Source organism: Polymorphobacter megasporae, assembly GCF_018982885.2.
In the GTDB taxonomy this organism is placed as follows: domain Bacteria; phylum Pseudomonadota; class Alphaproteobacteria; order Sphingomonadales; family Sphingomonadaceae; genus Polymorphobacter_B; species Polymorphobacter_B megasporae.
The window spans coordinates 514,003-571,673 of record NZ_CP081848.1 but is presented as its reverse complement, the minus strand read 5'-3'; the positions used below and the strand labels follow the sequence as shown (position 1 = coordinate 571,673).

The window sequence follows — 57,671 nt, the reverse complement described above, 5'->3', positions numbered from 1 at the left end:
TCGAGTACGACGGTGCCGCCAAAGCTAGCGGCCTCCTCGTCGCCGCGATAATTGACAAATCCTAGGCTACTGAGGCCGCCTGAAAAACCATCGTCGTCAGCGAACAGGTTGAAAGCCACCAAGCGTCCACTGATAAAGCTGGCAGTACCGGATTTGTACGGCCCTCCTCTCGGGGCCGACGTCGAATCAAAGCTAAAGCCATCGGTTCCGACCGGGCCATTTACCGAGAAATCGAAGGACTGTTGCCCGTCGAAAAGAGCGTCGGTGTCGAACGCTGCTGTGCCTGTGTAATGATCGGGAATCGGAGCAATCGGACCGCCTTCAAATACATTAGTACCGAAATGCAGCGCGCCTCCGACTGTCACAAGATCGCCTACAGCGATGTTCGCCAGGTAATTTGGGTTGCCGAGATATGTCCCACTGAGGTTATAAGTAACGATACCATGCCCGCTGAAAGTGACGTCAGTGATCGTTGCCCGCGCAAACGTTCCGCCTCCGGTTAGCAACGTCAAACACACGAGACGCCCAATGGTCCATCTAGTCATCGTCATTCCCCGATCCGGAGAGCAGCATTGCTCTAAATTAGCATCTCGCCAAGGATTTTTAATTGGACGGACCTAGGCGACGAGATAGGCCGTTCTGCAGCGCTAACCTTTACAACTCCCTCGATGATTTTGTCGGTGATACCGGATCTTGCCACGACCCCATAAGCAGCAGATGGCCACGCTGGGGATGGAAGGTGCCGCGAGCCCGCGCCTCGGTAATGGCAGCTTTTTCTAATTGGCTGCTGGAAGCGGTCGGTCCGTTTTCGGCCCCTTCGCCTAAGCAAACGTCAGCCTGCTTCGTTTGCGATGCCCCGGCCAGGGGGCATTCGCCGGCGAGCCAACTCAGAGGCCGGTTTTTCGCTTCTGATCGATGAGTAACACCTGTTGCCATCGCCTTGGCTCTTTTTCGGTTCGGTGGATGCGACTCGCCAAGCAACACGGTCGCTTCGTTCCCTCGTACCCGACCCCGCCCATCAGGCGATGTCCGACTCGAACGACGCAATTCTCTTGTAAGATGACGTTGCTAGGTGCGGGGGGAGCGGGTTTTCTTTGCGCCGCTGGCCCGTGCGGCAGATGCGCGGTGCGCGATTGAGTTCATGTGCCCGAGCCCGATCTTCAAGGCCAACTTGCGACGCTTTTCGGCATAAGCGGGGGCGACCATCGGGTAATCTGCAGGCAAGCGCCACTTTGCGCGGTACGCGTCAGGCGTCAAACCGTAGCCATTCATCAGATGTCCTTTAAGCATCTTAAAACGCCTGCCGTCCTCAAGACAGACAAGATAGTCGGACTCGATCGACGCGCGGATCGAAACCGCCGGTGTCTGCTGGACAGGTTGCGGTTCGACCTGGGCGCCGAGGCGAGCGAGCGCCGCATAGACGTTCGCGATCATCCCTGGAAGGTCGGACAGAGCAACAGAATTATTGGCGACGTGCGCGCTGACGATGCTGGCAGTCAAGGGAAGCAGTTCATTTTTCGAATCAAGTGTAATCATACGTAATCCTTGTTTGAGGCCGAATGCCTGTGACATGGGGCCAACACACTATCCTTAAATCAAAGGGCGTCGACCATCCAGTTTTATGGTTGGCAACTTTTATCAATCATGGAGATTGGTGGACGGCGATATATCAACCGCTTCCTTACAACGATTTCAAGGGCGGACAGACGGTCTGCTTTGGTGGTGATTGTGGGGCGGGAATGGCCGCTCTGGAGCAGTGATCCGGCGGTCCGGACAGCCATTCGACTAAACGTGATGGCATTTACGCCAATTCTCGCCTTGGTCGAAAGCGCGCGTCGGTACACCGCGGCAAGGATCGCGTCCGCGCGAAAGCTCGAATCTGGCTCCGAAGCAGTCACCCGTCGCAGTAGACGCAGAGCTATCCCGACCCGGAAGCGTGATGCTGAAGGCCGAGAGCAGGATATTCGTCATATGTTTCTGCGGCAAAGGCGGCAGATACTACCAATAGAAAGCTTATTCAGACGTACACGACTTCGACAAATATATTGCGGTGAAACCGTAGCACAGTTGCAATGGATAAGAGTGCTTCGTTGATCGGCCCAAGGCTTGCTTTCGTATCGTCCGAGTGCATTCGAGATTGACAACTTGTCGGCCATAGCGGTTCCTGAGCCGGCTGCTTGGACGCTAATGACCGTCGGCTTCGCCATGGTCGGTTTTGCAGCCTGTCATCACTCGCGCTTCGTGGCCGCTTAAAACGATAAAAATTTCGGCAGAAGGGTAAGGGCTGATGCTCCCCACCTGCTCTGCAATGCGATGCGCTGTTCGTAATCGCGAACCAGCCGTTTTCACCGGGTCATCCATTCAAAGGTACGCTCGACGACCCATCTCTTGGGCAAGACCTTGAACCCGGGCTCCTTGTCGGTCTGGCGGACGATCTCGAGAACGAAATCCCGGTAGGCCGCAGCGTCCATAAGGCGGGTGCGGTCGTAGGCGCAGTCGGCAGACAGGTGCTTGAGCCAGGGCCAGCGTTCGCGAATGGCCGCGACGATCGCCTCGGCTCCAGCGCTGTCGGAAATGTCGGCCGTGGTCGGTTTGGCCATGAGCAATCTGCCGTCGGTATCAACGGCTACTGGCGCTTGCGGCCGACGATTTTTTGCCCGCGTCGTATCCGCGCGCTCCCGCCGCCGGTGCCTTGATCGACTGGCTATCGACGACAGCGGCGGTCGGGCCCTGCTCGCGCCCATCGCGCTCACGATCCAGCATCAGTGTGACGTCGTGAATAGTTCGGAATAGCAACTGGCAGACGAAGCGGCGAAACCACCAGTACGCCGTCGGCTAGGGCGGAAAGTCGTTTGGCAGCATCCGCCACCTGCCGCCCGTTCGATCGAGATAGCGAAGCGCATCGACCATATCTCGCAGGCCGGTCGCAGGCTTGCGGCCGCGCCTGGACGCTGGTGGCAGGAACGGCTCGATCAACAGTCATTCCTCGTCCGTCAGATCGGTTGAATAGCGCTTCGAACGCTTCTCAAATCCAGCCATTCGACCACGGCTCGCTCGGGTCCACATCCCGAGCTTGAATCACGCTAACGCGATAGCTCCAACCCATTCTCAAGCGGTCTCTCAGGCTCGCTTGACTATGCTGTATCGCTCGACTGACTGCCTCAGTCGTTGTGGCGCTTCCGTGGAGTACCTGGCCTATAGCGCTTCCTTCCAGCTGGCAGTGAATAATGCACCATCAAAGTCTGGGATCAACCATTTAGTAAAATCAGGCCAGTGGTGCGTTTCACTTTCGGCGCTACTGGAGGTGTTTACCGTAAAGCCACGTTCCACTGCCGCGGCTTTCAGTTGTCGAATGCCACAGCCGGCGCGAGACGGCCTGGGCTTTCTGGTTGAGCACAAGACGGACATGACGCTCCAATGACGTTAAGAAAGAGTAATTATTCTTGGTTAACTTACCTTAAGGTCGTTTTACGAGAGGCTAATATCTGTTAGGTATGCGAGATCGACATGCAGGGGAGTGTTTCGTCATGAACTGTATCTTTTATACCGCGTGTATTGCGTCAATCACGCTCACAGCCGCTCAAGCAGGCGCGTCAACGACGATAATCGATTTTAACGACGGTTCCGCACCAGGATTTTCCGGGAATTATAAGGTTACCTCCGGGACCGACTCTACGGCGGCCGCTCCCGTCATCGACGGCGTTCGAGACGAAACACGTTATCTCGCTGTGCCCGGGACTGGCACCTCGGGTAGCGCCTTCCTTGATGTCGGCGCACTGGGCGGCGGCAGCGTATTGACGCGTCTGAACGCCGACTGGGGCTCGATCGACAGCTACAACACCCTGACTTTCTACGCCGGCAGTACCGTTGTTCAAACGATCACCGGGAGCATGTTCCCCCCTGCAAACGGTGATCAAAGCTCTGCTTCTACCAATCGCAATATCACTCTAGATTTCAACCGCAATCTCGGTATCACGCGCGTCGGCTTCAGCTCCGGCCAGCTGGCTCTTGAACTCGACAATCTCTCGGTCGGAACCGTTCCCGAGCCGGCAACCTGGGCGATGCTGCTGCTGGGCTTTACAATGGTCGGCGCTGCCGCACGGCGTCGCTCAAAGGCAGTGACTGCCTGACCAAACTGGCAGGTTGCAGCATTTGCGAGCGCTGCAACCGCCAGTTCATTCGTCCATATGCCTGTCCCCAGACTTGTTTGCATGGCGGGATGATTGTTTTCGCGCTCTTAGAGCACTTGGATCAATGCCCCAAGGCGGTTTAGCAAAAAACCCAGAGTTCGCTATTTGGCGCTGGCTTGGCCGAGCCGGGTTAAGAGCAGATGGCGGAGCGTTACGGTGACGGGCCGACTATGTAGCTGACGAGTTTCCAGGCGTTCGTCTGGCGCATGGTAGCAGATACTATCCTTGGCGGCCGTCGGCAGCTGAGAGGGTTCACTTCAGTGTCTATGTTTGGGTGCCGTAGCCGGCATCGGATTTTTGGTTCGTCGCACGGCGGCTCTGCCGTGATCCATGCCGAAAAGCGGACAGGCTGATATCGGCCCCCTAGGGGTCACTCGGTGGACGATCTTTCGGCGCTTATGGGTGGAGCATCGTCTTGCCGTCGGCAAGCCAAAGGGCAACGCCATTGGCAACATTAAAGAAATCACGGCTCGGTCGACTGATGCCGGCGATCTCGTCGTAGAAGGTTATGCCATCCCAGAGGTCGACGTGTCCGGTCGCCCGCTGATGCGTGATGGCATCGACGCCGAACAGAATGTCGAAACTGATTAGCCCCTTCTTGCCACGGAAGCGGTCGCGCGACACGGGCTTGCCTTTGACCTCGATGTCGGGTGGGCCGTAATTGTGGCGCAACCATGCGTCAAATTCACGAGCGCGAAAGCCGTAGCGTTTGTGGTCAGCACCGGCGACCGTGACGAGATGAGGCGTTACCTTCGGGATGACCGCACCGGCGTAGTTGAAAGCGCGGCTCATGCGGATCGTGCAGGTGTCTCCCTCCGGACCACCAAGCCACTGCTGGGGTCCGGCCGGCGCATGCGTATCGTCGATCGCTCCGCCGATCTTCTGCTTTATCTCGGCCGGAGTCTCGCGGTGCGGGTAAACGGCGACGAGCGCATCGAAGGAGGGCAGTTGCCGGTGTGTCATCAGTGCGCCTTCCGATGGGCTGTTAGCGGCATCTCGTCGATATGGCCGGGAAGGTGACGCGTCTCGGCAGTGTCCCCCATGGTCAGGCGAGCGATGCCATCGAGCTGCAGAGTATAGCCGTGATGACGAAAGGCGGCGGCGATCGGTGAAGCGGCAATCACTGCCGCCAACTCGTAACGAACCACGGTACCGTAATCGCCGTGTCGCGGCTTGCCGGTTGATAGGTTCCAGTTCGCGCTAGGTTGGCGCAGCCGTCGGCGCAGTTCATCCTCAAGGGCGTCACGAGCGTCGCCAAGCGTCACCTGAAAGGCGTCTGGCAATGGCTTACGAGCAATGCTTTTGCCGAGCAGACGATCAACCGCCGCGCCGACCTGCGCATCCGAAAGTGCATGTCCCGTCGTGTCGATCTGGACCACCGTATGAGACTGTGGTGGTGGGTCGTCGTAGCGGTCGACGGCGACCCGCATTGGACCTGTGCCTTCGGCAACCGCATTTGGTCCCAGAGGACGCTGCGCTGCAGCAGCCGTCGCCACGGAGAGGCCAGCTAGAATCATTAGGGCAACCCGCATGCAGCCTCCGTCGCTTGTTCCTGTGTCTCGACAACGGCCAAGGGCGCAATGTGTGCCTCTGACACTCTCGACATGCCGAATTCCAATCGGGCAATGGTGCAACCCAGATATCAATCGGGTTATGCACGAAAGCCGGACTTCGGGAAGCGGCGGAACGGCCTTAAAGTCACATATCTTCTTCGGAAGTTGGCGGCTGGCTCGCGCTCGGGCAAACGGCAGCTATCTTACGTTCAAACCCAAAACAGTCGGGCCGGAAACGGCCCGTCGCTGCATAGTGTGCCACAGCGACCTTCAAAGCATGTAAGGAGTGGAAATCGGGCTATCGGCTTTCAGCGCCAAATTCACCGATCGTCGAGCTTCTTCACACTGCCGTTACGTCATGTGCGACCTTCGAGCTTCCGGGCGCGATACCGAACAGTTTGAGGGAAAAAGGCAGTGATCGTTCTAGCCTATGGCGCCTTATTTTTCTTGCTCATAGCGGTCGCCGGGCTTTGGATCTCACGGTGCTTTGTGATGGCCGTTCCGCTGGTCGATCCTGATCCACAGGGGGGGTGGGTCCATGAATCTGATGTCTTAGGCAACTACTATCCGACAATATAGGTAGACGCGCGACCGGGCGTCCTGATCATCGGGGGCAGCGAAGGCGGCATCGACGGCCAAGTCGATCGTGATGCCCTTACGATCAACCGAGGGCTATTCGGTTCTCGCCCTTTCGTTTTTCCGTGGTCCCGGTCAGCCAGACAAACTCGCGCTTATCCCGCTTGAGCTATTTGATCGGGCGTTGGGCTGGCTCAAGCAACAGCCAGAGGTGGCTGACGCACCTCTGGCGATGATCGGCATGTCAAAAGGCGCCGAGGCTGTACTGCTCATGGCTACGCGAAGACCGGACCTCGCGGCAGTAGTGGCGGCCGTGCCCTCAAGTGTCGTTTGGCCAGGTTTCGACTGGGGGCGTTTTCGGGGCTTGAAGGAATCATCATGGTCGCAGGAAGGACGACCATTGCCAATGTTACCATACGGGCGGTTCCACTGGCGCAGAGGCGTGCGCTCGATTTACGACGAAGGTCTAGATCGATCGGGAGCCATCCTGCGGCGGTTATACCGATCGAACTGTCTAAAGCCGCCGTCTTACTGATCTGCGGCGGCCTTGATCAGGTATGGCCATCTTGTCTTATGGCCGAGCAAATTGTCGCCCGAGATCGCAAGCTCTATGGTCCGCGGATTGAGATCCTTTCATACCTTGACGCCGACCATTGTGTCTTCTCATCGCCGCTTCAACCAGGCGAAAAGCCACGACGGTTCGGCTTTGGCCCGCCGGCCCGCAGGAACACGGCAGCTCAAGCCAATAGCTGGCGGCAAGCAATAGCGTTTCTAAAAGACACTCCGGGGGCGTCTGTTGCCGTTGGTGGCGGTCGAGCAAGCGGCAGCTATATCGCGGCATGCGACATTTCGGCGTCGCAGCAAGGAGTAGGTCGCGGCGCCTAATGTCCGCAGTTGGAGGCGGTAGCGGCCTGACCGGGACTTTCGGGTCCGGTCGGTGTAGGAACGGCAACGGGGAGGAGAGTTGCCGTTCGTTGACGTCGTGGGCATGTAGACGCCGGAGTCAGAGTGACGTTTCGGTATGTAAGCGGGGCGCGTATATCCCCGTCATCGGTTTCAAGTGTCGCATGCCCTTTGAACGTCGCAGGAATCAGACCTGTGCGGCCCACGTCAGATGTTCGAATGTCGGCCCGTTGTATGGGGCCATAAAGGGTCACCTGTATGAACGCGCGTATCTCCTTAGGATCGCTCCGATTGAACCGTGTGGCACCTTGGCTGCCCTCACCCGACAATTCTCCGCTGGGCGTTGCGCTACTACCGGCTCTGATCCGCCATCCTAGGGGTATGCGACAGACTGAAGTAAATTCCACCCCCCACGTCTCAATCGAAAATGCTTTGACACTCTGGGTGTCTGTCACCGGCAATCCGACGATCGAGAGAAGGTAAGTTCGTGGGTGGTCAGCGGCAGAAGCGGCGGCTGGAGCGAGAAGCAGCAACGGGAAAAGTGATTTCATCGCTAGACGATCCGCCACGTTCCGAATGACCGCAAGTGGGCGGAAGCCGCGGTCAAATCCGCGACTTGTCGAACGTCAGCTATACCGCGCTTCATGCCGGAAAGCGGACAGGCAGACATCGGCCCCTTTCGGGTGGTGTTTGAAGGGCATCCACACCTGTCTGCGGTTTTCGACAAATCGCCCGCGATTATGGGCCCGCGATTTTATGGTGGCACCGAATTTCCAGAAACGCACGCTACGTTCAGACGGTCCTGCCCTCACAAGGGTCCAGCAGTCGCCGGCAGGTAGCTCAACGATGCGGTGGATATGTCGGGCTTCGATTTGGTGGACAGTCCCGGGTGCGCGGTGCACCAGTTCGCTATTCCATCCGCCACTCGGCAGGACGTGGAATACCTCTTCGACATAGCCGCCAGCCAGGATCTCGGTCTCAAAGCCCCATGGGTGATCGTGCGGTTTGGCGCGCGGTTCCTCACGCCGGAAGTGATGAAGCGTCTGACCGTTGTTGAGATGATATTTTATGAATGCCGGCGAAAGCCGCTCGACGCGGATGATCTCAGCCCCGGGCGGGACGCGCTCGCTGGCGGCACGAGCTACTCGCAGTCCCATCGCACCATATCGATCTGCTGTCTTTGCATCGTGGTGATTCGCGCCATATCAGACTTATGCCCGCTTCGCCCCCCGCTTCAGCTTATCGCCAGCGAGGGGCACCTGAGCAGCTGGCGGGCGCGGTCGAACGCATTACCTTCCACAGCATCGAGACCGGCTACTGCGTTCTCAGGGTCAAGGCCCGCGGACAGCGCGACCTCGTGACCATGGTCGGGCATGCCGCCGCGATCGGCGCCGGTGAGCATGTCGAGGCGACGGGCATCTGGATCAACGACCGCCAACACGGGCTCCAGTTCAAGGCGGAGACAATCCGCACAACCGTCCCGACGACGCTGGAGGGGCTCGAGAAGTACCTCGGCTCGGGAATGATCAAGGGCATAGGCCCGGTTTACGCGAAGAAGCTGGTGACGGCGTTCGGCCAGGACGTGTTCGACATCATCGAGCGCGAGCCCACCCGGCTGCGAGAGGTGACCGGCATCGGCCCCGGGCGCGAGGCGAAGATCATTCGTGGGTGGAGCGATCAGCGTGCGATCCGCGAGATCATCGTCTGGCTTTACGGTCACGGCGTCAGCTCGGCGCGCGCGGTGCGGATCCACAAGACCTACGGCGAAGCGGCGATTGCGACGATCAAGGCCGATCCATACCGCCTCGCCCGCGACATCGTCGGCATCGGCTTCAAGACCGCCGATGCGATCGCCAGCAGCCTTGGATATGCCAAGGATGATCCCCGCCGCGTCCGAGCCGGCGTTGCCCATGCGCTGACCACGGCGATGGACGCCGGCCACTGTGGCCTGCCCCGAAAGGAGCTGACGATCTCGGGCGCGGAGCTGCTCGATATTCCGGCGCAGCTGATCGAAGCAGCGGTGGCGGCTGAGCTCATCGCTGGTGAGGTGGTCGCTGGAACCACCGACGGCTGCGAGGTTATCTTCCTCGCCGGGCTCTACCGCGCCGAGCAGAGTATCGCCGACCGCTTGCTCCGCCTGCAGACTGGCCGCCTGCCGTGGTCGGCGATCGACGCGGGCAGGGCGGTACCCTGGGTCGAGCAGAAGACCGGACTAGCCCTGTCGGCCGGGCAGGCCGACGCGCTGCGTCTCGCCGTGCTGTCCAAGGTCTGTGTCATTACCGGCGGACCTGGCGTCGGCAAGACCACCCTCGTCAACTCGATCCTCAAAGTGCTCACGGCGAAGAAGGTCGAGATCGCCTTGGCCGCTCCGACGGGTCGGGCGGCCAAGCGGCTGTCAGAATCGACGGGAATGGACGGCATGACCCTGCATCGTCTGCTCGAGACCGATCCAAAGGAGGGTGGCTTTAAACGAAACGCCGATAATCCTCTGACGTGTCAGCTGTTGGTCGTTGACGAGACCAGCATGGTCGACGTGCCGCTGATGAACGCTCTGCTCAAGGCGCTCCCCCCCGAGGCGGCACTGCTCCTCGTCGGTGACGTCGATCAGCTCCCCTCGGTCGGGCCGGGACAGGTGCTCAAGGATATCATCGCCAGCAATGCTGTCCCGGTGGTCCGGCTGACCGAGGTGTTTCGCCAAGCGGCGTCGAGCCGGATCATTATCAACGCCCATCGCATCAACGACGGGGTGATGCCCGACCTGATGGCGCGAAACGAGGGCGACTTTTTCTACGTCGACGCCGACGATCCTGGCGAGGTCGCCGATAGGGTGGTCGATCTTGTCGCCAGGCACATCCCGCGACGGTTCGGGTTCGACCCCGTGCGCGACATCCAGGTCCTCAGCCCGATGCAGCGCGGCGGTGCCGGTGCCCGGGCCCTCAATGCCCTGCTGCAAGTCCGTCTCAATCCCCCGACCGATCAGGCGATCGAGAAGTACGGTCATCGCTATGGTCCGGGCGACAAGGTCATGCACATCATCAACGACCGCGAGCGCGATCTCTACAACGGCGACCTCGGCGTCGTCATCCGGGTCGACCACACCGAGAGCGAGCTGACCGCGCGGTTTGGCATGACCGAGACCGTGTTTGACTTTGGCGAGCTCGACGCCCTGCAGCTCGCCTACGCGACCACCATACACAAGTCGCAAGGCTCGGAGTATCCGGTGGTCGTCTTACCGCTGACGATGCAGGCGTACACGATGCTCGGCCGCGAGCTGATTTACACCGCCGTCACCCGAGCCAAGAAACTGCTTGTGCTGGTCGGACCGAAAAAGGCTCTCGCGATCGCCGTGAAGCGGCGGCAGCAACGCCGCTGGTCGCTATTGCGTGACCGGCTCGCAAATGGAAGGGCAACGTGAGAAACGTCTGCTCATCGCATCGGTCAACCGAAAGCCGTCAGGCAGCGATCGGCCCCCCATTAGCCTGAGAAGGATTATACTCTATCAGTGCAAGGATACGTTGGCATTGGATTGGGGGAACAGCGGTCGAGTAAGCTTATCCTACCGACTGCCGTCCTATCATCCCCGCGTAGGGTCAATCAGATATTTCTCCCGTCGCTTTGCGTTGGTAGGCACGCAGGAGGTCGAGATTAAGCGCCTCGCTCAGGCTGATCGTGCGGGTGTAGTGTCTGGCGAAGGTCGTCGTCGGCTCATCGACGACGCGCTAGCGGAGGCGGGCGGCAACCTCGCGTCCGGCCTTGGCGATGAACGGGGTCAGGAGCAAACCCGACACACTCCAGCTAAAACCGAAGACGAAGCGGTTGAGCGTCGTCGGCGACAGGTCGTGCCGCCGTAGAGATACAGCGGCTTGAATGCGGTCGACCCGTACCAGCTGTATTCGGTCATCCGCGCCACCGCCGCCGACGCCATCGCGCCGCCGATGTCGCTGCCAAGGCTGCCTCCGCCGTGGCATCGAAGGCAATCGTCGCGCCGGTTTCGGTGCATGCCGCGACGAGCTGCGCTCGGAAATCGGCGTCGCGACTGCTGATCACATGCGTCGCGCCGATCGCCCGGAGGTTATAATCAAACATGACCTCTGGTCGTTAAAGCCACTGAGCGGCCAGTTTGCGGCAATTGGCGGGTGACGCAAATAGGCTACATAGCTAGCGTCACCAGGGACATAGAGGAGCTTCCATGGAAGCGGTAGGCATGCTCATCGCCGGAGAGTCCGCCGCAGCAACGGCCTATATTAAGGGTCGACGGGGCATGTCGCCGCGTCAGAAAGCATTCATTCTCCTGGCCTGCATGTTGGTCGTTGGTATTTCCGTCGGTTCATGGGTGTCGGGTTCATGGCTGGCTGCGATAACGTCGGTCGAGTTCGCGATCCTCGGCATGGGTCTCGGCATTCTGATAATTCAAAGCCAAGTCGGCCCTTCACTGCGAAAGGCCCTCGCCGAACGCGGACAGCCGTACGAACAGCCACTTTCTTTCCGCCTGACTCCCGAGGCGATCGTTATTGATCTAGCCGACCTGACGATGACCGCCCGGTGGGCGGGCGTTACCGACCTTTATGTAACACGCAAACATTGGGTGTTCCTGATTCAGAGCAGCGCTTTGGTCCTGCCTCGGCGCTTTTTTGCGACGTTCGAAGCCGAGCGCGAGTTCATAACCGAAGCAACCTCTCGGATGACCGCCGCCGCACGTGCGAGAAGCCCGCATGCGACAAGGATACGTGCTTAGAACGAACTGCCAGTGACCACAGTAGCCATGGAGTCGTTGGCCCAACTGATACGCTTAGGGTTTTTTTGGCAGCGGATGCAAACGGCCAGCGTGAGGCGTCGCCGTTCTAGCCGTACCGGGTGGTTGCGGCCGGCAAATTCCTGTCTCTTTGATGGCAGCTGATCAGCTTTCTACATCCGAAAGCCGGCGGGCGGGAACCGGCCCCGATGTTGACATCCGACTGTGAATGTATGGCAAGTCCTGTGAAGCGGCCGGGGCGTCGTGAAGGTCCGGGACCGGGTCAATAACCTGCAGCGTACGGCGTATCGGCCAGTGCAGCATGCGTACCTCTGACCCCCCGGTCGATTAGATCTAGAAAAGTGCCCTTCGCCGCCTCGGCGTCGCCCGTTTCGCTTAATTGAGCATACGCCCGTACAAATGCGGTGGTCCACGCCGAGGTGATCAGCCCGGCAGCGAGGTGTGCGACGGCATCATCGCTGGACCGATCCGCAGCGCCCCTCAAAACGGCGGCGAGGGCGCGGATGAAGTCGTCGCGCATCTGTCTTGCGCGGGCCTTCAGCGCCTCGCTCGCCAGGGCTGTTTCGACGAAGGCTTGAGTATCTGCGAATAGCGGGAAGCCAGGTTCGCTTTGTTCGGCCATGCGGTGAGCGAGTTCCCCCAGCGCTTGGATCGGTGAGGTGGCAGGGTGGCGCGAGCGGATGGCCTCGAATGCGATATCGCGGGCCTCGTGTTCGCGATCAAAGAACATGTCTTCCTTGCGGGGAAAGTGATTGAAGACCGTCATACGTCCGACATCGGCTGCCTCGGCGATCTCGTCGACCGTTACCCGGTCAAAGCCGCGCTCCATGAACATGCGCGTGGCAGCATCGGATATAGCCTGACGGGTCGCGAGCCGTTTGCGGCTTCTTCGATCCGAGATTGGTCTACTCATGGCTTGTGTCTCAACATATACCCAGTACAATGTGGGAGTGTATTTAATTTGAGGATGTTCCTATGGCTACGTCAACACCTGAGCCATCTGCTATTGCGGCACGTAGTAAAGCAGTGCTCGTCAGCGGCGCGAGCTTTGCCGGCCTCGCTACCGCATATTGGCTGAACCGGCTCGGCTACAGTGTCACTATCGTCGAGACGGCAAACGAACTGCGGCGGGGCGGTACGCCCGTTGATATCGAGGGAGAGACGAATCGACATCCTTACCCGCATGGGGCTTGTCGATGCGGTTCACGCCAAAGCCCTGCCCCCTCGCGGCTTCGAGTTCAAGGACGCGGACGACGCCACGCTGGGGTCGATCGGCAGCGGCGCTGACCCGGCGGCAAACGAGCGCTATGAAATTCATCGCGACGATTTGCTGGAGATCCTGTTCGACGCGCTATCCGACCAGATCGATGTGCTGTTCAGCCAGTCGATCGATCAGCTTGACGAGGGTTCAGATCTTGTGTCGGTCACATTCAACAATGGCGACAGGCGGGACTACGCACTCGTCTTCGGGTGCGACGGCAACCGTTCGAATACGCGCAAGCTGGCGTTCGGTGATGGCGACCAATTCACCTACTTCATGGGCGGCTACTTTTTCCTGAAGGTGGTGCCGCAGATCGGGCTACTTCCCGCCAACAAATCGCAGGTTTTCAGCGTACCCGGCCGCATGGCGATGCTCAACGGCTATGACGATCGCACTGACATCGGGTTCGGTTTTCGGACCGATGGCGAGATCGATTACGACTATCGCGACCGGGCGCAGCAACGGCGCCTCATTCACGACCATTTTCATGCATTGGGATGGAAAGTGCCGGCCATGCTCGCGTGCGCGGGCGGGGATGACGATTTCTACTTCGATCGGCTTAACCGGATCAGGATGCCATGCTGGTCGCGCGGTCGCGTGGCTCTGGTGGGCGACGCGGGCTACTGCGTCTCACCCCTCGCGGGCTTCGGCGGCTCGATGGCGATTATCGGCGCCGGCAGGTTGGCGGACGCGCTCGAGCGGCATCCCGGCGATCATGCTGCCGCATTCCGGCACTACGAGGTCGGGCTGCGGCCACTCGTCGAAGAGGTGCAGGAACGCGCGGCTACCACCGGCCTAGCGATGATGTTTCCCGCCGACGAGATCGAGCTTGCCGAGCGCGATCGCAGGCTCGCTACAGGTGAAATCGACTTTTAGGAGCTGCCGACTTTTGCTCGGAGGGAATCGGTCCAAATCTGAGCGGGAGCAGCTGGCCCGCTGCCCGGTTTGTGGAAGTGTAAACCTCCGGCCCAGGATCCCTGTACCTAGGTCAGTTTGTGGAGCGCGCGTCCGAACACGTCGTGTGTTGGGAACTGAACGAAAGTCCGCTTTGCCCCGTCGAACGCCCGAAAGCCGCCGGGAGGCAATTGGCCCCGATGTTGCCCGGAGGACAGAGGCCGCGGCGAAGGCGACTGACGGCGTGGATAGCGGACATTCATTCAACGCCGCTGTATTCTGCAAGCAAGTCCGTTGTTTCGTCTCGAATAGCATAAATAGGCGAGCCGCCGAGCGTTTCCTGCTTAAGCCGAAGCTCAATGCACATCATCCCGGACCCTTGGCTAGAGGAGAGCCGCCGCTAGACCCTGCTTGGTCCGCAGGAAGCGCCTATATTACATCAGCTGACCTGCCAGCTTCTCTGCTGGCTCGGTATTCCATCAATGGCCACCGCGATCGAGTGCTCAGAGGCTAACCGATTAGCGGCCCGCTCTGCTTCCTTCGGCCGCTGATCGAAGCACGAACGCGCGAGATTGACAGCAGCTAGGTTACTTACAGTCCAATCGTATAACACGGAGAATGGCTTCCCCAGAGATTCACCAAGCTCGGTGAGCTCATACTCAACTGCGACTGGTGACAACGGGATAACGCGACGATCCACGAGGCCGTTACGTTCAAGTCGGCGTAGACATTGCGTCAAAGCTTTTTGCGTAACACCTTCGATCTGACGCCGGATGGCGTTGAAGCGCAGCGGGCCCGGTTCAAGAACAGCCAGCACCATCATCGACCACTTATCGGCAATCTGGTCGAACAACTGACGACTCGGGCATTCGGAGGAAAAGCGTTGGGGGCCGACCATGAGCGGTATCCTTGAATATACCTAGGCGAAACGAAGTGCTTTCTTGACGGCTAGTATCACGAGTATACTTAGGATGTCGACGTACCAACCGGTCTGTTGTGATTTGATGTGAACATGCAGCCGCAAGCGCCGTGTCGGAGCTAAGTTGGTCAACCTTGGAGGCGTCATCGTGGCAAATTTAGAATCAGGACAGTCGCTGACCGCCCGAGCCGTGGCGTTCAGCGGGCCAGGCGGTGTCGAGGTCATCCGCGTCATCGACCGCGAGGTTCCCCCGCCGGCCGAAGGGCAGGTGCGGATCGCGGTTCGGGCAGCCGCTATTAACCCGACCGACATTCTGCTGCGCCAGATGGGTAGCGCCGATCAACCGCCCCCTGCCGTGCCCGGCGTCGATGCCGCCGGTACCATCGAATCGATAGGCCCAGGAGTCTCGCGCCTTAGCGTCGGGCAAAAGATCGTTGCGGTGGTCAAGGCCCATCGGCCGGAGGGCGGAGCGCAGTCGCAGTACATCGTCGTCCCGGCGGCGTCGGTCGTTCCCATGCCCGACGGGCTCTCCTTCGCGGAGGCGTGCACGATCTCGATGAACGGGCTCACCGCGATGCGCTCGCTGGAGCTTGCCGATTTACGTGCGGGACAAAGCCTCGCCATCACCGGCGGCGCCGGGCTTCTCGCACAATATGCGACCGTGATCGCCAAGGGGCGCGGACTGCGGGTCATCGCGGACGCGAAGCCGGAGGAGGCTGAGACCGTCCGCAGCTATGGGGCGGAGGTGGTGGTGGATCGGGGGCCAGGCTTCGCCGACGCTGTCCGGCGTGCGTTTCCGGACGGCGTTGATGCCCTGATCGATACGGCGGTGCTGGAGGAGAAGGCCTTTCCTGCCATTCGCGATGGTGGCGTCTACCTTTCCGTTCGGCGCTGGAAAGAACGGCCGGTGGAGCGCGGCATCCTCGTCAAGCCGATACTCGTCTATGACGTGTTCGAGCGCACCGAATGGCTTGAGGAGCTTCGGCGGCTTACCGAAGCGGGCAAGATCGTACCTTGCGTCGCTGGTGAATACACGCCCGAGCAGACGGGTGCCGCTCATGCCGTCCAAGAAGCCGGCGGGGTCCGCGGTCGCCTGGTCATCCTCTTCTGAACGTCGGCGGCATATCTTGAAGGAACCAAGTCAATGAAAGATAATACGAATAGCGCCGCATGGCAGCCAAAAGTGGGAACACCGCTTGAGGTCGGCCCGGCGGAAATGCCGGTTCCAAGAGAAAATGAGATTCTGGTCCGCAATCGGGCGATCGCCATCAACCCGGTCGATTGGATACTCCAGGACAATGCGATCTTCCCATGGCTCGACTATCCGGCCATCCTGGGAAGCGATGTGGCGGGAGAGGTGGCTGCAATCGGCAGCGGCGTCACCGGCTTTAAGGTCGGCGATCGTGTTCTTGGTCAATCGGTCGGAGCGACGACGAACCAGCCGACACATGGCGCTTTCCAGGCCTTCACGCTCATCATGGCCAACATGGCCGCGACAATCCCGGCCAGCATGACCTTCGAGGACGCAGCGGTGATCCCGCTCGGACTTGGAACGGCCGCGTGCGGGCTGTTCCAGAAGGATCAGCTCGGGCTGCATCATCCCAGCCTGTCGCCACACCAGACAGGGGAAACGGTTCTGGTTTGGGGCGGCTCATCAAGCGTCGGCTGCAACGCGATCCAGCTCGCGGTTGCGGCGGGCTATGACTGCGTGACCACGGCCTCGCCGCGCAACCGGCAGCTTTTGACGGACCTCGGCGCGAGCCATGTCTTCGATCACGCTGATCCTGGCGTGGTCGAGGCGATCGTCGAGGCGCTCCGCGGGAAGACGCTTGCAGGGGCGCTGCACGCGACGGGCGACATGGTAGCCAGCTTTGCAGTCGTGAGCCGATGCCAAGGGCGCAAGTTCGTGTCCACGACCCTTCCCCCTCCAGAAGGACGGGCCGAGGGCGTCGAGACCAACCACATTTCCGGCACCAGCCTGAAAGACAACGAGGTTAGCCGGGCGGTATATCGCGATTTTCTGTCGCCCGCGTTGGCCGCTGGCCGCTTCCAGCCTGCGCCCAGCCCTGACGTCGTGGGTAGCGGCCTAGAGGCGTTGCAGGGCGCGTTGCAGGTCCAGAAGGCGAGCGTCTCCGGCCAGAAGATAGTGATCACCATCGATGAATGACTACGATCGAGAGGAACTGGACGCCGATCCGGCCGGGACGATGGTGACCCGACGGTATCTGTCGATCGGGTTCGTGGGGTTGGGTGCGATCGGAAGCGCCGTCGCCCGGCATTTGCTGGCCAGCGGGCACAAAGTCACCGTGTGGGCTCGTCGACCTAGCGCACTAAGTGATTTTGCGGCGCGGGGCGGCATCGTCGCGAGCTCTCTGAGCGAAATCGGAGAAGCCGACATCATCATCAGCGTCGTGTTCGACGACGATGCAACGCGAGAAGTTGTGCTGGGTCCCGCTGGTTTCATCCACGCCATGCGGCCGGGCTCAATCCACGTGGCGATGGAGACAATCTCTCCGGCGCTCTCACGTGAGCTGTACGACAGTCATACGGCTCGAGGTCAGCATTACCTTGCCGCGCCAGTCTTCGGCCGTCCTGAGGCCGCAGAAGCCGGACAGCTCGGCATCATGTGTTCCGGCGGCAAAGATGTTTACGTCATTGTGGCTCCGATCCTGGCCTTTGCGGGAACGCCCCGCTGGGTTGGACCACAAGCCGAACAGGCTATGCTTGTGAAGCTGATCGGCAACCATATGATCCTGACCATGGGTGAGCTTTTGGGCGAGACCTTCGCGTTTTTAAGGGCCGGCGGGATTTCCGGCGCTGAATCCAAAGCCGCGTTATTGGATGATTTGATCCCAACTGTTTTGGCTGGCTACGCCCAGCGAATGGCAGATCAACCTGAGACGTCGCGTCCGGCGGCCTCGCGCATTGGCCGTAAGGACAACGCCTTAGTGCTTGACGTGGCCGAGCGCATGAACATCGATTTGCCTCTGGCTCGTCTTATCGCCGGCCTATAACAAGTCGATTACTTTAAGCGGAATATATTTAGAAACTTGAAGATATGCTCCGATCCTAAAGTCCGCCGCTCCTGATTGGAAAGCTTCAGCGGGATAATCATGGAAGGACTATGCCGCATTTGCCGCAGGCGTAGCGGGTTGGCGACGTGACTGATGTGACCCCCGTTTTTTTCCTCCATCTGGAGCTAGAGTCCGACCCATTGGAGGGACGGACAGATGAAGCGGAAGCAGTTTTCGGAAGAGCAGATCATCGGCATCCTGAAGGAGGCCGAGGCGGGCGCGGTGGTGACGGAGCTGTGCCGCAACCACGCGATGTCGAGCGCGACCTACTATGCGTGGAAGGCGAAGTTCGGCGGTCTGGAGGTGTCCGACGCAAAGCGGCTGCGGGCGCTCGAGGAGGAGAACGGCAGGCTCAAGCGGCTGCTGGCGGACACGATGCTCGACAACGCGGGGTTGAAGGATCTGCTGTCAAAGAAATGGTAGCGCCCGCCGCGAAGCGGGAGGCGGTCGCGCATCTCCAGACAATGCTGGGGATGAGCGAGCGGCGGGCGTGCATGGTCGTCGGGGCGGATCGCAAGAGCATGCGGTATCGCTCGTGCCGGGCCGATGATAGCGACCTGCGGTCGCGGCTGCATGAGCTGGCGCAGCAACGTCGGCGGTTTGGCTATCGGCGGCTGCACATCCTGCTTCGCCGCGACGGCATCATCATCAACCGCAAAAAGACCTAGCGCCTGTATCGCGAGGAGGGGCTTGTCATCGGTCCTGCAATTCTCCGCAAAAGTGGGCTTTGAAAATTCCCTGATTGGCATTCCTTTCGGTTCATTCCGGCGGGGCTAGCCCCGCCGGAATGAACCGAGCCGCCATCGATGCCAGTTCCTCCGTGGAGACGGGAGGCGGCGATGGTTCGACTTGGAGAGCTGATGATGATCCTTGAGCTGCATCGACAGGGCGTGTCGATTACCGCGATTGCCCGGCGGACCGGGCGCGACCCCAAGACCGTGCGCAAGTATATCGAGCGCGGGATCGAGGCGCCGGCTTACGGGCCGCGCTCGGTCGGGCGCCCGAGCAAGCTGGGCTCGTTCATGGACTTCCTGCGCGAGCGGGTGATGGCCTTTCCCGATCTCAGCGCCGCCCGGCTGACGCGCGAGATCCGGGAGCTCGGCTACGCCGGCGCCTACACCGCGGTGAAGCGCTATCTCGCTGCGATCCGGCCGGCGAACGGACCCAAGCCGTACGAGGTGCGCTTCGAGACCCCGGCGGGGGTACAGGCGCAGGTCGACTTTGCCCGCTTCGTCGTCGACTTCACCGACGATCCCGGCACCAGCCGCATCGTCTGGCTGTTCAGCCTGGTGCTCGGCCACTCGCGCTTCATCTTCGCGCGGTACGTCATGCACCAGGATCTGCAGACGCTGCTGCGCTGTCACATGCAGGCGTTTGCTGCGCTCGGCGGGACGCCGATCGAGATCCTTTACGACCGCATGAAGACTGCGGTCACCGGCGAGGATGATGCCGGCCACATCGTCTACAACCGCTCTCTGCTGGCGCTCGCCGGGCATTATCGCTTCCAGCCCCGCGCCTGCCGGCCGTATCGGGCGAAGACCAAGGGTAAGGTCGAGCGGCCGTTCAGCTACATCCGGCAGGACTTCTTCCTTGGCCGCCGCTTCCGCGACCTCGACGATCTCAACCTCCAGCTGGCCGACTGGCTCGCCACCGTCGCCAACGTCCGCGTCCACGGCACGACCCAGCGTGTCGTGGCCGAGGCGTTCGCTGCCGAGCAGCCCGAGCTGCAGACGTTGCCCGTTCACCGCTTCGATGCCGTGCTCAAGCTCGAGCGCCGCGTCAGCCACGACGGCTTCGTCGCCGTCGGCGGCAACTTCTATAGCGTCCCCGATCGCACCCGGCGGGTGGTCGAGGTCCAGCAACTGCCCGATCTGGTCCGCATCCTCGAGCTCGGCCGTGTCATCGCCGAGCACCCGGTTCTTGAAGGCCGCAAGCAGTATCGCATCGACCGCAGTCATCGCACCGGCGGCAGCGGCGCCGCCCGCCGTACCGGTGTTGCTGCGGGTATCACGCTCGGCCGGCTCGGTGATCATGTGCCCCTGCGCTCGCTCGCCGTCTACCAGGCGATCGGCAGCCAGCTCGCCGCGGGAGGTCGGCCATGACCCTGCTCGCCGCCTCGGGACGCGTCGACAACATCCGCCGCAGCCTCGTCGGTCTGAAGATGCCCCGCGCGCTCGAGATGCTAGACGCGACGCTGCGCCGGATCGAGCAGGGCCAGATCGACGGCATCGAAGCGCTCGACGAGCTTCTGCTCGAGGAGCTGTCGCTGCGGGAGAACCGCCGGATCAAGGCGGCGCTGCGGATGGCGCGGCTGCCGGTGGTCAAGACGCTCGCCGGCTTCGACTTCTCGTTCCAGCCATCGCTCGACCGCAACCGCATCATGGCGCTCGCCGGGCTCGACTTCATCCCGCGTGCTGAGGTCGTCCACCTGCTCGGGCCACCGGGCACCGGCAAAAGCCATCTCGCCACCGCGCTTGCCGTCGAGGCAGTACGCGCCGGCAGACTCGTCTACTTCATCCCGCTCGCCGACCTCGTCGCTCAGCTCGCCAAGGCCGAGCGCGAAGGCACCCTGCGCGAGCGCATCCGCTTCCTGTGCCGGGCGTCGCTGCTCGTCGTCGACGAGATCGGCTACCTGCCGGTGACGCCCGGCGGCGGCAACCTGTTCTTCCAGCTGGTCAACGCGCGCTACGAAAAGGGCGCGATGATCCTCACCTCGAACCGAGGCTTCGCCGAATGGGGCGACATCTTCGGCAGCCCGGTCGTCGCCACAGCACTCCTCGACCGGCTCCTGCATCACGCCGTCGTCATCCAGATCGAGGGCTCGAGCTACCGCATGCGCGAGCATGCCGCTCTCATCCCCGAGAACCTGCGCGCCAGCCATCTCGCCAACCTGCCCGCCGAGCCCAGGCGACGCGGACGCCCGCCAAAAAAGGATCGTGACGATCACCAACCCGGTTGATCACCGAAACCTAACCCGCCGCCGACCTAGGGAATTTTAAACGCCCACAATTAGGGAAACTTCGGTGCCCGTTGACAGGGCTGACGGTCCGTCGCCGCAAAGGACGTAAGCGCGCTGTTGGCGCGCGGGCACCTGCGCCCATGATCGCGCTGCCCAAACAGCGATGGAGCCTCGACTTCGTCCATGACCAGCTCGCCACCGGACGGCGCTTCCGCGTGCTCAACATCGTCGATGATGTGACGCGCGAGTGTCTGGCAGCGGTGGTCGACCCGTCGATCTCAAGCAGGCGGGTGGTCCGCGAGCTTACCGACCTGATCGCAAGGCGCGGCGCACCCAAGATGATCGTCAGCGATAATGGCACTGAGCTGACGTCGAACGCGGTGCTGGCCTGGTGTGGCGACGTCGGCATCGAGTGGCACTACATCGCGCCAGGCAAGCCGACCCAGAACGGGTTCGTCGAAAGCTTCAACGGTCGCATGCGCGACGAGCTGCTCAACGAGACGCTGTTCTTCACGATCGGCCAGGCCCAAGCGATCCTCGCCCGCTGGGTCGACGACTACAACACCGAGCGGCCGCACTCCTCGCTCGGCTACGCCACCCCGGCGGCGTTCGCCGCCGGTCTCGAAAAGCACGCGCCCGTGCGCGACAACACCAACCGTCTCTGGTTGCCGCTGAATGAAAGCCGGGGGTCACGTCAGTATCTCGTCGCCCTTTCATCGTTATCGAAAGCTGCCCCACCCTCCAGGTCGGCTTCGATTGGCGGACGTAAAATGAGCCGTGCTGTTTGCAATCGAGGCGAGTAAGGAGGTCTCATTGAGATCAGCGTACTCAAATGAGTAAGGGCTTTCCATAAGTCCCGGCTATAAGCTGCCTCTACGCTTTCCATGCCAAGTCGCCTATCCCGCGGCTTCCATACCTTGGGCGTCATCAGTCAAAAGTCGGACAGCCGGGCTCGCTCGTGTCTGCCGCCAAGCGGTCATTTTGCTATTCGGAAAGCCCATTCGGCTATCTCAAAGAGTATCGCCACATCTCCGGTATCGTTCCAGACAGCAACTTCCAGTCCCCAGTAGAAGCGGTGCCTAGTGCTCCCAAGTTCACGCTTTTCCTCGGTCTGTGTCCCTGCACATGTCCGCAACACGACGGTGTCGCCAGCCACAACCCGCTTGGTGGGGAACCAGAACATGTGGCGCAATTCGTTCGATACCCTGTTCGGCTCGACGTAAGTCGTGTCTGCCAGAATATAGCCGCCAAGGTCGCAGTCGCTGTCGACCGACAGCATCACGTGCTCCTTGCTGGCGTCGCCGTGGCCGTAAACACCTGTGATGCTGACTTCCATCCGATTCCGCCTTGCGAATGCATTGACGCTAATGTGGATCCGTTTCGGCGGCGAAGCAAGACTGATCGATACGCGCCGTCGTCGCCAGCCCCATCGCATAGTCCGCATCTAAGCAAAGAAGGACTATCGTGTCCGACGCGAGAAGGCTCGACGATGCTGCGTCCGCCGAGGACCTGACGAAGGTATGCTCACCTGTGGAGCTGAACTACCCGGTTTCAACCTCATCGTCGAAACGCTCGCAATGCATACGACTTCGGCCTAACGGGTCGAGCTTACGTCCGATATGGGCAAGTGTCTCCGTTCACGACCACGTCGTCGGAGCAGTGGCGGCATCGGGGACCGATCGACCACCGAGGTGAGATCGCCAGTATCGGCCACCCGGCGCAGACCGGAAGTTGGCGAAGGCACGGTACGAAGGCATCGTCGTTCGGACTGCTACGAGCACCGCCTGGAGAAGGCGATCGTCCAAAGCACCCGCGACGGTCTCAAGCGTATCGTCGATGCGACGTGGTCCTGTCATGATATCAGCAATAAACTCAGCATCTCCGCCGATCGGACGACGGAAGGCCCGCACGGACGATGCTGGCGCGTGCCGTCTGCATCCGCGGAAGGTCCCGGCTGTCTGCCGTGGCTGAGCGGCGACAGTACCCTCGACGCTGCCTTCGTGGAGGCGCGGGTGCTGGCCGATAGGGTCAACCTCCATCAGAGCGTAGAACGCCCGGATCGCGCCGGGGGATCCCCCTCCGAAGTCCAGTTTTCAGCCGCAGCAAGCGCTCAGCGAAGATGTTGGAATGTTGCACATCATACCAGAATACAGGAGCGAACATGATGGACCGGTCGCCTGAAAACGCTGGACGCGCGGCTTTGGTCGATGCGGTCAACGGAGAGCTAGCGCTTGCGGGCGTCGACGACGTCAGGGTGAGGACGAGTGATTTCGGCTTCTACAGGTGGATCGACGGTGGACTGGAGTGCGAAGCGACACTGACGATGCCGCAGGGTCACAGGCGACGCTTCGTATTCCTGGCCCGCCTGCACATCGCGAAAACGGACGCGTCGATCCTTGACGTGGCGGAGATGTTCGCGAAGGTCGTCGCGGATTGCCGACGTGCTGGGGACGAGGTAGCGCGACGCATCGAGAATGTGCGGATCGCCTGTGAAGATACACTTGCACTTCGCAGCGCTTCCAGCCGCGCGTTGGAATTGATCGATGTTACGGCCCAGGATCAGCTGGTCACGATGCCGGAAGATCCGTGCTTCGTGACGATCGAAACGACCGGGTACGACGTCGACCTCGACGTGTGCCGGCACTATCTGAAGATTAGGAACCAAGCCGATACAGTGGACACTCTGCGCGAGCACATGGCGCATCAGTGGGTTCTGCGTTCACGAGCGGATGCTCTGCGCGCGGCGAACGCCGCCGGTGCGGTAGAATCGTTCACGCTCAGATTACTGGCACGAGGACGACGCTCGCTCGGCAGCGTGCTGGAAGAGATGGGCAGAGCCCAGGCGATTGATCTCGGCGCCTCGCGGACCGGCGCCATCCCAGGAATGATCATCCGACGTTCTGAAGGCTTGGTGACGTGCAACTGCCGGTTGGATGATAAGGCGACGTGGGATGCCGGGACCCTCACCGTGTCCGGGAGCCGCATCCCGGATACCGTAATCGTCGTAGCCCGAGGCATGGCGATCGGCCGCGTTGTCGGCTTCGACCTCTTTACCGACGACATGAAAATCTTCGGCGTTCACCCGGGACATTATGGCACGGTGTTCGACGTCGGATCGCCACTCGTCTTCTTCGACGTATCGGGTTCCGTCATCGGGCCGGCACTCCACGAGGCGCCAGCGGACTAGACTGGGTGGGCTGCCGAATGAAGCCCAAGGACCGGATAGGTTGTCGCAGCCACAGTAGGGATACACCGATGAAAGTCGTCTAGCTAGCCCATGACGGACCAGATCTGCCGAACGCACCACCACCAACGTCTGGACGACGTCCGTCGTCGCGCGGGAACGCCGCGCTCGCCGCAATTGGAGCAGTCCAACGGGGAGGACAGGCCGGTGCGGGGCGGCTTGAAGTCTGACTGCGGTCCCCAACGGAGGGAGGTGGACAACCGATCATCGTCGACAGGCCTCGATGCCTTGAATGGGAGACAGTGATCGATCCGGCTTGAACCGACTTCGGATCAAGCTAAACTGAGGTCAAAGGGAGCGACGCATTGTCCCTTTCTTAGCCGGGTCGTCGACGGTTTGTGGGGACGTATGGAATTCGGCCAGGCAAATCGGGCATGCGGATAGTACGGTCTTGAGCGACGAGCCGCACGGCATTCTGGCTCCGCCCGATGCCGTGGTCTTGCCACCGACGGTCAGCCGCTTGACCAGATTGCCCTTCGGCGAGCTTACATGGGAGAATTTCGAACGTCTGTGCCACAGGCTCGCGCAGAGCGATGCTGCGATAACGCACTGCGCGCGGTATGGTCTGCCGGGAGAGGCGCAACAGGGCATCGACATATTCGCTCGTCGCTTCGATGGCCGATACGAGTGCTGGCAGGCGAAACGGCATCGGCGGTTCGGGGTGACAGAGCTTCGGGAGTCGGTTGAGGCGTTCGAGCGGGGGGCTTGGGCCAAGCCCGCGGTTCGATTCGTCTTGACGGTACAAGCTTCCCTGCGGTCGACCGCGCTACAGAAGGAGATTGAAGCCCTCGCGGAAAGGCTCGGCGACGCCGGGGTCGAGTTCGTCGCGCTCGACGGAGAGGCGCTGACGGCATGCCTTAGGGCCCGGCCGGAACTTATCGACGATTTCTTCGGTCGGGCGTGGGTCGAAGCCCTCCTCGGTCGCGAGGCGGCGTTGCAGCTGGGGTCGAGATTGGATGGAGCGGCGCTTGCGCGGGTGCGTGCTCAGATCGCGCGGGTCTATGCCGAACATTTCCAGTACATCGATCCTGGCAGCTTCGGTTCGATCGACGACGACCGGGGAACACGCGCTCTGACGATACTGGAGCGTTTCCTGGCACCCGATCTCCTGGTCCGCGAGGATGGTTCGATCGACGCCGGTCATCGGGATCGGCTGCGTGACCAAGGGGAACGAACCGGCAGTGGCGAGGAGGAGAGGGTAAGACCTGGCGCCACCACCCGGACGCGCCGCACGAAAATGCGAGATTGGATGACGACCGGTGACCGCTGGTCGTCATCGGCGACGCCGGCGCGGGCAAAAGCACACTACTGCGATCCATCGCTCTCGACCTGCTCCACGGTCAGAGCATCTTCCCGGGTATCGCCGACCGTTGGGGCCGGCTACTGCCGCTACACCTCTCGTTCGCCCGCTGGTCGAGGGAGGTTGCCGCACACGGCGCTGACGTCGGCCTGAAGAGCATCGTCCGTCGCTCGCTGCAGCCATTCCTAACAGCAGACCTGATCGATCTGCTCGATCGGGCGATCGACGAACGTCGGATCCTCTTGTTGGTCGACGGGCTCGACGAGTGGTCGAACGAGCAGGCCGCCCGGACGGCGTTGTCGATCTTGGTGACGACGGTTCAGACGCACGAGATCCCGACGATCGTCACCGGACGACCGCGGGGCATGGCGCCCATCGGCAACCTCCCATCGGATTGGCGACGCGCCGAGATCGCTCCTCTCTCGACCGTACAGCAGGCTTCGATTGCTGCCCGTTGGTTCGATAGATACGCAGCGCCCCTGCGTGAAGCGCCGCAGGCAGGGTCGCCGCACCAACCCGATCGCACGGCTCGGTTTATGGCCGAACTCGCGCGCGACCGCAGCCTAATAGCGTTGGCCGAGACGCCGCTCCTGCTGATCGGCCTCGTCACCCTGAGCCTACGCACTCAAATGTTGCCGCGCAGTAGAATCGAAGCTTACCGCCAGCTGGTGGCGCTTCTGCTGGAATCGCATCCCAACAGCCGGGCGACGGCGGCCGGGGACGTCGAGCCGCGTTTTCGTCAAATCGAAGACCCGGAACATCGGCGGGCGGCGATCGCGTATCTTGCCTTCTCGCTGCGAAGCGAAGGTGGTGACGCCGGCGTGCCCATCGCCCGCGCGCGGTCGCTGCTCAGCGGGTTCCTGCAGTCCGCCGCGGGCTTCGGGATGGAAGCAGCGAGAGCGGGCATTGGTGCAGCCGAAATACTTGCGGTGAATGCCGAGACGCGGGGAATGCTCGTCGAGAAGGCTCCCGGAGAAATCGGCTTCGCGCATGCGAGTTTCGAGGAATTCCTGAGCGCCGAGCATCTGGGGGGCTTTCCCTTCGATCGCATATGCCGATTCGTTGGCGACGAAGCGGGAAATCCGCGCTGGCGCAACGTGATCGTGAACCTACTCGGGATGATCCCGCGCAGGAACGAGGTCGACAGCCTCGTCGCCTCGATCGAGGAAGCCGAGGTAGGCCCACTCGGGACTGCCTATCGTAGCGGCCTTTTGGCCGAAATCGGCTTTCTCTCTGCCGGGCGTTCGCCTGGAACCGCCCAGCGGCTGGTGCAGGAAGCCATCAGGCTCGTCGAGATTGGGGACTGGATGCCTGCCCGTGAGGACGCCTTGCGGTCCGCGCTGAAGGGGTTCGGCGACCCGTCGCTCGGTGCCATGGTCGAAGAGCGTTTGCCGAGCTGGACTCCGTCGCGCGCCTCGAACCGCTCTGGCCTGATAATGGCGTTGGGAACGTGGCCGACCGCGAGCGACGTCGCCGATGCCGTGTGGAGGGCTCTGTACGACGAGGATCGCGCCACTCAGCGTGCCGCCGCTACGGCTTACGCCCGCCTTCACCCGGACGCCGTCGCTGCCGCCGATCGGCTTGTCGACGCGATGTCCATTGGTGCCCAGCCTTCGGTGGCTGCGACCATGCTCGAGAGCCTGCTTGCAGGCTGGCCGCAACATCCGCGCCTTGAAGCGCTGCTGGTCGAAGCCCGTCGCTCGACCTATCCGGCGCTCCGCATCATAGCGATTGGCGGCCTTGCGGCACGCGGTCAGACGACCACCGAAACGCGTGACGAGGTGTTGTCGCTCGACGGTACCTGGTCCGGGCTGGACTGGGCGGACACGCCGCATGTAACGGAGCTGCTTGTCAGATACTGGCCCGACGACGACGCCCTGATCGACGGCGCGTTGGCGAGAGTCGAACCGAGCCAAGCGTCGATCTGGGAATATACCTCAGCCCAGGTCTACTTGCTCAACTGTTCGGCTTCAAATCCGAAGGTGCGACGGTGGCTTCTGGGCGCGTTGACCGGCAAGGTGAAGTTCAGCACGATGGGAATGAATGGCTTCTGGGTGGGGGTAGGCCGGTTCGCCAAGCAGGATCCGCTTCTCCGCGAGGCGGCCGTCGCCTACTGGATGGAACCTAACAACCGCCTCATCGACCTCCGGGAGCTCAGCGGTCTCGTTGCAACGGTGCCCGATGAGCGGCTTCGCGACGTCCTCATCGAGATCGCGCGCGACGACACCAGCATCCAGAAGCATTGGGCTGTGAAGGCGCTGGTATCGGGTTGGGGCACCGATGACGCGGCAGTCGACGGACTTTTCAGCGAAATACGCAGTTGGCCCGACCGACGCCTCTTCAACCTCGGCGCGATGATGCCGATGATCGAGCCCGATCACGCCGCCTGTCGCCGGAGGTTGATCAGTCTCGGCCGGGACCCCGCCGTGCGCCGCGACCTGCTCGCGGTCGGATTCGAGGCATGCGGGTGCGACGGCACCGACGACGAGGCGGTCGCGATCCTGCTGGCTACCGAGCCGCGGGACTTGATCTCCTCGTTGCCCATCCTGTGCCGGAGCTTCAAGGTACACCCCGACGTTCTGGCGCTTGCGAGGGACCTGCTTCTCGCACGCGATCCGCCTTTCGAAACTCTGGCAGTCGACCTCTGGTTCGAGCCGGACATCCGCGGGTCGCTCCTGCGTGCGGCCACCCCGCTGCCGTTGGAGCTGAGAACGGTCATCGCGGAGACGGCGGTGACTGGCGGCGCCGGGACTGCCCTTGGTGCGATCGTTGAAGACTACGATGGCGAAAGCGATCCGGAGTTGATGACGCGCCTCTCCATCGCTCATCACCGTCGGTTGAGTGGCGAGGGGCGGAAGGATGAGGTCCTTCCCAAACTCCTGAACGATCTCCTCAGCTACGGCTTCCGCCTGGAACCGCGCCGTGCGGCGGCGCTCGCGGGGGCGACGATCATCGGCGAACTCGACCGCGTCGCAACCCTGCGCGAAAACGGGAAGCTCGCGAATCTGGTCGTCAGCTCGCCGATGCATCGGATCGCCGACGTCAAACGGCTGATGTGCGAGAACTGGCAACGGTTCCGCGACGTCTTCGGCGATACGCTCAAGGAGCGACTCTCGACCTTCAACGACTTCGGCATAGGAGATGTCCTGGCCGAAGGCGCCTCCCTTTCGGAGGCGGCGACGGCCGAGTTCATCGCCTCGGCGGAGGACGGATCGATGGCTGCTACGCCGACGGCGATCCGTATGCTCGCGCTACTCCAGCCACGAAGTCCACTCCTGTTGTCGTGTTGCCTCAGGATGCTCGATTCCCAACACTACAACAACCAGATTGCGATCACGGGCGAGATCGCGCTCGTTCTGGCCGATCAGTTCGACGGCGACGAATCGGTTGGCGAGCGGCTGGTCGAAGAGATGCGGACAAGGCAATCCGCGTCCTCCATCCTCACACTGGCAATCCATTCCCCGGGACATCCGGCACTTGACGAGTTCAAGCGCACGACGGACGACGGGCCTTACTTCGGTGAATGGGCTTTGGCCGTCCACTTGGCGGCTTCCATGGAGAACGCGGCCGGTTTCGTCAGTTTGGTTACGGATCTCGTTACCCGTCCATATCAGACGCAGTTCGACGCGCAGAAGATCACCAACATCGCCATCGAGGCGCGGCTCCGGCGCGATCCAGAGGTTGCTGCTTTGTTCCGCGGGATGATCAAGATTTCTTCGCACCCGAGCGTGTTGGCGAGCGTTCCAAGGTTCCTCGCCGCAGCCGGAATACTCGAAAAGGACGATCGGGCGAAGGTCGGTGACTTGCTGGCCACGATCGCCCGAGAGCAGATCCTTCCGCTTGCCGGATACGACGCGGTCGCGAACCGGATTCGCGCCGTCAGAACGTCACTCCTCGACGCGCTTCATTCCGGCGACTGACCGGCGGATCGATTACGGCGACGGTTCTCCTACGCTTTCCAAGATCGGCCGACGTTCAGTGTGGAAATGCATTCAGTTCCAAGCGGGTAGAGTAGCGAACTGCAGGGTTCAGGGCTCGTTGTGCGTCAGGTTGATCACACTCGCGATCATCTTCAGCCACGCGTCCTTTCGATCGGAAGGCCATACCGCACCTTCGTCCGGTACCAGATCGAGAGCTGCTCTTACGATAGGGATTTCCGCAAAGGATCTTTGAGATCCCGATGAAGGAGACTGCGTCACGGCGGCCTTGTCTAGCACGGCAATCCTTTTGCCGTCATCGTATTCGGGCGGAACCGGGGTTGCTGTCCGACCAAAATCGTCCGGCGCATGAGTCCCGATAACGACGGAATCGACTGCCTTGGTGGGCATGGTCAGCCGCTTCGTCGGGTCCGCGGCATAAGCGAGGGATCGACGGAGAACGTCGACGGCACGCTCGACGTCGGCGTCGGGCAAACCACCCTCAAGGAATCCACTCTTGAGATCGTCATCGGCGATCGCCCCGGGATCGCCTCCAAACCGGTCGAGGACCCAGGCGAACATGGGAACGGTTCTGATTGCCTCGAGAAGGTCGGTTTTCGCAGGTTTGACCACCGCGAGGCGACGACCCAGTTCGGTCGGAAGGAACCCATGACCCTTCTTGGCGAAAATCGCACCGAACTGTCGTGCGGAGATGACACGATTGTTGGCGCTTCCCGTGTTGGCCTTCAGCTTCATCTTCTCTGAGATCTCATCGCGCGTTAGGCTGCGCTCCGAGGCGACCAACACGCGCACCACGTCGACGATTCTCCCGACGGAAGTGCGGGGTATCGAGATGTCGAGATCGATGACCAAGTCGTCCTCCTCCTGTCCGCGGCGAAGCCGCCCCGGTTTTCACCGGAACGGCCCCGCACGATTGGAAACCCTACGGATCCTCGTCCAAGTCGGAACCGATCGAAAGATCGGATCTCTTTCGAAGCGAGATCATCCTGCGACGCGCAGTTGCGCCTCGAGGAGGATAGATCCGCAGATCGTGCCAGCCCAAGATGGACATGGCCTTCTCCGCGTTTGCAGCACCACTTTACATCGCAAGCCGCATGTGCGAATCGTCCCGGATACGCATATGTCCAGACTGATCGCGAAAGCGGAAGTCGAATCCGACGGGCGCTGGCTCATCGGGCTCGGATCTCACTCCCACAGGGTTGCGTCCCTGTGGGAGTGGGGCCGGGCAATTTTGTCGTTAATCCTATTTATCCCTGGCGTCCATAAGCGAATGCGCTCGCTGATCTTTTTTTTGGGAAAGGACGGTCAGGGTTATCACCTAATCTCGGCAAGGCTCGATTTCACTCGTACATGTCCGCCGTCAGTCCGACGGTTCGCATGGCCCCTTCCTTCGGCTCTCGGAGCCGGGACGCGGATCGGCGCTAATCCTTGATGCGAATGCTTGGTTCAGGGGGAGGTCATGACAGCGCCGGTCAGGCGTTAGTTAAGTCGCAGTCATGTTGGACATCCTTTTGCCGCCATCTGAGGACCTCCCGGACTGCAGAAAAGATAGGGTTACAGTTCGTCCTAACTTGCTTATCGTGTTATTGGAGACTGCTCTGGCGCAATTCCCGGATAGCGGTAGATGCCTGCATCCTCCTGCCACGAGCTCGTCGATTCCCATCATGGGCGATGCGCTAAAACCGAGATGCAGGCGAAATCCTTCTTGCCGTTTGTCGTTGATCGTCAGGAGCTCCTAATTCTCGAAATCGTTCCTCACACCGCTTGCGTCGAACCATATTATACACGATCTCTTTCACGGCCCTTCCCGTTCGATGCGCCTTACGTTAGGCCGAAAGCCCGACGATAGACTTCGACCGCTTCGAAATGTTTCATGATCGATCTTCGAACTACAGCGCCATTGATGGGGCAGCACGGGGAGACGTGGCGGAGCATAGGTATCATCTGCGTCCGATGATCGGCACCGCTGCTACTCCTCGGGAAATGAGTTCGCAAAACGTCCATTTTGCCGCCCCCGTTCAGCCCAAAGGGCCTATGTCCAATTCAGAAATTGGACATAGGCATCATTCTGGTAGCTCTATGCCACACGTCCAAAAGTATTTTTGGACCAGCGGATAACCCCAGTCGGTCGTCGCATCGGTCGAGCGAGCTGCGTCGCTCGAAGTCTCAGTTTCGAAGATGCTCTCGGGTTGCTAAGAATTTCAACAGGCAACGATTGTCGTGGATAATCAGAGCTTCGGTAATGACGTATTCCGGGCGGGCCAGAAGCACGACATCGATCAACGAGTTTAAGCGAAGCCCGACGCATCCGGATACGACGATGTACGGTAGCCGCGCCAAATGAAGCGTGGCGACATCATCGTGGTGGGTCAGCCAGATGTCTTGGCCGAAGCGGCATTCGACCGATATCGTGTTTTCGACGCGACGGGCTAGCGCGATTGTTGCACCCGTGTCGGAGCAACTGCTGCGGGATGATGACCACCACCCAAGGTCGGAGGCTGCAAGTTCGTCGATGAATGTCGAGGTGGAGAGGCCACTATTGGCCAAGACATCATTTAGGATCGGCGATACGAGCATCGTCAACAACGCTTAGTTCGGAAAAGGTGTGCTGTCAGGCCGTAGCCTAGCAGCTCGTCCAAACAGACGGAATTGCAGAAAGACCGTGACCCTTTAACGGTGGGGTGGCGTATGGTGATCATTCGAGGCGCTTAAGGCTCGAAGTATGGCATAGCCGTTCGTCGACGTCGCTTTGGAGCTCGACGCCAATTCCAAGCGAAAAATTCGCCAATCGGGCTGCCTACTCGACGCTTGCGTATAGATGTACGCATATCTATATTTTGTTTATGACTCGTCGCGCGGTGATCGTTGAACATGTGGGTGACGTCAGCAACGTGCTGCGTTTTCCCGTCGGGAGCAGCGTGCTGCTCCCGAGTGTCCCGTGCGACCCATCCCGTTCGGTGGAGATCATTCGGACCGGGATCCCCGACGTGCCCGTCGTCGTCATTGTCGACGGCAAACCCCGCATCGATCTGTCCGATGCGATCTCCGAGTATGCCACCGAGAATTTCGACACGTTCGTTTCCTCGATGCGGGCCAGCTTCATGGCACTCCTTAAGGTTCCCGGTTTCTTCCTTCCCTGCGGAAAACTCGTGATCACTGCGGGCGTCAGCAAGGCCAGGGCCTTCGCGGAAAGGCTGGTCAAGGACATGGACGGTTCTATCAAGAACCTGAAGGGGGGCCGACCGGGCAAGTCGATATTGCTTTCCGACGAATTCCACAGCATCGGCGAAAAGCTGTTCCGCGCCATGGCTGCCCTTATGACTATGCTCAGGCGAGGCGGAATCACGGACTGTCCCAACTGGACGGAACTCCAAGGCTCATCCGACCTGACGGAAGCCCAGCGCGCGCTGATCAGTGCCCAATCGCACCAGAATAACCCAGCGATCAAACCTTACATGCGTCGCGACACCTTACGCTACTACCGTTTTCCGGCGCGGCTGTGGATTCCCGCGCGCACGCAGGATGTAAGGTGGGCGAGCGAGGTCATGAAAGCGTTGAAGGACGCGCCGCTGGCTGTCTTCCTCCACGTGCTTATCCAGGCGACGTCCGGCTGCCGTCCAGGCGAACCCCAATGGATCACCTTCTGGGACCTATTGAAGGGGGAGGAATTCGGCGGCGTCCTTTTGCGGAACAAGCATCAGGGCACCATCGCAGCGAAGAAGGGTGCGCTCGGACCTGCTCTGCTCGAGATGTGCTCCAAGTATGTGGATACCGTCAGACTCGGGTTGGAACCTGGGCGTGACATGGCGTATTTCCGCCGCTTGGCAAGCTTGGCTACCCGCGGATCAACCAGCACCAAAGATAGAAGGGCTGCGATCGTCGAGTTGAAATCGACACCGATCCTGCTCAATCAGAATGGCGACCGCCTACGCTACAAGTCAGTCTGGCGGGAATGCCGCAAGCTGTTCGGCGACATACCGGCGACATTGCACTGGCTTCGCCACGAGTTCGTCTTCAACCGGCTACGCGAGATCGAGAAGATACCCGATCAACGGCTGCAGAACCTTCATCGTCGGCACCTCGTCCTCTATATGGGTTGGCGCTCCGAAGAGCAGATGCTCGCCTGCTACGACGCCTATCACCGTCAGCGCATGATCCTCGAAACCACGCTGGCGCACATTGCGACCGTCGACTTCGGCATCAGCCGGATCCTGAGCAATGACGACGCCGATAGACCCGCTATTTCTCCCACGCCCCGCACCGCCGGCGCGCACTCACCCTCGCTCGAGGCGTTCCTGCTGGAGGCTGCCTAATGTCCGTCATGAACTTCTCATCGCAATTCCCACCGACCGGCAGCAAGGTGTCGACGCCAAGCACGGATCTAGCCGAGTTCGAAGCTTGGGAACGCCTACTCCCGTTCGATAGCTACGACTCGTTCGCGCAGTGGGAAGACCGCCGTTTGGCGGATGACCTCGCGGATAAAGAGGAAAGCGACTTTTTCATCGAGCAGGTCCGCACCTTCTTGGCGCCGTCTCATCTCGATCTGCTCGAGATCAACGGGATCCTGCCCCGCCTTTCAATCAAGAAAAGGACATCGATCCACAAACGGGCAACTGCAATGAGCGGAACCAGAAAGCGGATGCCCCGGGTCAAGCCGGATGGCGGAGGGGCGTATGATGCCGAAAGAGCCAGGAAACTTCTTCCGTCCACGATCGCGAGCCTTCCCGGTACCGTGATTTGCGCAGTCGTCGGCGAGGACGTAGGCAGGTTCGACGCCCGCATCGGTGCGCGCCTAGAGCTGTTCACACTCCCCGCGATCGGAGTCTTCGCGAACATCGCGCTCGCCGTGCACGCCACGCTCTATTATTCCTCCAATCTCGCGCACGTAATCTCGGATTTCGAACGGTACGAGGACCTCTTCCTCGCAACCGGCGAGGATCCGCGCGATCCCATTGCCGTCTCGAGGGTCCTCAAGGCGTACGCGATCGATCGATCGTTGTTTCCAGAAGACGGCCGCGCAGTCGTCCGAAGCGTGATACAACGCGTGTTCTCCTCCACCGCGCAGGTGGCGGACTTCTTCGCCGGCAATGCGCAACTGTCACAGGCGATCGCCGATTTCAGCTTGACGATGCCCTCGGATGCAGAGGAGTTCGGATCCGCGTTCCGGGCCCTTCTCAAGCAGGCTAGGAAGGACACCTACGTTATTAGGAAGGCGTCGTCAGACCCGCTTTCAGATGATTTCGATGCGCGGCTCGCCGCAGTCCGGATTCGGTGCGGTCAGGCCACGCGGATGGCTCGGATGTGCCGCCGCGCCAAGGCGCTCATACTTGCGAGACCGCTTGCCGAGCGAGACGTGTCCGGATCGTTTCCCCGCGACGCTCCCCTCGGGTTTTCGTACGTCGAGCGCGTCGTGCGGCCGGACGGTCGTCGGATCGCGGCGACGCAGCGCATCTACATGCGCGCCTACCGTCTTTCCCACTTCGACGCATCCAAGTCCGACGACGAGATCGTCTTCGAATATGTCTTGACTGAAGCCAATGGAGTCTCACGCCACGCTCCCTGGTTTGTCGAGATGTTCGCCGAGGGTCTCCTGCTCAACCCAGGTCGGCTGGCCACGGCTGTCCGGGAACAGCGGAGAAAGTTCATAATCGAAAACGCTTTTCCCAGATGCGTCAACAAGCCGGCTTTCGTCAGCTTCTGCGGCACCACCAAAAACATCGCGACCGATGCCCTGGTCGAACACGGCATCGTGCTGATTCCGATCGAGGGCTTCGCCCTTGCCGTCGCCTTCGCCCACCTCGTCATGCGGGTCATGGCGATGACCCTCTGCCGGATCGGCGAAACGCAGCAGATGATCTACGACCGTCAAGGTTGGACCACCATCCGGCACGCCGACCGGGATTACGCAGCGTTCTTCGCCATCCCCAAGGGCTGGACGGAAAGATCGGCCTACGCGTTGGACGACAGGACGATGAAATTCCTGAGGATGTTCGCTCGTTACACCAGGATGTCGACGCCGGGCGGGCAGCTGCTTGAAAGTGAACCTTGCCAAGCTCTCGAATTGAAGACGACCCGATCCCGTTTCGTGTTCGCCAACGACGGCATCCAGCCGCCGGCAGACGGCGTCAACTTCCTGCTCGCCTGCCTGCTCTGTGGCTTCGGCATTCAGAGGTCGCATGACATACGGCACGCCGCCTCGAACCGGATGCGTGTCGAGGATCACCCGGTGAGGGTCATCGCTTACGTAATGCGCCATAAAGGCGAAAAGTGCGACTTGGCGGATGCCTATTCGCGATTAACCGAGATGCAATGCGAACGCGGCGTGCTCGATTTTATCGCGGAACAGATTCTCAAGGAAGACCTCGGTACGAGTTCCCTGAGGCTCCTGCCGGCTGCATGATGCCCGTATTATTCCGCCCCGCGCAACACGTCGGATCCCTGCCGATCCATGGCTTGCTGTCGTTCCCGAACCGGGACGTGAATCGGAGGCGTGATTGATGGGCCGGATTCCGAGTGGTAGACTGCGGCCCGACCGCGATACCGTTGCAGCCCGCCGACGACTGCTGCTCGTCACGACGCTGGCCAAGCTGATCCATCTCCCGCGGGCGAAGCGGACCGCAGGCGCCATCCGCGAGCTCTCGGCGGAGCTTGCGGTCGGCATCGGCCTGCGCAAGGGTCTTAGCGCTAAGAACTTCCAACGGGATGACGCCCTTAACGCCATCTACCAGCGCGCAAGGTTCGGGCCCCGCATCATCCGGGAGCGCGACAATCGAACCGCCGTCGTCGCCGCGTCGGAAGCGGCGGCGTCCAGGGCGGTGTCCGCTCGCGAAAGGGAGCTGGAGGCCATCCTCAAGGCGACGAAGGCCGAGCTGCGCGACGCGCGGATCATGAACGTCGTCGAGTGCGTCCGCGAGTTCAGACGGCAGATCGGTCGCTGAATGCGTCCCGCTCCGCGTTCACTCTATCAACGCGCATGTTATCAGCCGAAGGTTCGATAGCCGTTGTCACGGATTACCTGTCGCGTGAATTTAGTGTCAGAAAATGAAATTATAGTCTGACAGAAATTACCGGTTAGATAGATTGGAACTACGCTGTCTGATCCCGCGATGTCTGCAACAGAAGGTATGCAATGCCGATTGGGTTGGTCGGACTGGTGCTGGCCCAGGTAGCGGCTGGCTGGCCGTGGGTTGGCGATGCCCAGCTTCAAAGCCATCCGCTAAGGCTTGGGGCGCCGACGGAGGTCGTCGGCCGCTTGAACGGCTCGCCCGCGAGGGTTCGCTTCACCTCCGGCGAAGTCGCTGACTGCGCAAACGCTAATTGGCTATATGGTGGGGTGCCGGACCGCGCTGGCCGTTGCACGCGCATTGCCGACCTCGACATTTCGGTCGGCGGCCGGCCGCTAGATCTGTCAGAGGGTTACAGTGACCTCGCCGGAGTCGACAGCATCGTTGTTCGCTTCACGCCAGCGCGGATCATCATCTATCTGCGCGGCCCAGATGGACCTGACTACTACGGTGCAACGCTTGAATTCGACCGGCACGATATTGTCCGCCGACGGCTCGACCTTGCCGACGGTGGCACGGCAGTTACAACCTACACGGCAGGGCGGCGAGGCCTCTAACAAAGGGAGTGACGATGGGACTCCGCCTAGCGGCAAGCAAGGAGGACCGGCGGCACCGGTGGCTATGCGGGATAAGCCAAAGACGACTGTGCTCGAGGTCACGCGGTCTGAGAGCGGCGCAGCTACGCTCGGTGCCGGCGTCGTTCATGGAAGTTTGAAGCGCCTGAACAACAACATTCCATGATCCCGCACCGCGGGTGCCACCACTTCGTCATCATCGAACATAGGCTGCGCATGTACTTCGACGGGAAGCATCGCCTGCAACTCGTTGCGCCAGGACGGCAGGAGGAAGATGGCGTTCCCGAGGGTCTCGCCCTCGTCCTGGCCGTCGATAACGAACGCAAGGTCGAGGTCGCTGTCAGGCCGGTAGCCACCCTTTACCCGCGAGCCGAAGGCATAGACCTCGATCACCAGAGGCTGCCGTCCGGCCCATTCCCGGATCGCATTCGTCCAGTGCTGCTGCACACCCGCGACCTCCATCTTTTATGCCTTCACAGCCGCTTTTCCATCGCTGGTGCCATCTTTAACGCGACGCACATCGTCGAAGACCGCTGGACCGTCATCTAACCCCTCCCGACAGTGACCTTTTGAGCCTCAACATCCCGACGCCTGCTGTCTGACCTCGCAACTAACAGCGTCAGCAATGACTTACCACCGAATGCCGTTCTGCTGCCGGAGCAGGACGCAAAAGCCGCCGTCCATCGAGGAGAATAAACGGCAGATTAGGATCGCGTCACACCGGTTCTAACACCGGAAGATGGAACTGCCAATCGACCTGCGTAAGCGCATAAGAGGCGCTCACACTGTTTCTAACGATCGGGCGGCATCGCTATAGTACAGTTGTCCCGTTCGAAATCAGCGAGTCATTTAAGGGAAAAAGACTTAGTTGCTCATCAACTCGATGATTTGGTCGAGATCGCTATCGATGGCGCGCGAACAGTGCCATAGCGATCGCAACGATGGTAAGGACGACCGAGTTCCGTGCGCCCAGACGTGGGAGGGGCGGAGGAAGCCTTTCAAGGTGGGCGAGGAAATCCTCCCCATATCCTCGCTCCCGTATGGCAATTCGGTATAGCTTTGGGTTCTCCCGGCAGGTCTTTCCAATCTGTTGAACGGCAGTCTCTGCCGCCCTGTCCGCCCACGATCCTGTCCCATGAGCTATCCATAGCTGGTAGATCAACGTCATCTTGTGAAATATTATGTGGAGCTCCTTTAGCTCCTGATTGTTCAATCCCTCGAAGTCATTGTCACGAATAGCGTCCCTTGTAATCGATCCACTTGCGACCTTTAGATTGTAGATCTGGAACTGACCAAAGACCTCACGAGTGGTCGTGGCTTGGCTCTGCTTATCATCCTGCTCTGTACGAGCGTTCTCCTGTTGCCTGGCGGCGTAAGCGAGAACGATCGGAATGGCTACCACCGCTATAGCAGCAACGGTTGTCGAAATCGCCTCAAGGATGACCCACTTGTCTCCCTTAACCGACATACCACAAGAGCGAAAAATTAGAAAAATGGTGACTGAAAGAACACGATAAAAATGATAGTCGCAAACAAGATAAGTAATGAAGGAAAAATGGAACGCCTCATTCTTTGCCCCCGGCAGCTACCGCAGCTCCTTGACGAGTTTGTCAGACGGCGCATCGGCTGTCTAGAGAAGTGCAGCGCGCCTAAACCGCCGTGGCGTCTGCTAGTGCGACGCTCGGTCGATCTTCGAAAAGATCGTCAAAGCGGCTCATCGGCTCGCCGACATCTTGTTGCTTGACCTCAGGTATGCCGGTAGGCCCTCGCTGAGTATCGCCAGGCGGTGGTCAGCGAGGCAAGAAAATCGGTTATCGACCTGAAAGGACGGCCGCTCCAGTACGCAGCGTCGCCTCGTGTGTCAGACCGCGCAGGCGCTGGGCGAGGCCCAAATTAACTATTTAACCCACCGGCGGCCGAAGCGTGTAGGTCCGATCAGGCCATAATAATTCAACCGCGCGATACCGAACAGCGCGCCTCGAAGCGCCCGATGGCAGGTCCTCGAAGGAGCAGCCATTGCGCGCAGTACCGTGACTGGCCTTCCTCACGTATTCGCCCCACATCAATAGCCTCGTTCGTCGCCTGAATACAACCCTCGACGGACGGACAAGCATTTCTGCATAGCGATAGGCGCTTACTATGCGGCTGCAACTATTTAGAAGAGTATTGCGCAAAATAGGAGTTAGACTTTCACGACTTTCGCTAGCAGCGAGTACATGCTGAACACTCTTGCCGTTATGCCCGAGCAGATTGCAGATGAGACGAATCTGTAAATTGATCGTTCTGATCCCGATCTCAGTTATTTAGGATTAATCGATGAGACTTGGTATAATCAGGTAACGTTCGGTCGAGCGCCGCCTGGTTAATCGGGCTTTACGATAAGCAAAAAAGCACGCAAGCCGGGTTGTCTTTCACGTGATCTTAGCTTCTCTACTAAAATATAAGGTATTCAACGCATTGGGAATCCATGTGTCTATCCTCGAAACTAGGCTTCCCGACGACACCTATATCGATCTGGTGCGGAGCCTGTTTCTGACGTTTGTACCGACGATCATCATGGCGATCTCGTTTCTGACAATCGGCGCGCTCGTCGCTTCTCAGAGTCGTGACATGTTCGTCGCGTCGCTGGTGGCGCTTGGCAGCCTCGCCGCCTTGGGCCGGATCACGGTGCTTCTGCGCTACCGCCGTCGGGTGGCTGACGCGTGTCTCACGATCGAGATTGCTCGGTCACTCGAGCGTCGCTTCGGAGTCGTTTACCTGATATTTGCGGCCGTGTTTGGAGCATTCTGCGCGACAGCGCTGCTCGCAGGCGCGGTCTCATCAAACGCTAGCATCATCGGCCTCTTGTTCGGCTATGGTGCCGGCGTCGCTGCGGGTGTCTCGCTGCGCCCGTGGATCAGTATTCCCAGCCTGCTTCTTGCCACCGTGCCGCCCACCCTCGTTTTATGGTCGATGCCGGATCACATGCATCTGGCCCTCGGGTCGCTGACCGCGCTCTTTGTCGCAGGCGCAATCCAAACAATGTCCGAGCGATTTCGGAAAACGGCTAGTGATATCACCATGCGTCGCTCGTTCTCGCTGCTGGCACGCCGCGATCATCTGACTGGTCTGTCCAACCGGCTTTCGCTCCGCGAGCGCTACGAGGAGTTCGCGCAAGCGGCGGGCGCAGCAGACATCATTGCCGTTCATTGTCTCGATCTCGACCGTTTCAAACCTGTGAACGATCGCTACGGCCATCCGGTCGGCGACGCTCTGTTGACGGCCGTCGCCGAGCGCTTGCTCGGCACCATTCGCGAGTGTGATTTTGCGGCGCGCATCGGCGGCGACGAATTCGTCATCGTGCAAACCGAGGCCAAAAGCGCCGACGAGGTCAGAGCCTTGGCGACCCGCATTGTGGCCGCGATCGCCGAACCTTTTTTTATCGCGGGCCATACCATTCGAATCGCCACGAGCGTTGGCTTTGTCCTTTCGTCGACGCATGGGTCTGATCTCACCCGGCTCGTCGCCGGCGCTGACCAGGCGCTTTGCGCAGTCAAGGCACGGGGCGGCGGGATCGAGCAGTGCGTTGAGATCTCGGATGACAGGATCCTCGACGCCGAGGTGAGGATAGCGGCGTGACACGCACGCTTGAAAACGGTGCGTCAAACGTGCAGGTCTGGCAAACGGGCGAGATTTGACCTTTTTCGGGCTACGTCGCTTGTTGAACGATCGTCCGCATTCCCCGTATGGGTTTCAAAACCTGTCGATTTGCCAGCGACCCCAATCAGGCCGAAATGATGATCTGAATAAAAGGCTGCTTGCCGGCAGGAGCCGGGTACGGTGGGATATCGGCATTTGGGTCTTTGCTACCGATCTAAGATGACCAACGACTTATGCGGTGACAGCGCTGATGACGGTGTGTGAGTCAGTTCTCAGCAGCCGTCTCGTTTTTCCGCCAGATGTTTTCAGCGAGCAGGGTCGCGAACGCGACACACGTCACGAGAGGAATGCCAAGCGTGGCCGCGACGCCATCGGTCTGCTTGGCCGCGACGACATAGCCGATGGCACTGGCTCCCAGACCCGCGGAGACGATCGCTCCCCACCCGGGCGCCCGCTGACCGAAGAACACTTTACTCGACCCGCCAATGACGACCTGATTTCATACTCGCAGAGCCAACGCATTCGTCCGCTCGGGAGACGGTTCGGAACGCAGGCGGCACAGCCGCCGTACGTAACGGCCTCCTCGATTGCAGTCCGGGCAAGGGGCTGACCCGGCGTAGATGGGTGAAGTCCGGTTTCTCGACACGATTGTGCCTGCATCAAGTTCGCGAATGCCCGGATCCTAGGCTTTTAAGCTGACCGACCAGAAGGTGGCGAAGACCACGCCAGAACAAGGCCAGCTGCTCATTGCGGTGGCGGTCAGCTCGCTTGTGATTTCGATGTCATGGCGATCTCGCTAGCACCCACGACAATTTGTGGCGCCTCCCGGTCCCGCACAGCCGACGGTCACGGCGACGATTTTTCTGGGCGCCGTCCGTGGCCCCGCGACGCCGCTGACATGACAATGATCAACTTACGCTCCCGAGCACAGCTCGGGCGGGCAGGGCCGCGCGGAATCCTGACGCAAACCTTTAAGTTATTACCGCTATGGAACCCTTGCGGAGCGCGCGCTCCTTCCTCGGCGGAAGGTGCGGGGTCGAGGGCTCGATCAGGGGCTTGCGACCAAGGCCGATCTTTAGGGCCAGAGCCCGACGCTGCTCCGCATAGTTCGGCGCAACCATAGGATAGTCGGCGGGCAACCGCCATTTCGCCCGATACGCATCGGGCGTCATCCCAAAATCATTAAGCAAATGGCGCTTAAGCATTTTGAGCTTTTTGCCGTCCTCAAGACAAATGATGAAGTCAGGCTTGATCGATCTCCTGATCGATACCGCCGGTTCCTGAGCCGTCACCTCGGTCGATTTTCGCTCTCCAGCACCGCTCAACGCTACATAGACATTTTTTATAAGACCCGGCAGATCGCGCGTGGCAACGAGATGGTTAGACACGTACGACGCCACAATATTGGTAGTTAAGGAAAGTAACTTTGACACGGTTTTATCTCGATTCACAAACAAAGGGTTCATCGTCTTACGGATAAAAACCTGTCTAAGCTAACTAACAGAACAGCTCAAGGCCATTTATCAGAGTTGACCTTCAATGCTGAGCGAATGTCTCGTCAAACAGGGCAAGGACAGAGCGTTGCAAATATGTTGAGCCGCCGCGGCCGACCGTGGCGATTAAGAGCGTAAGTCGTTAAGGAAGCAAACGTCAGACAGTGGACAGGATTGCTCCAAGCAACGCGCGGTCCTATCCCTCATAATAGCAACTAACGCCTGATTTGATCGCGGAGGCTATGACTTACTTCACCGGCCGAAGGGCGGAGAAAGAGCCGGGTCTGATTCTGGATTTAGACCGTCGATTACGCGCGACGACCGATACGGATCAGTCCAAATCACTCCCTCCTACTTGGACGTTGCGACAAGGCAGAGTCCGCCGCCGTTCTCGAGTCCCAGCCAGTCCTTCCGTCCTTGTAGACAAGGTAAGCGGCCCTCTCGCTCTCGTGCTAGTATTTCGCCATCGCCCTTGCTCCAAGCATGACACTATACAGCGGTGCGGCTCATCAGCTCGTTCCCTACTTTATTGTTTCATGGTTTGGTGCGCGGCGTGGGGAAAAATCTCGCAAGCCGTCACGGTACAGCCGCGAACCAGACGCGGCTGCCCTAAAAGTTCCTAACCCGCTTTACGGTTCATTGCATATGGTCGGACCGCCGCGGAGCCGGAGAAGACTCCTTCGACAGTGTACGCCACATTACGGATTTGCCAGATCTTCTGCTGCCTTATCTTGTTAAATTGACGTCGCAAATTGCCCGGAGCCGTAAGTTGCAAACCGGCTCTCAACGCCGTTGAAGTCACCTAGGCGCGCCCTGGGCGGCACAAGCGCTCGACCGCCGGATAAAGTGTGCGTCTGATTCAGGCCTCCGGCTCGTCGTCCTCTTCCCCGTCGTCGAGTGCGACCCGCATTTCGGACATCAGGCGCTGCGCCCGCTCACGCCCAATTGAACCGGCGGCGTAGGCGCGGGCGGTCGCAGCCTTGACGGTCACCAGAAGCTCGGCTGCGGCATCGTCGCGATTAAGATCCGCGGTCCATCGGCCCCCAAGCACAGGTTCGGGAAGCGTCAATAGGGCGACGTCCCATGTGACGACGGCAGCGTAGGTCGTGGCAACGCGTTCGATCCGTCCCCCGAGTCCAAGAACGGCGACGTGGAACTCTCCATCCACGGCTGTACCGTCGTCAGCCAACGCGATCGCGGTAGAACGCGCCTCCGACGCCGTCGAGACGGTAAGCCAGCGGCAGAAGCCCGGCATCAGCGTTATGTCGTCACCTTCGCGCCATTCGATCCGGTAGATCACTGGTCCAGCGACGACACTGCTCATGCCGGTGATTCCGGTCGCCGGGGCGGGATCCGGCCCGAGAGACGCTTGGCCACCGCGACGTGAGGGTGCTCGGCGAACGGCACGAGATGCGGTGCCCTGACCTTGGGTCCAGCCAGATAACCGGACAGCGCCGTCCAGCCTGCGAGAAGCGGACCCGGTGAACGGTCGTCGCGCGACGCGGCATACAAGTGCAGCAGGAAGGTGGCAACGACGTCTACCTGACTTTTGGCGGACGCGTCGCCGACCACCCGTGCCGACGGCCCTCTCACGACCGCGGTCGACAAGCCGAAGCCTGCGCAGGCGTCGGCGAGACTCGGCCAACGTCCGACGCGATCGTCCGGATCTGGCAGCATAAGGTCGAGATGCCGCGGCGACTGCCGACCCGACCATCCGGGGAGAACCAATATGTCGAATAGCCAGTGACGTGCCGCACGACGCTCAATCGTCGGCAGGTCGTGAGCCTTCCCGTTGAAGGTAAGGAGACCTCCGCCCGCATCGTGCACCGGCGTTAACACCCGGTCCAGGCGCATCAGAAGATCGGCCTCATCCGAAGACGCGCTCTGCAGACTCGACAGTTCGAAGCCCCCGAAGGCGCCCGCCTCGTCGCGTTGAAACGTCAGCGTCGAAACCGCGACGATCGAATGTAGCGAGATCCGCTCGAAGGTGTCCCGCCTTGTTCGATCGGCGATCGCGATCGCCTCCTCGGCCAGAGCCGTCTCGATGTCGAGCACGCAGAACCGTCCCGACAGCGGAAAACCGGTCACGACGCACACCCGGCGCGTGGCTTCCATAACCGAAGCATAGGAGTGCGACCGATGACGACCGAAACGAAGCCGCATGGGCTGGCGATGACCGGCGGGGGAACGTTCGTACCCCCGCATCCCCTGTCGCCGCATGGCGCGAGGGCCTTGCTCGGCATGGCGGTTTCGATGCAGGGAAAGCATATGCTGCTCAATCTCTCCGCGACGGCCGCCGTGCTGATGAGGATGCACGGCATGCCGATCGAACACCGCGGCGCTATGCTCGCCCGGCTGCAGCACTTCCTGCGCTTGGGCTTTCCGTTCGTGCGCACCCGTCGCGCGTCGATCTCGATCGGGATCGAAGAGGCATTGAAACTGGCGTTCGCGTTCGAGCTCGCCGACGCCGGTTTCGCGCCGACGCGGGCCGTGCGGTTGCTACAGGGTGACTGGGTGCCGATCCGGTCGGCGATCGCCCAGGCTTGGTCGGAGATGTCGGACACCACGGCAGACGGCCCTTCGGGGACTGAACTGGAAATATTCCCGAACGCGCTTGCAGAGATCGCGAGCGCTGTTCTCGCCGCCGACGCCCCTCTCCACGAAGCAGGCGGGTTGGTCGTCCGCGACTCTGCCGGAGCCCCATCTCGCGTTCGAGCACCAGGTCCGGTGCTGCGGGTGGACGTCGGTCGGATGGCGGCTCGGCTCGGCGCCGCGGTGGTCATAGAGGGGTTGGCACCGGCGCAAGACGTCCAACGTGCATTCGAGGCTTTCGCCGACGACGTTCTCGGACCGGAGCGGATCTCCGGATCGCGAACGGATTGATCGGCGATTACGCAAGTAGGAGCGAGACCGGTTAAGATCGTCTGCGTCGCAACCGTTAAGGGTGTAGGGTTGAAGGGTACGGCGAATTCGGATTGCCGGGCGCTCACGAAAGCTGTCCGCGAAACATCATTTGATCCCTCTCGGCGCTCAACTGAACATGGATGGCGCGTACGCCGTCCGGATGATCGAGCATCACGCTCATCGGCGTCATCATGACCGACACAAGGGAGCCGGACGACAGGCCGGAATTAGGCCTGCGGATCCATTCCCGGATCTCGTCCTCGCAGCCGAGAAGCGCTCGGATGTCGTCGGCGATCGCTATGACGTGCCTCATCGTCCTCTCGCGGAGAACCGTCGAGGAGGAGGGGCCATGTGCAATCGAGTCCGCTATGGCGAAGAGTCTGGCGCGTTCGTCCGGTAGGATACCGAGGGCTTCGACGGACCATTCGAATGCTTCGAGCATCGCCGCATATTCGTCGGCGAAAGCGTGGCGTAGAAAGTGCGGATATTTGTCCATGCCACGCAAATGGCGAGTTTTCCAGTACTTACAAGTATCCCACTTGCCTTTTGTGGCTGTGTGTGACGATGGTTGTAGATCACGATCGTGTTGCCGAGCATGATGGGTGCCTTCGCTGATTTAGGTGAATGCGCCGTTCGAAGGGATGAAGTCGGCTATGCCGCCCAGTGGCTTGCGCGCAGACGCGTTCCAATGGGCGTTGCGCGAACGAAACAGTGCGACGGGGTCGACCCCCATGGATTGCCGGGTGGCGTCGAACGAAGTCGACATCCTCGTCGAGGCGACAGTCGCGAGCCGCGGTCTCCTCGATTCGACCGAACGGCACGTCGGTCCGCTGCTCGTGTCCGGTCGGCAGGTCTACGGCCGCGGTATCAACTATGCGATGACGCCGATCCACGCGGCACGCGTTCGAAGACTAACGCGCTGTCGGTTGGGATCGCCAAAGGTCTTTCAAGGTCCTTGGATTGCCTTGAAGCTGTACACGCGGTCGACAAGCCGCTTCGATCCCCCGCGTAAGACGCTGACGAAACATGCTGCACCATGCCGTCACTGAGGCTCCTCAGTCCATTCGCCACCGGTATCGGAACGACACCATAATCGCGTCGGCGAATTAGCGGCCGAGCCCGACGCCTCGCGCGTAGAATAGACGTTCCGACAGACACGTTCGCCTTCGCTCCGCTCTTCGCTGACGACGACGTATCCGCGACTGCCCATGGCGCGCCAGCGTGCGGCCCGCCCGTGCGCGAGGGCATCGCGGGTCGCGGCGGCGACCTCTTCGCCGACGACGTCCGGATCGGAGCCGTTGCCGTCGATCGCGTTGACTGCGTCGACCGGATCCCCCGTGTCGACAGCCTCGCTCGCGGAGGCTGCAATCCGTGCGGGCTCGACGGTTCCCGAGGCTGGCCCATCGACTTGGGGCGGGAGGAGGTCGAGCGGCTTGCCGACGCTTACGGCGGGCGCAAGGACGGCTGGTGCGACCGTCGCGACGGACGTTGACGGGACCGGCGTCGCTGGCTGCTTCGCTGGCAGGAGGAAGACCACCGCGAACAGGACACCGAGGGTGGCTAGCGCCACGCCGACGATCCGCTTGCGGAGGGCTTTGCGCCCCTGGTCTTCGCGGTAGGCGAAGCAGGACATGCAGACCCGGCCATGCACCGTGCGGTAGCTGTTGGCCGAGCCGCTGCCGACGCCGAGTCCGCCGTTCACGCCACGGCGCATGCTGGTACTCGAGGTCGTCCGTTCGAGTAGGCGGTCGGCAACCGTCGTCATTTCGTTGGAGGGTGCGCCGATGCCGCAGTCGGTGCACTCCCATACCGCATATTGCCCTACGCTCATCGCGACCCCCGCCTTGTCCGACGCTTGATTAACGAAAAGCGCCCGCAGCCGCCAGCAGCGCGATAGAATTAGCGCGTTCCGCCTCGTCGCGGTGGACGACCGCGACAACCGGTCCTGCTTCGATCAAGAGCATCAGGCGCAGGATGACTGAACATCCGACTTCGTCCGCCCGAGCTCCGATCAATGCGTTCGGTCGAAAGACGCCGTTAGGAGGATCGGCTCAGATGGGCCTGGTCCCCTGGCAGGACGGATAGGCTGCGCATCCCCAGAACCTCCGCCCGGGACTTGTGCCCCGCCGGGCGGTACGCAAGACCATCTGCCGCGAGCATCGAGGACACGTCTTCCCACTCGACGGCGCGGGAACGCCTCCGGCCGGCGCGAAGCTCGGTCCGACGGTCGCCGTCGACGAAGAGGCGGCTTTCGAAGGGAAGGGTGTCCCCGCTGCAGGTGACGACGATATCGCTGGGACGGGTATCCCGAGGAACGTCAGATCGGCTTCGCGCCCCCTCGTCTCGACATGCAGCCGACTCAATTCGGGATCGGCGGCGGCTGAGCGTACCTTCAACATCGCTACAGTCGTCTCCAGTTGGGTGGCGCCCCCGGACAGCGTGCGGCGCAGCGCGGACGCCTCAGCAGCGAACCGCCCCCTGATCTTCGCAAGTTCGGCTGTTTCGGCCGCAGTCTTGAAGGTCGAGAACCTGAATTTCGCCTCTACCGAGCGCCGCCACTCTAGGAGCGCTGCGGTCTTCACGGGACCGAACCCCGGGACATTCATGATCCGGTTGGCGACCAGGTGGCCGGCGGTCTCGATCCCGTGCGAGGCAAGCTGCGTCACGAGCGAGGTTCCGACGCCGTCCACTCGGGCATGCCTGATTTGCTGACGGTCGAGGTGGGCCGCGAGCTGATGGCCATGTCGTTCCGCCTCGTGCCGCTCGATGCTCTCCTTTTCCCGGGTGGGAAGTGACATGTAATCGGCGCGCGCGCGCCGCAGCGCCTCGACCGACGTCTCGAGTTCCTTGAATCCGGCGCGGTCGCGCCAGGTCTCGAGACCTTTGGTCCATTCGGATCGAGCCTGCGCGTGGCGGCGCCTTGCGGCGTCGACATCGATCTTCGCGGTAAGGAGCCGGTTGATCCCGAAAGCCCCTATCCCGAGCCAGGCGAGAATGAGCGCTGGCGCAAGATAGATGGCCGCCACCGATACGGCGAGCGCGACGGCGCCCATGACCATTCGCACGGTGCGGCGCTCGACTGCCGCCAGTGCCTCCCGACCGGGATCCGGGTCGACCGTCGGCAAAACCGGCTGGATGTCGTCGCGCGTCGGGGCGCGGACCGCCTGGATCTCCGCCCAGACCACCACGATGTCGAAGTCCCGATCGCCCAGGTCGTCGATCCGAACCGTGGCTCCGGCCAGCGCCTTCGGCAGGAAAAGCGTTACGCCGAGTCCCCGTTCCATGCGGCACCAGGGGCATTGCGCAGCCGACACCGGGAAGAGGTGCTCGGATTTTGCGCCGCACCGCATCAGATGCCTCTCGAGCTCCTGCATGAGCGACGCCCACTCCGCAGCAGTAGGTCGTCGTGCTGGGGCGGGCGCGAATGCGGCCTCGAACGCGGCGGCGACACCTGCCGGCACGTCATCCAGCGTGACCGCATGGGGCGGAGGCGACATGCCCACGTCGCGGACCCTGGTGTAGGCGAAGCGGTTTTGGCCGATCGCATTCTGGATCGGCATGTCGCCGGCACCGGCGAACGTTCCGGCGTACGGATGACGGCCGAGGAACAAAAGCTGGAAGATGACGACGGCAAGTCCGAACTCGTCGTGCGACCGCGTCCTCACGACGTCTCTGAGGGACGAACCCTGTAGTTCCGGCGCGGTGTACTCGGGAACGCCGACCCTGCAGGCATGGCGCGCGCCGCCATCCGTGAACTGAAAGCTGTCCGCGTCGATCAAAGCGGCCACAGCCTGCTCCGAGACGAGGATGCCTGAGTGATTGATGTCGCCGATCACGCACCCGCTTTCATGAACGGTCGCGATGGCGCGGGCGACGTTCGTCGCGACCCGAACGAGAAAGCGAAAGTCGGCTTCGGGGAATTGCCGCTTTCTCGCGGCGGGGCCGTACAGCTCGAACAACGGTTTGTGCCCAACCACGCTCCGCATGACAAAGCCGACGAAGCGTCCGCCGTCCGATAGGACGGCGGCGATCGGAAAGGCCACGAGCGCGGACTTGGCGGCCAGTCCGCCGCGCACCATCGCCCGGACCTTCGCTTCCCGCTCGGCAAGGTCGGGCACGGTGTACAGCTTCAACGCCCGACCACTTTCGTCGTCAATCGTGAAGACGTCGCCTTCGCCGCCGCGGCCGAGCCGCCTGCCGGGGCGGACGAGGGTTCCGTCGACATAGAGCAGCGGAAGCGTCACTTCCGGACGGCCAGCACCAGCGTCTTGTCGTCGTCGGTCCGTTCGTTGACGGCGGAGCTGTCGAGGTATCGGCCGAGCGCCGCGGACAGCGCCGTGTCGTTACCTGCGATCGCGCTACGGTCCACCGGGCCGACGATACCGACGAAGAACGGCTGATGCGCAATCGCCCGGCCTAGGTCCAGCGCGATCCGCTCGATACCGTCGCTAAAGACCGCCACGGCCGATGGGCGGGCCTCGGTCCTCGAGATCCTGAGCCTGATCGCCGGCTGGTCGGTGACGAAGAAGGTGGTGGAGGCGTACTCGCCCTGCTCCGGCCAACTGGCTGCGGACCACGCACCATGCACCTCGTCCCGCGTCACCGCCGCACCGTCGCCGACATGGGCGGTCAGCGTCGCGTCGGCGGTGCCAACGTACAGTATAGCGGTCGCCGCGAAGTCGCGCATGTCCAACGTCCTACGGACGGCGGCAAGGCTGATCCTGTCTCGGATAAGATCGAACCAAGCCCACACCGCGTCGTCATCGGGCATCGTCCCTTCCGAGTCGAAGTGGCGCGCGACCTCCGTCAACAGAGTGCGCACGACGAGCAACGCGCCTTGACCGCCGTGACTCGCCGATCCAGCACCGTCCGACACCACGACGATGAGCGTTGATCCCTGGCGCGACACGCGACATCCGAAGGAGTCTTGGCGGCGCGTGCCCGCCCGCACGTGCGAGGTGCCCCGTCGGCTGGCCGCGGCCCATGTCCAGGCGGTCATGTCAGTCTGCTACGGCCCACCCGCTCGGGGCGCTCGGATTCTGCAGCGGCACGGGCTCGCCGGGGTTCGATCGGGAGACCGAGGCCAGAGAGCTCGACAGCCACGCGAACAATTCGCGGAAGGCGAGACCCTTGAGTTTCAATGGGGCGCGGGTGGCGATCTTGGCTAGGATGCCCATGTCCGCGTCGGCGACCCCGACCGCGTAGAACATGAATTCCTTTCTACCTTCGCCATCCCGGACCAGGTCGGCCGCCCTGATCCAGCTGTCCGTCGGGGTACCGTCCGTGATCATGAAGATCCACGGACGATAGTAGGACACGCCGGCCGCCTTGTATTCCTGCTTGCGCACCTTGAGCAATTCGACGGCCGTTTCGATCGCCTCGCCCATTGGCGTCACGCCACTGGCCGAATGTTCCGTCGGGTAGAAGGCGTCGGCGGTCACGAATCTACCGTCGACCGAGACCGGTCCGAAGGTGATCACAGCCACCTCGACGCGCTTCGCGGAAAGGCTGTCGCCGTTGAGTTCATCGCGGAACGCGACGAGCCCGGCGTTCAACTCCTCAATCGGACGGCCCGACATGGATCCGGACGTGTCGAGGAGGAGGATGCAAGGGCACCGCGGTTCGGGATTCTCGGCAAATTCCGCGCCAAAAGGCATCTGCTCGAAAGCATCGGTCACTCGAATAGGCCCCCATCGAATCGGTCGGACGACTATAAGTCTCCGCGTCTACATTTCTACACCGGTACGGGCAATAACCGTTCAACATCGTCAAACCGGGTTTCGGCGTCGGAAGTGCTTGGCGAGCGCACCAATCGCGTAAGACCTCTGTTCCGCGGTTCCCGACGAAAGATCCACCGCCGATTCGTTGAAGACTCTGCAATCGAAGGCGCGAGGTCGCCGTCTTCAATCGTGGGACATCGCGTCGTGCCGGCGACACGGGTCCTGTACGACGCGGCTCGATCAACCATCATAAGTTAATGTGAATCGATTTGCGCGAGCATCCCGTATGTCTCGGCTAATCTGTGAAGTGCGAGGTAGGCTGAACTCGAGAACCGGCTACCGTCCGAGCAGCGTTGCCCACGCTCGCCGAAGCCTGATGGGGAACGGGTGAACAGTCGGCCTGTCGCCGAGGAGCGTGCCGATCATAGGGTCTGATAGCGTCGCCCCCTGAGCCAGTCGCGTCACCGTCGAGAGGCAGGCGACGTATGCCATCCGCGCATCGCGCAGAGGTAAGTCCTCCGGACCGAGACCGCTGTGGACGAATTTCCCCCGCGCATCGAACAGGTCCTCGACCGCTTCTATGAGTTCGGCGGGCTCCGCTTCCATTTCGAGGCAGATGGCAACGCGCCGCCGAATCCGAGCCGTCACTCCGCCTGAGTAACTGTCCGTGAGCAGGGTCTCGAAGGCGATCGCGAGCGAGATCGTCCGCTCAGACTGGCGGGTCTCCGTGCGGAAGGACCTGCGGAAGTAGTCCAACGACGTGGTGATCTTCGAATACAGCGACGCCTCCCTACCCTTTCGCCGCTTCAGAACTTGGTGCGTCAGGTAACCCGTCTCGATCTGCATCAGCATCGCGTATGTCCGGTCGAGATCGCCGCTCGCGGCCAACGCCTCCCAACCGGCAAGCGAAATCCGGACGTCGACATCGCTCGCCTCCGCGAGCGCCAGCCGGTCGACGTTGCGCGGTATCCGTTCCACCTCCAGGCGACTTAGGCTCGGCGACACTTCGAGCCTAAGGTAGTGATCGATGTCGAGGGTCTCCTGATTGTTCACAATCCGGGTGTCCATCTCGCCCTTCCTGGCCGGCGCGTATAATGAGGCGACGAAAATCAGCGCGGTCAGCGTCCTCATCCGAAGTTGGTAGAACGCCTGGTTCTCGTAAGGTTGGTGCGAGTAGCTGGAGAAGCGGAATGCCAGCAAGGGGTTGCGGTGCAACCAGTCCAGGCGGTCGCCAGCGGCGTACTGGCTGACTCCCTTCGCGTCGAAAGCGTGAACGATCCCCAAGGGGGCCCTCCCAGCGTCCAGCAGTTCGATCGTCTTGCGAATGTCGCCGGTCTGCGAGATCACGATGAACCCGGCCGATGCCATCTGGAGCAGGTGATCGGGACCTCCCACCAGCGCCGTCTTGGCCACCGCGATGCCGAACCCGTGCAGTGGGAATACGATCATCCCCGGATTGTGCAGTCCGAGGCGGATGATTGCATCGAACACCGCCGCCGCCACGTCCGCGACGCCGCCGGCCACGGCCTCGAATATCATCTCATCGATGACACTTGACCCGACGAAGCAACCGTTCCGGATGAACGTCCGCGCGAGCCCGCCGCGCAGCCACCGGAGGTTGTGCTCGAAGCTCCGTCGCCATGTCGCGTCCACTTCGAGGTCGCTGCCTTGCTCGTCTGCAAGGTCGTCGAGCGACGAGTACGCGGATGCTCGCGCAGTCTGTCGGGCCAGCCAATTCGCATTCCTCCTCGACGCGGCCTCGTACCCGTCGAAGTCGGCTAGCAAAAGGTCGAGATCCATTCGTCACCGATACAGCTTGAACGCGTTAAATACGGATCGCGATGCCAACGATGGCGGGACGCCCAAGACGTATGGCCGTCGGACACTGCACCGACTTCAGGGCGACCCGGCTGCCGGGGCCGTACCTCGATCGTCCTAATCTCGACACCCGTAGCGCCAAATTCGACTTTGGGGTAATTGAATCACGCGGATGCGGTGGGGCTGGTGATCGGGGGATGCCATGATTTACAAGATCGTACTTGATTTCTATCAGGCGAGGCTGGACGTCGACCAGTATGCCGTCAGCTTCTCTGGATCACTATCCGATTGCGAGGCGCAGACACAGGACACCGGAGGATTTTGGCCAGAGCCCCGTGATCGATACGTCCAGAAGAGTTCGGAACCGAAATCCCTAAGCGGCAAGTCCGGAAACATTTACGGCTTGGAAGCCGCCTCCGATCTGATGGAGCCGATTCCCCCCATGCCCGGGGTACGCCGATTGCCGACCCCTTCGCGTTTATGGCACGGCGTAATTCTGGGAGTATGTCTCGCTGCGGCCGTGGCCGTGCTGTCGAGATCGGCCAGTGACGATCGATCATGAGACGACTGGTCCCCCTCATCGTGGTGACGGCCGGCGGCTGCGCTGCGATCACCGGCCAGCACGTCGTCATCGAGAACCGCTTCAAGCAGCAGCAACCTTGGGGAAGGGACGAGGGCTCGGTTGTCATCGACGTCTTCACGAGCGACGTGGTCGACCCCCCGACGACCGTCCCGCTCACCGCACTGAGCGATCATGGTCAAGCGGCGATCATCGACCAGACAGGAGGCAAACCTCCGGTCGGCATCAAGGCCCCCGACGAAACGAAGGCTGGCGCGGTATCGCTGGAAGGAAGCATCAAGCGCCGTATTGTCGTCGCGGTCCGCACCGCCGCGTTCCTGTCACCCGGCGACCGCGTGGACGCGATCCACGTCGACCTCTCCGTCGACGGTTCCGACCGGACGACCCCATGGAGGATCACGAGCTGGACGCAGGCAAGCAACGGCCAGACGGTGATAGATCTCGGCAAGTCGACCGACACCTCGACCAACAAGCTCACCGCTTCTACGGGCTTGAAGATCAGCCCCGTGCTTCCCGGCGCGACCATCGGGGGCGAAGCGGACCACACCCGTGCGAGCGAAGTCGAGATAAAGGATACCACGGACTTCGACGCCGCCGTCGACAACCGCGGCCACGCGTGGCTGGACGAAACCGCGGGGTGGCGCGTCAGCCTCGCACACAACCTCTCCATGGATGCGGTCCTATCTGCCTCAATACCGTCGCTCGTGCCTTCGCCGCTGGTAAGCGCGGGCCCGTTGACGCGGGTCGACCCAAAGCACAAGGGCGCGACCCTCCCGGCGACACCCGACGACGTCCGGCTGAGCGAGATGACCGTTTATTCGGCCTTCGCCGACGAGGAGAGACCGATCTGCGGTCGTGCGGAACTAACCTATCGCATACGCCGAATCATAAACGCCAAGGCGGCCACCACATTCTCTGAATCCGACGACCGCGTGCAGTTCGTCACGGGCACAGCTCGGACCGAATTCCTTTTCGCGCCGCCCTCCTACCGACCCACGTACGTATTGAGAAGCAACGACATAGTGGTCGCATACCAGATGCCCCACGCCCAGCCGGTCATCCTCGCGTTCCAGTCGCTCGATGCCGCCGCGGCCTTTGCCCATTGGTTCGTCCACGCGGCGCCGAAGGGTGGCACGATCGGCGGCAACACCGTCATCGGCAAGATCACGGACGCGGGGATCGTGCCTTTGACGAGCAGGGAGATCGAACGAATGACGGCCGCGCCGCAAAACTTCAAACTCTTGAAGGCGGCCCTCGACGGCGCCGTCTCATGTATATCGTCGGCACAGACGGAGGTGCCAGCCGCCGGTGCCCGTTCCCCGGCCGGATCTCCGTAATTCCTGCGGCGGGGCGGCGGCGGCGGTCACTCACCCGATGGAGTCGACGGTTCGGCGAATGCTCGAATGCCGCGGCGTCGGCCGCGGCCGCGGCGGTTGCCGCCGTCGTGGTCGACCCCTGGGGTCGACGGGCCCCCGGGGTCGTTGACGATGCCATGGCAAGGAATTTTCGATGGTCCTGACGTCCGGTCTGGTTCTGGCTAAAGCCGCGACGTTCGGCCGCATCAAGTGGGAGAAGCCGACAGGACGCCGACGGGTGAGGCGCACGACCCTGGTCGTGCGCCGGTCGTCGGCACCGCAGACGATTTCGAAGCGGCGGCAAAAGGGGCCGCTGTCCTCGAACCGGCGTGCCCGGGATGATGACGGTGGGGGTGTTCGTCGAATGGCGATCGCCGATTACGCCGCGGTTACCATGAAGCGCACTGCCGGGCGGGCGCGGGTCGGCAAGGCGGCGTTACATCGACTTTACAGTCGAAGGTTCCTATGGGCATCCCATGCCTCACGCGCGTAATTCTGACGATTCCCGACGTTCCCGAAACGTAAACCGCGGCCCGCGACGTCCGCGCGGCCTTGCTATCACTCCGGAAGGTACGTCGGCGAGGTAAGGCACATCCTGATTGATCGTCACGCCGAGATCAGCCGCTCTGGTGGGCGGTAGCCCGTCATCCGCCCCTTTAAGGCAGTCCGACGTGACTAAGCGAAAGCCTTGATAGGCCGCGTCATCAGGAGAGGGGCGCTAGATCCGTCGATCGATAGGAGTCGGTCGCCGATCTCCTTCGTGCCTCCCTCTTACGGCGCATGGCAGTCGACGGTGATCGCGCCAATACAGCGTATCTCGACCAGCTACGACACGCCCTCACTGCAGGACTTAAAATCCAGCGCAAGCCGCTCCTCATCCGACGAGGACTCAGGTACCGACGAACGGTATCCAATCTTGCGCACGAACCAGGATCAGCGCTTCGGCGGCGGGCTATTATGCTCTTTCTCGGTCGTCTTAGGATGAGTCTTTGCGTACCCGGGCGTGACAAATTCGCCGCTTGCGGAATCCCGATAAGTAGGCGGTCCCTTGTCTTTCGCCATCGTCCTTCTCCTCATCAATGAAAAGAAAGATTACTTGGCGAATCGTAAGTTGACAAGAATTGCGTGGCTCGACCGAAACCATGCCATGTTATGTCAGTGGACGACTTTGCATACATCTGTCCACACCGGCTCAGCTCGTTCGATCTTTGCGTTCGAGCCTGAGTTTTCGGATCCTAGTGGCGTGAACGTCCCATCCGTGAAGAACCCGGTTGAAGGGGTGGGCCAATACGCTGCCGCGACCGCGCCAAGCGGCGATGTCCCAACCCGCGTCGATCAGATCGGAGGCGGCAAACAGAAACTCGAGCGCGCTAGTGAAAAAAGTCACGATGTCGCCGTTTTCGGCGTAGCTGAAGCCACCCGCGGTTCCGTGTACGAAATAGTTTCGGCATCTGACCGCCTCGTCCGTGACCAATTCGAGGTCGAGGAGAGGCTCCTTCAGAGCGCGCGACACGAGCGTCGCGCGGTCGAGCACCTTGCTACGCAGCGTCGGGCGGCCCAGGCGCCCCAGCGCGTCGAGGACGCTGTTCCGCCCGGGCGACTCAGGGAGAGCGCGAAACTCGGTCCGAGCGCGGGTCCTCGCCTGGAGGACATCCATGTCCAAGGGCTCGACCGCTCGGAACGCGTCGTCGGGGAGTATGTCGAACATGTTGGCCGCACCGATGAGGCGTTCTATCGAGAAGCTCCGCTGCTGCTCGAAACCGCTGGCGAAGCGCAACCGTGCCTCGATCCGTCCCGCGTCCGCCGCCAGCCAGTTGCTCAACACGGTGGCGAACCTGCCAGGCTCTTCGACGACGTGGATCAGGATCTCCAGGGGGTGGGGGCGACGCTCCTCCCACTTGGCCGGACGATCGGGAGGGTGGGTCCAGTAAAGGTCGAGCGGCATCCCGGCGTCGCCCCTGACCGTTTCCAGCCAGATGCCGGCGAGATTCGGGGGACGTCCGGCTAGGATAGCGAGGAAGCGCAACAGGCCCATGACCGCATCAAGTGCGTTGTCCAAGAGGCGCGGTTCGGGAAAGGATATCTCCACCAGCGTCCGATTTCTCATGCCGACCTCGCGTGTCGAAAGTGGATGCGACGATTCTGGCCGGTGGAATACGCGGACGCGGCCGATCGTGGTTGCAACGTCCGCCAGTTCAATCCGACCCGTGAAATAGGCGATCTCGGGCGACGGACCGGTCGGGATGGTGCGGCCGATGAATTCCTCGTTCGCCGCCACGAGTTGCCCAATCAGCGCCTGAGGATCGATGGCGTGACCCATCGCGTCGGGGTCGTGGAAAATATCTTCTGCGTCGTCGACATGCATGATGACCTTCGTGATCTCCGCGACGTCGGCCGAAAGATGGTGGCCGCCAGACACGACGTAGGCCGGCATGAGCTCGGCATAGTGGAAACACCCGTCGTTTCGAGTCGCGGATCCGAGGCTCGTGAGAACCGAACTGCCGAGCACCGTCACCTTGGTTCGGTCGTGGAGGACGCCGTGGATGCACCGAGCGCCATCGTCCTGGATGTGAATAAACTTCGGGTCGTGGAGATACAACGACGTCTCGGAGCCGAGGAGCGACAACTCGCCGAGTACGGAGCGATCATTCCCGATGTCGAAGCTTCCCCCAAGCTTCGCTCCCTCCACGACCCTGTAGTCTCTCGGCATGCACGACCATCCTTCTCGAAGACGGCTACACCGAAGAAGCGGAAAAGGCATTATGGACAGATCGGGCCGTATTCACCTCGGCGACCCCGATCTCGTACCGCCTCGGACGGGCGCGGCAAGGATGAAGAGCGTTCCAGGCACGTTGACCGTTACGCCGTTCTGCCGTTCGGTGACGTGAGCCTGCGTCAGGTGCAGGAGGTATCGACGACATGCGTCGATTCAAACGGGAGCGATATGACATGGATCCGA

49 protein-coding genes and 3 pseudogenes (2 of these 52 only partly in view) are annotated in these 57,671 nt (G+C 61.3%); 27 read left to right on the top strand and 25 right to left on the bottom strand.

From position 1 onward, the window contains the following. Positions 1–545, bottom strand: partial view of a PEP-CTERM sorting domain-containing protein gene (locus KTC28_RS02635; protein ID WP_216711427.1) — the 5' portion only. The gene continues 130 nt to the left of window position 1, outside the view; only the first 545 of its 675 coding nucleotides appear in the window; it begins with the start codon at positions 543–545; its stop codon lies off the left edge, out of view. A 523-nt stretch (positions 546–1,068) separates the two neighbouring features. Next, positions 1,069–1,536, bottom strand: a complete 468-nt coding sequence (locus KTC28_RS02630; protein WP_216711426.1) for a Ros/MucR family transcriptional regulator — start codon at positions 1,534–1,536, stop codon at positions 1,069–1,071. Positions 1,537–2,106: 570 nt separating this feature from the next. Between KTC28_RS02630 and KTC28_RS23545 the strand changes: the two genes are divergently transcribed. Then, a complete protein-coding gene (locus KTC28_RS23545; protein ID WP_500797307.1) occupies positions 2,107–2,253 on the top strand; it encodes a PEP-CTERM sorting domain-containing protein in 147 nt (48 codons plus the stop codon). 95 nt (positions 2,254–2,348) lie between these two features. Here the strand turns inward: KTC28_RS23545 and KTC28_RS22660 are convergent. Continuing rightward, positions 2,349–3,066, bottom strand: a pseudogene (locus tag KTC28_RS22660) (IS5 family transposase); the annotation flags it as partial. Between the two features lie 461 nt (positions 3,067–3,527). Between KTC28_RS22660 and KTC28_RS22655 the strand changes: the two are divergent. Beyond that, complete coding sequence (locus tag KTC28_RS22655) at positions 3,528–4,130, top strand: Npun_F0296 family exosortase-dependent surface protein (protein WP_255602205.1); 603 nt, start codon at positions 3,528–3,530, stop codon at positions 4,128–4,130. 456 nt (positions 4,131–4,586) lie between these two features. On the opposite strand, the gene KTC28_RS02610 is transcribed toward KTC28_RS22655, so the two are convergent. After that, positions 4,587–5,153, bottom strand: a complete 567-nt coding sequence (locus KTC28_RS02610; protein WP_216711423.1) for a T6SS effector amidase Tae4 family protein — start codon at positions 5,151–5,153, stop codon at positions 4,587–4,589. After that, positions 5,153–5,620 (bottom strand): hypothetical protein, encoded by a 468-nt coding sequence (locus tag KTC28_RS02605; RefSeq protein ID WP_216711422.1) that lies wholly within the window; start codon positions 5,618–5,620, stop codon positions 5,153–5,155. The genes KTC28_RS02610 and KTC28_RS02605 overlap by 1 nt, the downstream gene beginning before the upstream one ends. A 772-nt stretch (positions 5,621–6,392) precedes the next feature. Between KTC28_RS02605 and KTC28_RS23220 the strand changes: the two genes are divergently transcribed. Together KTC28_RS23220 and KTC28_RS23215 are read left to right on the top strand one after the other, a co-directional pair. After that, on the top strand, positions 6,393–6,854 hold the full coding sequence (locus KTC28_RS23220; RefSeq protein ID WP_369426570.1) for an acyl-CoA thioester hydrolase/BAAT C-terminal domain-containing protein: 462 nt from the start codon (positions 6,393–6,395) through the stop codon (positions 6,852–6,854). Next, positions 6,749–7,204: an acyl-CoA thioester hydrolase/BAAT C-terminal domain-containing protein gene (locus KTC28_RS23215; protein ID WP_369426583.1), complete on the top strand. Its 456-nt coding sequence runs from the start codon at positions 6,749–6,751 to the stop codon at positions 7,202–7,204. Before KTC28_RS23220 ends, KTC28_RS23215 begins: the two co-directional genes overlap by 106 nt. Positions 7,205–7,848: 644 nt before the next feature. On the opposite strand, the gene KTC28_RS02595 is transcribed toward KTC28_RS23215, so the two are convergent. Beyond that, positions 7,849–8,379 carry a hypothetical protein gene (locus KTC28_RS02595; RefSeq protein ID WP_216711420.1) on the bottom strand — a complete coding sequence of 177 codons (531 nt, stop codon included), beginning with the start codon at positions 8,377–8,379 and terminating at the stop codon, positions 7,849–7,851. 56 nt (positions 8,380–8,435) lie between these two features. Between KTC28_RS02595 and recD2 the strand changes: the two genes are divergently transcribed. Continuing rightward, positions 8,436–10,637 carry an SF1B family DNA helicase RecD2 gene (recD2, locus tag KTC28_RS02590; RefSeq protein ID WP_216711419.1) on the top strand — a complete coding sequence of 734 codons (2,202 nt, stop codon included), beginning with the start codon at positions 8,436–8,438 and terminating at the stop codon, positions 10,635–10,637. A 482-nt stretch (positions 10,638–11,119) separates the two neighbouring features. Here the strand turns inward: recD2 and KTC28_RS02585 are convergent, their stop codons facing one another. Continuing rightward, positions 11,120–11,308 (bottom strand): hypothetical protein, encoded by a 189-nt coding sequence (locus tag KTC28_RS02585; RefSeq protein ID WP_223132280.1) that lies wholly within the window; start codon positions 11,306–11,308, stop codon positions 11,120–11,122. 118 nt (positions 11,309–11,426) lie between these two features. Here KTC28_RS02585 and KTC28_RS02580 point away from each other — a divergent pair, with 118 nt between their 5' ends. After that, positions 11,427–11,957: a YcxB family protein gene (locus KTC28_RS02580; protein ID WP_255602204.1), complete on the top strand. Its 531-nt coding sequence runs from the start codon at positions 11,427–11,429 to the stop codon at positions 11,955–11,957. Positions 11,958–12,237: 280 nt separating this feature from the next. Here KTC28_RS02580 and KTC28_RS02575 read toward each other — a convergent pair whose 3' ends face one another. After that, complete coding sequence (locus KTC28_RS02575) at positions 12,238–12,888, bottom strand: TetR/AcrR family transcriptional regulator (RefSeq protein ID WP_216711416.1); 651 nt, start codon at positions 12,886–12,888, stop codon at positions 12,238–12,240. Between the two features lie 62 nt (positions 12,889–12,950). On the opposite strand from KTC28_RS02575, the gene KTC28_RS23210 reads away from it, so the two are divergent. Further along, positions 12,951–13,262, top strand: coding sequence for an NAD-binding protein (locus tag KTC28_RS23210; protein ID WP_216711415.1), 312 nt, complete (start codon positions 12,951–12,953; stop codon positions 13,260–13,262). Continuing rightward, a complete protein-coding gene (locus KTC28_RS02565) occupies positions 13,159–14,112 on the top strand; it encodes a Rossmann-fold NAD(P)-binding domain-containing protein (protein ID WP_216711428.1) in 954 nt (317 codons plus the stop codon). Before KTC28_RS23210 ends, KTC28_RS02565 begins: the two co-directional genes overlap by 104 nt. A gap of 457 nt (positions 14,113–14,569) precedes the next feature. Here the strand turns inward: KTC28_RS02565 and KTC28_RS02560 are convergent, their stop codons facing one another. Then, positions 14,570–15,028, bottom strand: a complete 459-nt coding sequence (locus KTC28_RS02560; protein WP_216711414.1) for a winged helix-turn-helix transcriptional regulator — start codon at positions 15,026–15,028, stop codon at positions 14,570–14,572. 169 nt (positions 15,029–15,197) lie between these two features. On the opposite strand from KTC28_RS02560, the gene KTC28_RS02555 reads away from it, so the two are divergent. The 7 genes and pseudogenes from KTC28_RS02555 to KTC28_RS02525 form a co-directional block, all read left to right on the top strand. After that, the gene (locus KTC28_RS02555) at positions 15,198–16,160 is read left to right on the top strand and encodes an NADP-dependent oxidoreductase (RefSeq protein ID WP_223132279.1); all 963 of its coding nucleotides are present in this window, start codon (positions 15,198–15,200) and stop codon (positions 16,158–16,160) included. Between the two features lie 33 nt (positions 16,161–16,193). Continuing rightward, positions 16,194–17,216 carry a zinc-binding alcohol dehydrogenase family protein gene (locus tag KTC28_RS02550; protein ID WP_216711412.1) on the top strand — a complete coding sequence of 341 codons (1,023 nt, stop codon included), beginning with the start codon at positions 16,194–16,196 and terminating at the stop codon, positions 17,214–17,216. Then, positions 17,209–18,063, top strand: coding sequence for an NAD(P)-dependent oxidoreductase (locus KTC28_RS02545; protein WP_216711411.1), 855 nt, complete (start codon positions 17,209–17,211; stop codon positions 18,061–18,063). The genes KTC28_RS02550 and KTC28_RS02545 overlap by 8 nt, the downstream gene beginning before the upstream one ends. A 216-nt stretch (positions 18,064–18,279) precedes the next feature. Next, positions 18,280–18,788: pseudogene (locus KTC28_RS02540) on the top strand (transposase); the annotation flags it as partial. 174 nt (positions 18,789–18,962) lie between these two features. After that, positions 18,963–20,225, top strand: coding sequence for an IS21 family transposase (gene istA, locus KTC28_RS02535; RefSeq protein WP_216711672.1), 1,263 nt, complete (start codon positions 18,963–18,965; stop codon positions 20,223–20,225). Beyond that, on the top strand, positions 20,222–21,082 hold the full coding sequence (gene istB / locus KTC28_RS02530) for an IS21-like element helper ATPase IstB (protein WP_216711673.1): 861 nt from the start codon (positions 20,222–20,224) through the stop codon (positions 21,080–21,082). Before istA ends, istB begins: the two co-directional genes overlap by 4 nt. Positions 21,083–21,159: 77 nt before the next feature. After that, a pseudogene (locus KTC28_RS02525) lies at positions 21,160–21,699 on the top strand (IS3 family transposase); the annotation flags it as partial. A 359-nt stretch (positions 21,700–22,058) separates the two neighbouring features. Here the strand turns inward: KTC28_RS02525 and KTC28_RS02520 are convergent. Then, positions 22,059–22,418 (bottom strand): lamin tail domain-containing protein, encoded by a 360-nt coding sequence (locus tag KTC28_RS02520; protein ID WP_216710400.1) that lies wholly within the window; start codon positions 22,416–22,418, stop codon positions 22,059–22,061. Between the two features lie 825 nt (positions 22,419–23,243). Between KTC28_RS02520 and KTC28_RS02515 the strand changes: the two genes are divergently transcribed. Then, on the top strand, positions 23,244–24,269 hold the full coding sequence (locus KTC28_RS02515) for a hypothetical protein (protein ID WP_216710401.1): 1,026 nt from the start codon (positions 23,244–23,246) through the stop codon (positions 24,267–24,269). Between the two features lie 1,323 nt (positions 24,270–25,592). Beyond that, on the top strand, positions 25,593–29,546 hold the full coding sequence (locus KTC28_RS02510) for an NACHT domain-containing protein (protein WP_216710451.1): 3,954 nt from the start codon (positions 25,593–25,595) through the stop codon (positions 29,544–29,546). A 108-nt stretch (positions 29,547–29,654) separates the two neighbouring features. On the opposite strand, the gene KTC28_RS02505 is transcribed toward KTC28_RS02510, so the two are convergent. Together KTC28_RS02505 and KTC28_RS02500 are read right to left on the bottom strand one after the other, a co-directional pair. Further along, the gene (locus KTC28_RS02505; RefSeq protein WP_216710402.1) at positions 29,655–30,416 is read right to left on the bottom strand and encodes a hypothetical protein; all 762 of its coding nucleotides are present in this window, start codon (positions 30,414–30,416) and stop codon (positions 29,655–29,657) included. A gap of 1,314 nt (positions 30,417–31,730) precedes the next feature. Further along, positions 31,731–32,141: a hypothetical protein gene (locus KTC28_RS02500; RefSeq protein WP_216710403.1), complete on the bottom strand. Its 411-nt coding sequence runs from the start codon at positions 32,139–32,141 to the stop codon at positions 31,731–31,733. 266 nt (positions 32,142–32,407) lie between these two features. On the opposite strand from KTC28_RS02500, the gene KTC28_RS02495 reads away from it, so the two are divergent. The 4 genes from KTC28_RS02495 (at position 32,408) to KTC28_RS02480 (ending at position 37,185) form a co-directional block, all read left to right on the top strand. Beyond that, positions 32,408–33,877 (top strand): hypothetical protein, encoded by a 1,470-nt coding sequence (locus tag KTC28_RS02495; protein ID WP_216710404.1) that lies wholly within the window; start codon positions 32,408–32,410, stop codon positions 33,875–33,877. Further along, the gene (locus KTC28_RS02490) at positions 33,877–35,964 is read left to right on the top strand and encodes a hypothetical protein (protein WP_216710405.1); all 2,088 of its coding nucleotides are present in this window, start codon (positions 33,877–33,879) and stop codon (positions 35,962–35,964) included. Before KTC28_RS02495 ends, KTC28_RS02490 begins: the two co-directional genes overlap by 1 nt. A gap of 97 nt (positions 35,965–36,061) precedes the next feature. Then, a complete protein-coding gene (locus KTC28_RS02485) occupies positions 36,062–36,502 on the top strand; it encodes a hypothetical protein (protein WP_216710406.1) in 441 nt (146 codons plus the stop codon). Positions 36,503–36,705: 203 nt separating this feature from the next. Then, positions 36,706–37,185, top strand: coding sequence for a hypothetical protein (locus KTC28_RS02480; protein WP_216710407.1), 480 nt, complete (start codon positions 36,706–36,708; stop codon positions 37,183–37,185). A gap of 144 nt (positions 37,186–37,329) precedes the next feature. Here KTC28_RS02480 and KTC28_RS02475 read toward each other — a convergent pair whose 3' ends face one another. Then, positions 37,330–37,665, bottom strand: coding sequence for a nucleotidyltransferase domain-containing protein (locus KTC28_RS02475; protein WP_216710408.1), 336 nt, complete (start codon positions 37,663–37,665; stop codon positions 37,330–37,332). A gap of 439 nt (positions 37,666–38,104) precedes the next feature. Then, the gene (locus KTC28_RS02470) at positions 38,105–38,671 is read right to left on the bottom strand and encodes a hypothetical protein (protein WP_216710409.1); all 567 of its coding nucleotides are present in this window, start codon (positions 38,669–38,671) and stop codon (positions 38,105–38,107) included. Positions 38,672–39,672: 1,001 nt separating this feature from the next. Between KTC28_RS02470 and KTC28_RS02465 the strand changes: the two genes are divergently transcribed. After that, positions 39,673–40,821 (top strand): GGDEF domain-containing protein, encoded by a 1,149-nt coding sequence (locus KTC28_RS02465; RefSeq protein ID WP_216710410.1) that lies wholly within the window; start codon positions 39,673–39,675, stop codon positions 40,819–40,821. A 286-nt stretch (positions 40,822–41,107) separates the two neighbouring features. Here KTC28_RS02465 and KTC28_RS02460 read toward each other — a convergent pair whose 3' ends face one another. The 4 genes from KTC28_RS02460 to KTC28_RS02445 form a co-directional block, all read right to left on the bottom strand. After that, positions 41,108–41,311: a tryptophan-rich sensory protein gene (locus KTC28_RS02460; protein WP_216710411.1), complete on the bottom strand. Its 204-nt coding sequence runs from the start codon at positions 41,309–41,311 to the stop codon at positions 41,108–41,110. A gap of 502 nt (positions 41,312–41,813) precedes the next feature. Next, entirely contained in the window at positions 41,814–42,308 is a 495-nt protein-coding gene (locus tag KTC28_RS02455; RefSeq protein ID WP_216710412.1) for a Ros/MucR family transcriptional regulator, read from the bottom strand. 886 nt (positions 42,309–43,194) lie between these two features. Next, positions 43,195–43,635, bottom strand: a complete 441-nt coding sequence (locus tag KTC28_RS02450; protein ID WP_216710413.1) for a hypothetical protein — start codon at positions 43,633–43,635, stop codon at positions 43,195–43,197. 20 nt (positions 43,636–43,655) lie between these two features. Next, positions 43,656–44,450: a 3'-5' exonuclease family protein gene (locus tag KTC28_RS02445; RefSeq protein ID WP_216710414.1), complete on the bottom strand. Its 795-nt coding sequence runs from the start codon at positions 44,448–44,450 to the stop codon at positions 43,656–43,658. 153 nt (positions 44,451–44,603) lie between these two features. On the opposite strand from KTC28_RS02445, the gene KTC28_RS02440 reads away from it, so the two are divergent. Continuing rightward, positions 44,604–45,218 carry a hypothetical protein gene (locus KTC28_RS02440; RefSeq protein ID WP_223132278.1) on the top strand — a complete coding sequence of 205 codons (615 nt, stop codon included), beginning with the start codon at positions 44,604–44,606 and terminating at the stop codon, positions 45,216–45,218. A gap of 103 nt (positions 45,219–45,321) precedes the next feature. Here KTC28_RS02440 and KTC28_RS02435 read toward each other — a convergent pair whose 3' ends face one another. From KTC28_RS02435 to KTC28_RS02410, 6 genes are all read right to left on the bottom strand, one after another. Then, a complete protein-coding gene (locus KTC28_RS02435; RefSeq protein ID WP_216710416.1) occupies positions 45,322–45,735 on the bottom strand; it encodes a hypothetical protein in 414 nt (137 codons plus the stop codon). Positions 45,736–46,281: 546 nt separating this feature from the next. After that, a complete protein-coding gene (locus KTC28_RS02430) occupies positions 46,282–47,070 on the bottom strand; it encodes a hypothetical protein (RefSeq protein ID WP_216710417.1) in 789 nt (262 codons plus the stop codon). Between the two features lie 220 nt (positions 47,071–47,290). Continuing rightward, positions 47,291–49,483: a topoisomerase DNA-binding C4 zinc finger domain-containing protein gene (locus tag KTC28_RS02425; protein WP_216710418.1), complete on the bottom strand. Its 2,193-nt coding sequence runs from the start codon at positions 49,481–49,483 to the stop codon at positions 47,291–47,293. After that, positions 49,480–50,238, bottom strand: coding sequence for a PP2C family serine/threonine-protein phosphatase (locus tag KTC28_RS02420; RefSeq protein WP_216710419.1), 759 nt, complete (start codon positions 50,236–50,238; stop codon positions 49,480–49,482). Before KTC28_RS02420 ends, KTC28_RS02425 begins: the two co-directional genes overlap by 4 nt. A 1-nt stretch (position 50,239) precedes the next feature. After that, a complete protein-coding gene (locus tag KTC28_RS02415; RefSeq protein WP_255602203.1) occupies positions 50,240–50,917 on the bottom strand; it encodes a vWA domain-containing protein in 678 nt (225 codons plus the stop codon). Between the two features lie 378 nt (positions 50,918–51,295). Beyond that, positions 51,296–52,759, bottom strand: coding sequence for a HEPN domain-containing protein (locus KTC28_RS02410; protein ID WP_216710420.1), 1,464 nt, complete (start codon positions 52,757–52,759; stop codon positions 51,296–51,298). A gap of 220 nt (positions 52,760–52,979) precedes the next feature. Here KTC28_RS02410 and KTC28_RS02405 point away from each other — a divergent pair, with 220 nt between their 5' ends. The 3 genes from KTC28_RS02405 to KTC28_RS02395 all read left to right on the top strand — a co-directional run bounded on the left by KTC28_RS02405 (position 52,980) and on the right by KTC28_RS02395 (position 55,205). Continuing rightward, positions 52,980–53,339 carry a hypothetical protein gene (locus KTC28_RS02405; RefSeq protein WP_216710421.1) on the top strand — a complete coding sequence of 120 codons (360 nt, stop codon included), beginning with the start codon at positions 52,980–52,982 and terminating at the stop codon, positions 53,337–53,339. Then, on the top strand, positions 53,336–54,694 hold the full coding sequence (locus KTC28_RS02400; RefSeq protein WP_216710422.1) for a hypothetical protein: 1,359 nt from the start codon (positions 53,336–53,338) through the stop codon (positions 54,692–54,694). Before KTC28_RS02405 ends, KTC28_RS02400 begins: the two co-directional genes overlap by 4 nt. Before the next feature lie 172 nt (positions 54,695–54,866). Then, entirely contained in the window at positions 54,867–55,205 is a 339-nt protein-coding gene (locus KTC28_RS02395; RefSeq protein WP_216710423.1) for a hypothetical protein, read from the top strand. A gap of 699 nt (positions 55,206–55,904) precedes the next feature. Here KTC28_RS02395 and KTC28_RS02390 read toward each other — a convergent pair. Next, a complete protein-coding gene (locus tag KTC28_RS02390) occupies positions 55,905–57,422 on the bottom strand; it encodes an ApeA N-terminal domain 1-containing protein (RefSeq protein WP_216710424.1) in 1,518 nt (505 codons plus the stop codon). Positions 57,423–57,661: 239 nt separating this feature from the next. Between KTC28_RS02390 and KTC28_RS02385 the strand changes: the two genes are divergently transcribed. Then, positions 57,662–57,671: the 5' portion of an alpha/beta fold hydrolase gene (locus KTC28_RS02385; RefSeq protein WP_216710425.1), read on the top strand. Its footprint extends 866 nt past the window's final position; the window shows 10 of its 876 coding nt (coding positions 1–10); it begins with the start codon at positions 57,662–57,664; its stop codon lies off the right edge, out of view.

Excerpts from the sequence above, each read along its gene's own strand:
- KTC28_RS02550 (WP_216711412.1), top strand. The coding sequence starts at position 16,194 with ATGAAAGATAATACGAATAGCGCCGCATGGCAGCCAAAAGTGGGAACA.
- KTC28_RS02500 (WP_216710403.1), bottom strand. The coding sequence starts at position 32,141 with ATGCTCGTATCGCCGATCCTAAATGATGTCTTGGCCAATAGTGGCCTC.
- KTC28_RS02610 (WP_216711423.1), bottom strand. The coding sequence starts at position 5,153 with ATGACACACCGGCAACTGCCCTCCTTCGATGCGCTCGTCGCCGTTTAC.
- KTC28_RS02580 (WP_255602204.1), top strand. The coding sequence starts at position 11,427 with ATGCTCATCGCCGGAGAGTCCGCCGCAGCAACGGCCTATATTAAGGGT.
- KTC28_RS02420 (WP_216710419.1), bottom strand. The coding sequence starts at position 50,238 with ATGACCGCCTGGACATGGGCCGCGGCCAGCCGACGGGGCACCTCGCAC.
- KTC28_RS22655 (WP_255602205.1), top strand. The coding sequence starts at position 3,528 with ATGAACTGTATCTTTTATACCGCGTGTATTGCGTCAATCACGCTCACA.
- KTC28_RS02455 (WP_216710412.1), bottom strand. The coding sequence starts at position 42,308 with ATGAACCCTTTGTTTGTGAATCGAGATAAAACCGTGTCAAAGTTACTT.
- istB (WP_216711673.1), top strand. The coding sequence starts at position 20,222 with ATGACCCTGCTCGCCGCCTCGGGACGCGTCGACAACATCCGCCGCAGC.
- KTC28_RS02520 (WP_216710400.1), bottom strand. The coding sequence starts at position 22,418 with ATGGAAGTCAGCATCACAGGTGTTTACGGCCACGGCGACGCCAGCAAG.
- KTC28_RS02630 (WP_216711426.1), bottom strand. The coding sequence starts at position 1,536 with ATGATTACACTTGATTCGAAAAATGAACTGCTTCCCTTGACTGCCAGC.
- KTC28_RS02390 (WP_216710424.1), bottom strand. The coding sequence starts at position 57,422 with ATGCCGAGAGACTACAGGGTCGTGGAGGGAGCGAAGCTTGGGGGAAGC.
- KTC28_RS02495 (WP_216710404.1), top strand. The coding sequence starts at position 32,408 with ATGACTCGTCGCGCGGTGATCGTTGAACATGTGGGTGACGTCAGCAAC.
- recD2 (WP_216711419.1), top strand. The coding sequence starts at position 8,436 with ATGCCCGCTTCGCCCCCCGCTTCAGCTTATCGCCAGCGAGGGGCACCT.
- KTC28_RS02485 (WP_216710406.1), top strand. The coding sequence starts at position 36,062 with ATGGGCCGGATTCCGAGTGGTAGACTGCGGCCCGACCGCGATACCGTT.
- KTC28_RS02595 (WP_216711420.1), bottom strand. The coding sequence starts at position 8,379 with ATGGGACTGCGAGTAGCTCGTGCCGCCAGCGAGCGCGTCCCGCCCGGG.
- KTC28_RS02445 (WP_216710414.1), bottom strand. The coding sequence starts at position 44,450 with ATGGAAGCCACGCGCCGGGTGTGCGTCGTGACCGGTTTTCCGCTGTCG.
- KTC28_RS23220 (WP_369426570.1), top strand. The coding sequence starts at position 6,393 with ATGCCCTTACGATCAACCGAGGGCTATTCGGTTCTCGCCCTTTCGTTT.
- KTC28_RS02605 (WP_216711422.1), bottom strand. The coding sequence starts at position 5,620 with ATGCGGGTCGCCGTCGACCGCTACGACGACCCACCACCACAGTCTCAT.
- KTC28_RS02545 (WP_216711411.1), top strand. The coding sequence starts at position 17,209 with ATGAATGACTACGATCGAGAGGAACTGGACGCCGATCCGGCCGGGACG.
- KTC28_RS02395 (WP_216710423.1), top strand. The coding sequence starts at position 54,867 with ATGGTCCTGACGTCCGGTCTGGTTCTGGCTAAAGCCGCGACGTTCGGC.
- KTC28_RS02410 (WP_216710420.1), bottom strand. The coding sequence starts at position 52,759 with ATGGATCTCGACCTTTTGCTAGCCGACTTCGACGGGTACGAGGCCGCG.
- KTC28_RS02430 (WP_216710417.1), bottom strand. The coding sequence starts at position 47,070 with ATGAGCGTAGGGCAATATGCGGTATGGGAGTGCACCGACTGCGGCATC.
- KTC28_RS02490 (WP_216710405.1), top strand. The coding sequence starts at position 33,877 with ATGTCCGTCATGAACTTCTCATCGCAATTCCCACCGACCGGCAGCAAG.
- KTC28_RS02470 (WP_216710409.1), bottom strand. The coding sequence starts at position 38,671 with ATGTCGGTTAAGGGAGACAAGTGGGTCATCCTTGAGGCGATTTCGACA.
- KTC28_RS02440 (WP_223132278.1), top strand. The coding sequence starts at position 44,604 with ATGCTGCTCAATCTCTCCGCGACGGCCGCCGTGCTGATGAGGATGCAC.
- KTC28_RS02435 (WP_216710416.1), bottom strand. The coding sequence starts at position 45,735 with ATGGACAAATATCCGCACTTTCTACGCCACGCTTTCGCCGACGAATAT.
- KTC28_RS02475 (WP_216710408.1), bottom strand. The coding sequence starts at position 37,665 with ATGGAGGTCGCGGGTGTGCAGCAGCACTGGACGAATGCGATCCGGGAA.
- KTC28_RS02405 (WP_216710421.1), top strand. The coding sequence starts at position 52,980 with ATGATTTACAAGATCGTACTTGATTTCTATCAGGCGAGGCTGGACGTC.
- KTC28_RS02565 (WP_216711428.1), top strand. The coding sequence starts at position 13,159 with ATGGGGCTTGTCGATGCGGTTCACGCCAAAGCCCTGCCCCCTCGCGGC.
- KTC28_RS02400 (WP_216710422.1), top strand. The coding sequence starts at position 53,336 with ATGAGACGACTGGTCCCCCTCATCGTGGTGACGGCCGGCGGCTGCGCT.
- KTC28_RS02585 (WP_223132280.1), bottom strand. The coding sequence starts at position 11,308 with ATGTTTGATTATAACCTCCGGGCGATCGGCGCGACGCATGTGATCAGC.
- KTC28_RS02575 (WP_216711416.1), bottom strand. The coding sequence starts at position 12,888 with ATGAGTAGACCAATCTCGGATCGAAGAAGCCGCAAACGGCTCGCGACC.
- KTC28_RS02515 (WP_216710401.1), top strand. The coding sequence starts at position 23,244 with ATGATGGACCGGTCGCCTGAAAACGCTGGACGCGCGGCTTTGGTCGAT.
- KTC28_RS02560 (WP_216711414.1), bottom strand. The coding sequence starts at position 15,028 with ATGGTCGGCCCCCAACGCTTTTCCTCCGAATGCCCGAGTCGTCAGTTG.
- istA (WP_216711672.1), top strand. The coding sequence starts at position 18,963 with ATGGTTCGACTTGGAGAGCTGATGATGATCCTTGAGCTGCATCGACAG.
- KTC28_RS23210 (WP_216711415.1), top strand. The coding sequence starts at position 12,951 with ATGGCTACGTCAACACCTGAGCCATCTGCTATTGCGGCACGTAGTAAA.